Raw genomic sequence first — 57,046 nt, 5'->3', positions numbered from 1 at the left:
ACACGGTGGTGTCGCTGATCGAGCTCGGCCGGGCCGAGGAGGCCGTGGACTTCGCGACAGCCGAACTGGAACTGGCCCAGGCGCTGACCGACCAGGTGGTGGCGGCGGTGAGCGAACCTGTGCTGGCGGCACTGCTGCTCGGCAAGACCGCCCAGGCCAACGAGCGGGGCGTGGAACTGGTGGTGTCCGAGGACAGCCGCCTCGACGACGGCCTGCTCCCGGAGACCCTGCCGGCCCGCGACCTGGTGACGATCCTCGGCAACCTGATCGACAACGCGGTCGACGCGGCCCAGGGCAGCATCGGCGCCCGGGTGACGGTGACGGCGTACGCGGAGGGCACCGAGCTGGTGATGCGGGTCGCGGACACCGGCACGGGGGTGGATCCCGCCCATGCCGAGCTGGTATTCCAACGGGGGTTCTCGACAAAACCGGCCGGTCCGGGCGGGCGCGGTCTGGGGCTGGCGCTGGCACGGCAGGCGGTCACCCGGCAGGAGGGCACGTTGACGGTGGCGGAAGGCGCGGAGGGCGGTGCAGTGTTCGAGGTGCGACTGCCTCTGGGTACGGCCGTCTCTCGGGCCGACGTGACCGGGCGCGCCGCGGTGAGAGGTGACGTATGACGACCCAGCAGCCCATCCGCGTCCTGGTCGTGGAGGACGACCCGGTGGCCGCCGACGCGCATGTCATGTACGTCGGCCGGGTCCCGGGCTTCGTGGCCGTCGGCAAGGCGCACACAGGTGCGGAGGCACGCCGCCTGCTGGACCGCACGCCGGTGGACCTGCTGTTGCTGGACCTGCATCTGCCGGACGTGCACGGGCTGCAGTTCGCGCGCTCGCTGCGGGCGGCCGGGCATCACGCGGACGTGATCGCGGTGACGTCGGCGCGGGACCTGACCGTGGTGCGGGAGGGCGTGTCGCTGGGGGTCGTGCAGTACGTGCTGAAGCCGTTCACCTTCGCGACCCTGCGGGACCGGCTGATCAGATACGCCGAGTTCCACGCGGCGGTGGGCGAGGCGAGCGGTCAGGACGAGGTGGACCGGGCGCTGGCTTCACTGCGGGCGCCGTCGCCCGCGGCACTGCCCAAGGGGCTGAGCGCGCCGACACTGGAGCGGGTGACCGTCGCGCTGCGGGACTGCAGGGAGGGGCTGACCGCGGCGGGGCTCGCGGAGGCGGTGGGGATTTCGCGGATCACGGCCCGGCGCTATCTGGAGCATCTGGTGGATGCGGGGCGGGCGGCGCGGAATCCGCAGTACGGGACTGTGGGGCGGCCGGAGTTGCAGTATCGGTGGGTCACGAAGCAGTAGCTGCTGCAGACGCATTGACCTGACTAGACCACTCCTCCTACCTTCACCGGGCAACCATCTCGGCCAACAACGTCGTAGGCCCGTAGGAGGTCGTGCCCGTGCGCCCCACCGCCGCTCGCCCCCGATCGACCACCCCACTCACCGCCCTCGTTGCCCTCACCCTCGCCGCAAGCGCCCTCACGGCGTGCGGCAGTGGCTCCGGCAGCGACCCGGACACCGTCAAGGTCTCCTTCAAGCAGTCCACGGACAACTCCATCAAGGTGATGGACGGCTTCCTCGCGGACATCAAGAAGCAGTTCGAGAAGAAGTACCCCGGCAAGAAGGTCGAACTCGTCCCGATCAAGGCTCCGGACTCGGAGTACTACACCAAGCTCCAGCAGATGCTCCGCTCCCCCAAGACGGCACCCGACCTGGTCTACGAGGACACCTTCCTCATCAACTCCGACATCACCAGCGGGTACCTGAAGCCCCTGGACCCGTATCTCGCCAAGTGGCCGGACTGGAACCAGTTCATCGCCACGGCGAAGAGCGCGGCCAAGGGCGAGGACGGAAAGACGTACGGCGTGCCGGACGGCACCGACACCCGCGGGCTCTGGTTCGACAAGGGCATCTTCAAGAAGGCCGGTCTGCCCGCGAACTGGCAGCCGAGGACCTGGGACGACGTGCTCGGCGCCGCCCGCACCATCAAGCAGAAGGTTCCCGGAGTCACCCCGCTCAACGTCTACACCGGCAAACCCGCCGGTGAGGCCGCCACCATGCAGACCTTCGAGATGCTGCTCTACGGCACGAACGCCGCGACCACAGACCCCCTCTACGACAAGTCGGCCAAGAAGTGGATCGCCGGGAGCCAGGGCTTCAAGGACGCGCTCCGGTTCGTCGAGACGGTCTACAAGGAGAAGCTCGGCCCGGACGTCTCCGACGCCCTCGACCCCAACATCCAGACCATCGTGGCCGGCGATCTGCTGCCGAAGGGCAAGCTGGGCATCGCCCTCGACGGCTCGTGGCTGCCGCAGGCCTGGCTGAAGGGCAGCGGCCACGAATGGCCGCAGTGGTCGAGCGAGTTGGGACTGGCGTCCATGCCGACCCAGCACGGCCAGGCCCCCGGCAAGGTGAGCATGTCCGGCGGCTGGACCTGGGCGATCCCCTCCAAGGCGGGCAACTCCGGCCTGGCCTTCGACTTCATCAAGCTGATGCAGACGAAGGCGAACGCCGAGAAGTGGTACATCGCCAACTCCGGTATCGCGGTGCGGAAGGACGTCGCGAGCGACCCGTCGTACGCGACCGCCCAACCCGGCATCAAGTTCTTCACGGACCTGGTGTCGAGCACCCACTACCGCCCGGCCTACCCGGCGTATCCCAAGGTCTCCACCGCCATCCAGGAGGCGATGGAGGGCGTCACGACGGGCGACATGTCCGTCGACAAGGCGGCGAGCGGGTACGACGACGCGCTCAAGGACGCCACCGACAACCAGGTCGTCAAGAAGTGAGCGGCGGCGACCAGGTATGACCGCCGCAACCCCGCACGCGGCAGGCGCGAAGGCGGCCAAGTCGCCCTCGCGCCCGCCCGCTTCGCCCGGGCACCGGCCCCGCCGAAGGCTCCCCCGAAGCCTCACCCGCTTGCTCCCCCTCTCCCCCGCCGTCGTCCTCCTGCTGCTCTTCCTGGCCGGACCGATCGCCTACTGCGCCTACATCGCCTTCACCGACCTCCAGCTCACCGGCCAGGCCCACTCGTCCTTCGTCGGCCTCGCGAACTTCCGCAAGGCCTTCAGGGACGAGGAGTTCCGCAACGCGGTATGGCTGACGCTGGTGTTCACGGTCGTGTCGTCGCTGCTCGGCCAGAACACCATCGGGCTGGCGCTGGCAGTGCTCATGCAGCGTGCGTCGAAGCCCGTCCGCACGCTGACGGGCGGCATCGTGGTCACGGCGTGGGTCCTGCCGGAGGTCGTCGCCGGCTTCCTCCTGTACGCCTTCTTCCGCCGCGAGGGCACCCTGAACGCCATCCTGGACTGGCTCCATCTCCCGTCCCAGAACTGGCTGTTCACGCTCCCGATCCTGGCCGTGTCCTTCGCCAACGTGTGGCGCGGCACGGCCTTCTCGATGCTGGTCTACTCGGCGGCGCTGAACGAGATCCCCAAGGAGATCACCGAGGCGGCGGAGGTGGACGGCGCGGGCGGCTGGCGCCGTATGTGGCACATCACCCTTCCGATGATCCGCCGCTCCATCGGCACGAACCTGATGCTGAACACCCTCCAGACCCTGTCCGTCTTCGGTCTGATCTGGGTGATGACAAGAGGCGGCCCGGGCAACAAGAGCCAGACCCTCCCCCTGTTCATGTACGAACAGGCCTTCCAGAACAGCATGATCGGCTACGGCACCGCGGTCGCCCTGCTGCTGCTCCTGGTCGGCTCGCTCTTCTCCCTCGTATATCTGCGCCTGCTGCGGACGGAGCTCTGACGGATTCCATGGCCCGCACACTCGCCTCCCGCCGCAGAAGCCACCGACTGGCCGCCGACGCAGGCCTGCTGGCGGTGGCCGCCGCCTTCGCGCTGCCGCTCGCCTGGGTGCTCCTGTCGTCGGTGGACCCGCATGCGAACTTGCAGGTGAAGGCCCCCGACGGCCTCACCTGGTCCAACTTCGACGCGATCCTGACCTCGGACATCACCTTCACTCCGCTCCTCAACAGCCTGATCCTGTGCGGCGGCGCGACGCTGCTGACGGTGGTGTGCGCGGCCCTGGCGGCGTACCCGCTCTCCCGCTTCCGGTCCCGGCTGAACCGCCCGTTCCTGCTCACCATCCTCTTCGCGACGAGCCTGCCCATCACGGCGATCATGGTGCCGGTGTACGCACTGTTCGTTCAGGTGAACCTGATCGACACCATGCAGGGCACGATCCTCTTCTTCGCCGCCTCTCAACTCCCCTTCGCCATCTGGCTGATGAAGAACTTCATGGACGGCGTGCCGAGGGAGCTGGAGGAGGCGGCGTGGACGGACGGGGCGTCCTCGCTCCAGTCGCTGGTACGGATCGTGCTGCCGCTGATGGGTCCGGGAGTGGCGGTGGTGACGGTGTTCTCGTTCGTGGTCATGTGGGGGAACTTCTTCGTCCCCTTCATGCTGCTCCTGACACCCGACCAGATGCCGGCCTCCGTGAGCATCAACGAGTTCTTCGGCAACCGGGGGATGGTGGCGTACGGGCAGCTGGCGGCGTTCTCGATCGTCTACTCGACGCCGGTGATCCTGCTGTACGTGCTGATCGCCCGGCGGCTGGGCGGCGGGTTCGCGCTGGGCGGGGCGGTCAAGGGGTGAGCCCGCTCAAAGCCTGCCCGAGAACCCGCTCACGCCTCCGGCAGCACGCCCGCCCTGAACGGCTCCACTCCCACGACCCGCCGCACCCGCACCGGCTCGATCAGCAGCATCACCCGCCGCTCCCCGGGCAGCAGCCACGGATACCGGTCCTCGCCGATGTACTTCCGTGCCAGCCGGTCCATGCCCCGCTCCGCCTCCTCCCCCTCCACGAACCGTGCGACCCGGCCCCGGATCTCGGCCCGGTCGTACGGGTTGTCGGGGTCGTGGTGGGACAGCGAGACGTTGGGATTGAGCCGCAGGTTGTCGATCTTCACGCGGCCGATCGAGGTATTGACCATGGCGTACTCGCCTTCGATGTCCGCCCACATGGGCGAGACGTGCGGCATCCCGTCCGCGTCCACCGTGGCGAGATGCCAGAAGTTCGGCGCCAGCAGACGCTCGCGAATATGCCCCTCGAGCTTGACGTTCACAAAGTCACCGCCCTTCCCGCCGCCCGCCCGGACGGCTTCGCGCCATCCTCGCCAGCGCGCCCGCCCCGCCGACAGACGATCTTCGGCCACCCCGTCCGGTCCGCACGCGTGGCCGAATCCGTACGTTCCTACAATCCGTGATCCTGGCCGAACAGACCGTAGTCACCGTGTCACCGCCCGCCTACGTTGTGCCCCGTGCACCAACGCCCAGCCCGCCCGAACCAGCCCGCCCCGCCCTTCGACGCCTCCGCCGCCCGCCGGCTCCGTACGGCCCTCAACATGGGCCCCGAACATGTCGCCTACGGCCTGCGTGTCTCGTACGGGTTGCCGTACGTCTCCCCGGATCTCGTGCTCGCCTGGGAGCGCGGGAGCGTCGCCCCGTCCGGCCCCGAACTCACCGCCCTCGCAGGCGTGTTGTGGTGCTCCCCCGGTGAAATCATCGGCCGGCCCCGCACCCTGCGCGAGCACCGCATCGCCCGCGGCCTCGCCCCGGAGGACATCGCCCGCACCGTCGGCCTGGAGTTTCTCGCCTATATGCACATGGAGGAGCACAACGCCTGGCGCGGCAACGAGCGCCAGTCGGCCACCCTCGCCGATCTGCTCGACCTCTCACTCCCGGACTTCGTCACCGTCACGGGACGCGAGCCGAAGCTGGCCGAGCTGCTGCGCAGTGCCGTGACCACGCGCTGGCAGGCGTACGTCCGCCCGGTGGCCAAAACCGTGCCCCTGGACCGGCACCTGCTGGAGGACACCCTCCAGGCGCTGCACCAGGACTACCAGGGGCAGATGGTCGCCACGCTGAGCTGGGGCGACGGAAAAGCGGCCGGCGAATCGAGTGACGCCGGCCGCGAGTTCCTGGACCGGATCGTCGACCACTTCTGGGCTGCGGTCCAGGACAACACCGGATGAGTCTTTCAGCCCGTCCGGCGATTGAGGACGAGGCCGTTCAGGCCGAAGCGGGGGTCTGGGGGCGGCAGCCCCCAGGGAAGACCTAGAACACCGACTCCGCCTCGTCCATCCGGTCCTTCGGGACCGTCTTCAGCTCGGTCACCGCCTCTGCCAGCGGCACCATCACGATGTCCGTGCCGCGCAGAGCCGTCATCCGGCCGAACTCACCCCGGTGCGCCGCCTCCACCGCGTGCCAGCCGAAGCGGGTGGCGAGGACGCGGTCGTAGGCGGTGGGGACGCCGCCGCGCTGCACATGGCCGAGAATGACCGGCTTGGCCTCCTTGCCGAGCCGCCGCTCCAGCTCGTACGCCAGCGCCGTACCGATGCCCTGGAAGCGTTCGTGGCCGAACTTGTCGATGTCGCCCTTGCCGTAGTCCATGCTGCCCTCGGCGGGGTGGGCGCCCTCCGCCACGCACACGACCGCGAACTTCTTGCCGCGGGCGAAGCGCTCCTCGACCATCTTGACCAGGTCGGCCGGGTCGAAGGGGCGCTCGGGGAGGCAGATGCCGTGCGCGCCCGCCGCCATGCCGGATTCGAGGGCGATCCAGCCCGCATGCCGGCCCATGACCTCGACGACCATCACGCGCTGGTGCGACTCGGCCGTCGTCTTCAGGCGGTCCATCGCCTCCGTGGCGACCCCGACCGCGGTGTCGAAACCGAAGGTCCGGTCCGTCGAGGAGATGTCGTTGTCGATCGTCTTCGGGACGCCGACCACCGGCAGGCCCGCGTCGCTCAGCATCCGGGCCGCGGTCAGCGTGCCCTCGCCGCCGATCGGGATCAGGGCGTCGATGCCGAACTCGTGGATCATGTCGGAGGCGTTGGCACAGGCTTCGCGCAGGCGGTCGCGTTCCAGGCGGGAGGAGCCGAGGATGGTGCCGCCGCGGGCCAGGATGCCGCCGACAGAGTCCAGGTCCAGGGTGCGGTAGCGGCCGTCCAGCAGACCCGCATACCCGTCCTCGAAGCCGATGACCTCGTCGTCGTACTGGGCGACCGCTCGGTGCACGACCGACCGGATCACGGCGTTCAGGCCGGGGCAGTCGCCGCCTGCGGTGAGAACTCCGATGCGCATCGTGCTCTGTCTCCTGCTCGCTGTCGTTACCGGTGAGCCGGCCCGGTGGTTCCGGTGAGCCGGTCCGATTGTTTCATGCCCGACAGGACGATATCCCTTCTGCTCCTTATAACCCGATTGGCCCCATCGGGACGCCGGCCCCGACCCCGATCCTGACGGGCGCCTTATCCAGCGTCAGGGGTATTGTCAAGAGGGTTCTGCTCACCTCGGTGGGCGATTTTTGTAACGGCGTAAGGAAACGGAGAGCACGCGTGACGCGCAGCGTGTACGTGACCGGAATCGACCGCGGCGACGGCCGCCAGGTCGTGGAGCTGGGCGTCATGGAGCTCCTGACTCGGCAGGTCGACCGGGTCGGGGTGTTCCGGCCGCTCGTCCACCACCAGCCCGACCGCCTGTTCGAGCTGCTCCGCGCCCGCTACCGGCTCTCCCAGGACCCGGCAACCGTCTACGGCATGGACTACCACGAGGCGTCCGCCCTGCAGGCGGAACGGGGTACGGACGAACTGGTGTCCACCCTCGTCGAACGCTTCCACCTGGTCGCGCGCGACTACGAGGTCGTCCTCGTCCTGGGCACGGACTTCGCCGACACCCAGCTGCCGGACGAACTCTCCCTCAACGCCCGGCTGGCGAACGAGTTCGGCGCTTCGGTGATCCCGGTCGTGGGCGGCCGCAAGCAGCCCACCGAGTCCGTACTGGCCGAGACGCGGAACGCCTACCGCGCGTACGAGAGCCTGGGCTGCGACGTCCTCGCCATGGTGACCAACCGGGTCGCGCGCGACGACCGGGAGGAGATCGCGCAGAAGCTCGACTCCCGCCTCCCCGTGCCGTGCTACGTCGTCCCGGACGAGCCCGCTCTCGCCGCCCCCACCGTCTCCCAGATCGGCCAGGCCCTCGGCGCCAAGGTCGTCCTCGGCGACGACTCGGGGCTGGCGCGCGACGCCCTGGACTTCGTCTTCGGCGGTGCGATGCTGCCGAACTTCCTGTCCGCCCTGACCCCGGGCTGTCTGGTCGTGACGCCGGGCGACCGCGCCGACCTGGTCGTCGGCTCGCTGGCCGCACACAGCGCCGGCACCCCGCCGATAGCCGGCGTACTGCTCACCCTGAACGAGGTGCCGAGCGACGAGATCCTCACCCTCGCCGCCCGCCTCGCGCCGGGCACCCCGGTGCTCTCGGTGGCCGGCAACAGCTTTCCCACCGCCGCCGAACTCTTCTCCCTGGAAGGGAAGTTGAACGCGGCGACGCCGCGCAAGGCGGAGACCGCGCTCGGCCTCTTCGAGCGGTATGTCGACACCGGCGACCTGCTGGGGCGCGTCTCCACGCCCAGCAGCGACCGCCTCACCCCGATGATGTTCGAGCACAAGCTCCTCGAGCAGGCCCGCTCCGACAAGCGGCGGGTCGTCCTCCCGGAGGGCACCGAGGAGCGCGTCCTGCACGCCGCCGAGGTGCTTCTGCGCCGCGGGGTCTGCGACCTCACCCTGCTCGGCCCGGTCGACCAGATCCGCAAGAAGGCGGCCGACCTCGGCATCGACCTGGGCGGGTGTCAGCTGATCGACCCCGCCACCAGCGAGCTGCGCGACTCCTTCGCGGAGAAGTACGCGCAGTTCCGCGCCCACAAGGGCGTCACCGTGGAGCTGGCGTACGACGTCGTCTCGGACGTCAACTACTTCGGCACGCTGATGGTCCAGGAGGGCCTCGCGGACGGCATGGTGTCGGGTTCGGTCCACTCGACGGCCGCGACCATCCGCCCCGCCTTCGAGATCATCAAGACCAAGCCGGACGCGGACATCGTCTCGTCCGTCTTCTTCATGTGCCTCGCCGACAAGGTCCTCGTCTACGGCGACTGCGCGGTGAACCCCGACCCGAACGCCGAGCAGCTGGCCGACATCGCCATCCAGTCGGCCGCCACCGCCCAGCAGTTCGGCGTGGAGCCGCGGATCGCGATGCTGTCGTACTCGACGGGTACGTCCGGTTCGGGCGCCGACGTCGACAAGGTGCGGGAGGCGACCGAGCTGGTCCGGGAAAGGCGCCCCGACCTGAGGATCGAGGGACCGATCCAGTACGACGCCGCCGTGGAGCCGACCGTCGCGGCCACCAAGCTGCCGAGCTCCGAAGTCGCCGGGCAGGCAACGGTTTTGATCTTCCCTGACCTCAATACAGGTAACAACACCTACAAGGCCGTGCAGCGTTCGGCCGGCGCGATCGCCGTCGGGCCGGTGCTGCAGGGTCTGCGCAAGCCGGTCAACGACCTGTCCCGGGGCGCTCTTGTCTCGGACATCGTCAACACAGTCGCCATCACCGCCATTCAGGCCCAGCACCCGAACGAGAAGGCGTCCGCCCAGTGAGCCCCTCCCGTGTCCTCGTCCTCAACTCCGGCTCCTCGTCGGTGAAGTACCAGCTGCTCGACATGCGCGACAGCAGCCGGCTCGCCGTGGGCCTCGTCGAGCGGATCGGCGAGGAGACCTCACGGCTCAAGCACACGCCGCTCGTGACGGGCGGCGGGTCCCGTGAGTGGAACGGGCCGATCGCCGACCACGAGGCCGCCCTGAAGGCCGTGTCGGAGGAGCTGGCGAAGGACGGGCTGGGGCTGGACTCCCCCGAGCTCGCCGCGATCGGGCACCGGGTCGTGCACGGCGGGAAGTCCTTCACCGAGCCGACCGTGATCGACGACGCCGTGCTCGCCGAGATCGAGCGGCTGATACCGGTGGCGCCCCTGCACAACCCGGCCAACCTCACCGGCATCCGTACCGCCCGGGCGCTGCGGCCCGACCTGCCGCAGGTCGCCGTCTTCGACACCGCGTTCCACACGACGATGCCGGAGTCGGCCGCCCGCTACGCGATCGACGTGAAGACCGCCGACGAGCACCGGATCCGGCGGTACGGCTTCCACGGGACCTCGCACGCATATGTGTCCCGGGCCACCGCCGAGCTGCTCGGCAAGGCGCCCGAGGAGGTCAACGTCATCGTGCTGCACCTCGGCAACGGAGCGTCCGCCTCTGCCGTACGGGGCGGGAAGTGCGTGGACACCTCCATGGGGCTGACGCCTTTGGAGGGGCTTGTGATGGGTACGCGATCCGGGGACATGGATCCGGCCGTCATCTTCCATTTGATGCGTGTTGGCGGAATGTCCACGGACGAGATCGACACTCTTCTCAACAAGAAGAGCGGGTTGATCGGGCTGTGCGGTGACAACGACATGCGTGAGATCCGTCGCCGGGTCGACGAAGGCGACGAAGAGGCGCAGCTCGCCTTCGACATCTACATTCACCGGCTGAAGAAGTACATCGGCGCCTATTACGCCGTACTCGGGCGGGTGGACGCGGTCGCCTTCACAGCGGGAGTCGGGGAGAACGCGAGTCCGGTGCGAGAGGCTGCCATGACGGGCCTGGAGGAGCTGGGCCTGGCTGTGGACAGGGAGCTGAACGCCGTACGCAGTGACGAACCGCGGCTGATCTCGCCCGCACACGCGCGCGTGGCGGTCGCCGTGGTGCCGACCGACGAGGAACTGGAGATCGCCGCACAGACCTACGCACTGGTCGGGCAGTAACGAAATGCGGCTCCGCCGCTTGGCCGGCCGAGGAACAAGAACAGCTGAAGAACCCTGAGGAATACACCGCAGTAACACGCCTGAGCGCGGACCCGCCCATTTGTATCTTCCGCCAGACGGAATATTCCGCGGCGAAACAAACCGATAGGATCGCCCCATGCGCCGTTCGAAAATCGTCTGTACTCTCGGCCCCGCGGTCGACTCCCACGAAATGCTGGTCTCGATGATCGAGGCCGGAATGAACGTGGCCAGGTTCAACTTCAGCCACGGCACCCACGCCGAGCACCAGGGGCGGTACGACCGCGTCCGGGCCGCGTCCAAGGAGACCGGCAGGCCCATCGGTGTCCTCGCCGACCTGCAGGGCCCGAAGATCCGTCTGGAGACCATCGCGGAAGGCCCGGTCGAGCTCGAGCGCGGTGACGAGTTCGTCATCACCACCGAGGACGTCCCGGGCGACAAGTCCATCTGCGGCACGACCTACAAGGGCCTGCCCGGCGATGTCGACCGCGGCGACCAGATCCTGATCAACGACGGCAACGTCGAGCTGAAGGTCCTGGACGTCGAGGGCCCGCGGGTGAAGACGATCGTCATCGAGGGCGGTGTCGTCTCCGACCACAAGGGCATCAACCTGCCCGGCGCGGCCGTGAACGTGCCGGCGCTGTCCGAGAAGGACGTGGAGGACCTCCGCTTCGCCCTCCGTATGGGCTGCGACATGGTCGCGCTGTCCTTCGTGCGGGATGCCAAGGACGTGGCCGACGTCCACAAGGTGATGGACGAGGAGGGCCGCCGGGTCCCCGTCATCGCCAAGGTGGAGAAGCCGCAGGCGGTGGACAACATGGAGGGCGTCGTGATGGCGTTCGACGCCGTCATGGTGGCCCGCGGCGACCTGGCCGTCGAGTACCCGCTCGAGAAGGTCCCCATGGTGCAGAAGCGCCTCATCGAGCTGTGCCGCCGCAACGCCAAGCCGGTGATCGTGGCGACCCAGATGATGGAGTCGATGATCACCAACTCCCGTCCCACGCGCGCCGAGGCGTCCGACGTCGCCAACGCGATCCTGGACGGCGCGGACGCGGTCATGCTGTCGGCGGAGTCCTCGGTCGGCGCCTACCCGGTCGAGACCGTGAAGACGATGTCGAAGATCGTCGCGGCGGCCGAGCAGGAGCTGCTCTCCAAGGGCCTTCAGCCGCTGGTTCCGGGCAAGAAGCCGCGCACGCAGGGCGGTTCGGTCGCGCGCGCCGCATGCGAGATCGCGGACTTCCTGGGCGGCCGGGGCCTGGTGGCCTTCACCCAGTCCGGCGACACCGCCCGCCGCCTGTCGCGCTACCGCGCCCAGCAGCCGATCATCGCCTTCACCACCGACGAGAACACCCGCAACCAGCTCACGCTCAGCTGGGGCGTCGAGTCGCACGTGGTGCCGTTCGTCAACACCACGGACGAGATGGTCGACATGGTCGACCAGGAGATCGCCAAGATCAACCGCTTCAACCCGGGCGAGATCGTCATCATCACGGCCGGCTCGCCCCCCGGCGTCCCCGGCACCACCAACATGCTCCGCGTCCACCACATCGCGGGCGGCAACGGCACCAACTGACGAGCCCCGCAAAGGCTCTTGTACGGCACTGAGGGCGCCTCCTGCGACGGGGGGCGCCCTTTGGGATGGACGGCGGTGATCAGCCGTACGGCCTCGGCCTTCGCCCGCTCGGCGAGCCCACAGGGAGGCCTCGACCGCGACGTCACCACGGGTCTCCAGCTCTCGCACCGCGTGGTCCAGCAGCAGGGCGATGTCGACCACGGGCTCTCCCAGCAGCCGCACGCCGAGGTCCACGCCATGGACGACGATCCGCAGGTCGGCCCCCCACCGGATGTTCTCTTGTACGGCACTGAGGGCGCCCCCTGCGACAGGGGGCGCCCTCAGTGTGTTGCGCGGCTCCCGAACGGGTCTGTGACGGCGCTCAGCCGGTTCCGTCGGTCGTGTAGACGTGCATGCCGGGCACGTGCAGGGTGCCGCCGAACTGAGCGGCCTGGACGACCTTCACGTTGGTGAAGAAGATCTCCGGGAGGTTCAGCGGAGGCGGGCTGTCCGGGGTGAACGTCAGCGGGATCAGACCGAGCAGATTCCCGGAGATGGACTCCGTGTACATCGTCGTCGGGCCGCCGGTGATCTCGGACTTCGTACCCCGCCCGGCCTGCACGTGATAGGTCTTGTTGATGTCGTGGTCCTTGACCGTCTGATGCAGGTCGCCGATCTCGGTGCCGCCGGAGATGACGTACTTCAGCACCCTCTTGATGGTGCCGTTGGCCGTCCTCACCTTGACGATGCCCTGGTAGTCGGCGCTATGCAGCTTCAGATAGCTGGCGCTCAGGTACCAGGGGTCGTCCGCCACCGGCACCTTGTTGTCGACGCCGCCCGTGGCGTCCGTGGCAGCCTCGCAGTTCCCCGGGTCCGTGGACGAGCTCGGCGACGGGCTGGCGGAGGTGGCCGATTCGGCCGCCTTGGTCGCCGATTCGGCCGCCTTGGTCGCCGTGTCGGTCGTGTCCTTCACGGTGTTGTTCACCGTGTCGGTGACCTTCTTGGCCGTGTCCTTGACGGTGTCCGACGCGCTCGTGCTCGAGGACCCCGAGGACGAGGAGTCCTTGCTCGCGCTCGCCGAGGCGGACGGCGTGGGCGTCGGGCTCGCGCTCGACGTGGAACTGCCGCTGCCGCCGGTGAAGATGCCGGTGATCGCGTCGCCGAGGTCGCCCAGCAGACCGCCGCCGCTGCTCGCGGACGCCGAGGGGCTCGGCGTGGCGGTGTCACCGCCCGACGTGTCCTTGCCCGAGCTCGCCGAGGCGGACGGTGTGGGCGTGGCCTTGTCGCCGGAACCTGAATCCGACGAAGAGGTCTTGCCCGAGTCCGACGTCGAGCCCGAGGAGTCCTTGGACGTGCCGGCGGAGGACGACGGCGAGGGCGTCGCCTTGTCCGCGGAGTCACTGGAACTCGCCGAGGCGGACGGCGACGGCGAGGCCGAGGAGCCGTCCACCGCCGCGACGCAGTCCTTGTACTCGTTCGCGGCCTGGCTGTTCGACGTCGAGCCGCCGCTGTCGGCCAGCGCGAGCGAGGACGTGAAGCCCATGCCCATGATGACCGCCGTCGGCATCGCCACCGTGGCTATCGCCTTGCCGGCCGGCATGTGGAACCTGGTGAACAGCGGCTTCTTGGGTGCCGCGTGGCGCGGCCCGGTTCTCACACGGGACTCGTCCACATCAGTCCCGTGGGTCACCTCGTCAGCCGGCACTGTGCCTCCCGTTCGCCCCGTTCGCCGGGCTCGTTCCTGACAGATCGATCGGCTCGCCCACCACGGGCTTGAGGATGGTGGTGTCCGGGTCCTGCGCCTGAGGGGCACCGCCCGCTCCCGGCGCGTCTTCCTGCGCAGCCTCGGCCGGCGGCTCGCCCGGCGCCCAGGCCACGGCCATCGCCCCGCCGACCAGGGCGAACAGGAAGCCGATCAGGAACCCGCCCAGGTTGGACACGGGGATGGACACCAGACCCAGCAGGATCGCCGCGACGCCCGCGAAGGTACGCACGTGCTTCTGGAACCAGAGGCTGAAGCCCAGGACGATCAGCAGCACGCCGATGATCAGGGACCCGGCGCCCGCGGTGGTCGCCATCGCCAACGTCAGATGGCCCACCTGCAGGTGGGCGTACGGGAAGTACGCGATGGGAAGGCCGGCGAACATGACGAACAGGCCGGCCCAGAACGGCCGCGTGCCCCGCCAGGCGCGGAACTGCACCCTCCGGCGACTGAACTGGCCGGCGGGTACGGCAGGAGTCTCGGCGCTCATGGAAAACAGCTCCCTGGTGCGGCTTTGCTGTAGTGATGGTGCTGTGGTGGTGAGTTGCACTACGTGTGAAGAAAGTGGTGGAAGGTGGACGGGCGGGGGCGCCATCGGCTCCCCCGCCCGTCACAGAGTGCCTAGTAGCACTCGTGCGTACCCGTCTGCACGGACATCTTCAGCCCGCTCAGCTTGAAGGTTCCGGCGGTGGTCGCCCACGCCGTCTGCTTCACGCCCGTCAGCGAGGCGTGTTCGGCCTGCTGCGCAAAACCGTTCGGGTTCGCGGTGTCACCGCTCTTGATGCCGGGGCCCTTGCTGGCGCTCCCGGCGGCCACACCGATGTCGATGTTCTTGAACGTCGCGTCGGCGCTCAGGTCATCGAGGTCGATGTACAGCTTGCTGGCCTCGACCGGCGTGCCGTCGCCGCCCGCATGCAGGAGCAGGCTGACGCTGCCCAGTATCGGGATGTTCGGGGTGACCACGGACTGGCACAGGTCCGTGATGGACGCGGACTCGAACGCGGAGACCGCAACCGGGTGGACCGTCTTCTTGCCGTCGAGGGTGTACCCCGAGTCAATGGCCCCGTACTGCGAGAAGCCATCGCCTTCCAGCGACTTGGCCGACACCTTGAACTGCTGGCCGGACACGCTGAACGACGCGGCGAGAGCGCCCTGCGCGAGGGCGACACCTATCGCGGCCGTAGCGGCGACGCTGGGCACCATGACCACAGCGAAGCGCTTCCATCTGGTCCCGCCACGCACCTGGGACTCCATATTTCCTCCTTCTCGGACGTACATCTCCTGGCCCTGACTGCCCCCAGTTGGCGGCTCAGCCGGGCAGGGATGGGAGAAGTGCTACGTCCTCGGGAAGGAGAGCGCCTGCATTCGGAGGCGCTGAACCGCGCACCGATCGCCGACGATCACCCCCGAGCGACAACCACTGGTCGCGCCTGACACGCATCACGCACAACCTTGCTGGACAGGCTTCGCCGAGTAGGCGAAGACCCCCCTGTCCAAGAGCCGGCACCAGTGGTGTCGGCTCTACTCGGTGGGGACCCAGGAACTCCCGCGACCCAACCGGCTGTCGGGGTACGGGAAAGGACCGAGCGTCGCCGATCGTGGTGCATTCTCGCCGCCCGCACAAGGGGCTTCGTTACTGGGTAGTAACGGCCGGATAACCGAACAACGACCCACAGGTCTCGGGCGGCGACGGAGGGTGCAGCCGAGGGCCTGGACAAAACCATTGATCGTTGGACAGAAACCGACAGATCAACGCCTGGAACTTACTTGCAGTAACAGCGGCCGCGTTTACCAAGTTTTGGTAAAGCGCGGCCGCACTGACGTTCCATCGGCAAATCTTTCACTCGGGCATCACATGCCCTGGCGTTTAGCGACTGGTCAGAACCGGGCCGCCGACCCGCTCAGAACAGTGCGCGCGCGAGCGCCCTGCGGGCCGCCGCCACCCTCGGATCATCCGCCCCAACGACCTCAAAGAGCTCCAGCAGTCGCAGACGTACCGTGTCCCGGTCGTCACCCGCCGTGCGCTGGACGGTGTCGATGAGCCGCCCGAAGGCGTCCTCCACATGACCACCGACCAGATCGAGATCGGCCGCGGCGATCTGAGCCTGTACATCGGTCGGCTTCTCGGCGGCGTCCTTGCGCACCTGCTGCGGGTCGAGGCCGCCCACCCGCTGCAGCAACTCGGCCTGGGCGAGCCCCAGTTTGGCCTCCGGGTTGCCCGGGTCGTCGCTCAGCACGTTCTTGTACGCCTGCACCGCACCGCCGAAGTCCCCCGAGTCCAGCGCCCTTACGGCCGCCTCGAGCAGCGCGTCGTACGGCCCGGCCGGCGCCGCCTCGGCGGGAGCCTGGGCGCCGCCCGGCTCGGCGTCGGGGTCGACCGTCAGACCGGTCAGGCCGAAGCGCTGCTCGGCCACCTGCACCAACTGGTCGAGGGTCTGGCGGATCTGCTGTTCGCCGGCGGCCCCCTGGAAGAGCGGCAGCGCCTGCCCGGCGACGACCGCGAAGACGGCCGGGATCCCCTGGACCCCGAACTGCTGCATCAGCATCTGGTTGGCGTCGACGTCGATCCTGGCGAGGAGGAAGCGCCCGCCGTACTCGACGGCGAGCCGCTCGAGCACGGGGCTCAGCTGCTTGCAGGGCTCGCACCACTCGGCCCAGAAGTCGATGACGACGGGCACCTCGGTGGACCGCTGCAGGACGTCGCGCTCGAACCCGGCCTCATCGACGTCGATCACCAGATCGGCCGGGGCGACGGCGCCCGGGGCCCCGCCCTGCCGGGCCGCTTCGGCGCGGGCCTGCTCCGCCTTGGTCTTGGCCTCCTGGGCCGCCTTCACCGCGGCGAGGTCGACGACTCCGCTCATGGACATGTTCCGTGGCTGCATGCGTCTATCCTCCCCCGTTCCCGCGCATCAGTGAAAAGCGTTGAGAAAGCCGGTCCTGTTGCGTTCTGTTCGACGCCGGGTCCCCACCCCACGCCAGCGGTTTCGCTACGAGTCGTAGCGTAATGGCACTGAGTGCCTCTCGGATACCACCCCCCGGTGATCTCCCTCACTGCCTCACAGGAACCGCCCGTTATGGTCGTGGGATGCAGAGCCGCACTCCCGCCCCACGCGCCACCGGACGCCCCCGCAGCGCCGAGGCGGACGCCGCGATCCTGGCGGCCACCCGGGAGGCCCTGGTCGAGCTGGGCTGGTCCAAGCTCACCCTGGGAGACGTCGCGACGCGGGCCGGGGTTGCAAAAACCACGCTCTACCGCCGCTGGTCCGGCAAGAACGAACTGGTCATCGATGCGGTGGCCGAACTCTTCGACGAGCTGGCCCTCCCCGACCGCGGCAGCCTGGCCGCCGACATCGAGGGCGTGGTCCTCCAGTTCGCCGCCATTCTGGCCCGCCCGGAGGCCGCGAGCGGCCTGATGGCGGTGGTGGCGGAGTCGACCCGCGACGACGCCCTGCGGGAGCGGATCCGCACATCGATCGTGGAACGCCAGAAACGCCTGGTCCTGGAGGGCCGCTGCCGTGCCGAGGAACGTGGCGAACTGCCCCCTCAGGCGGACCCGTTCGAGTCCGCCCGCACGGTCGACCTCATCTTCGACGTGGTCGCGGGAGCCGTGGTCCACCGCGCCCTGGTGAGCGGACTCCCGGCGGACGAGGACTGGGTCCGCGACTTCACGGCACTGCTCCTGGGCGGACTCGGAGGGGGCGCCCAGCAGCCGTAGCGGCGTTGTGGTGCTACGACTTCGGTCCCGCCGGCGGGGTGCCGATGACGGCGTCGGCGTACAGGGCCCGGACGTTCTTGCCGAAGTAGGCGCTGTAGGAGATCTGAGGGGTGTAGCCGCCGGTGTGGTAGCCGCCGATGACCCCGATCACCGCCCAGCCGCCCGGCCACGGCACCAGCATCGGTCCGCCGCTGGTGCCGTCCACGAAAGCGTCGCAGGCGATGCGCGGGTAGCTGCCCGGCTCGGCGGGGTCGTCGCTGTCCCAGCGGGTGGTCCGGCTCCAGCACTCCAGCGGCTTCTCGGCTCCTCCCGGGTAGCCGATCATCCGCACGGGGGTGTGGTGGTACCCGGTGCCGGTGAGCAGCTGTACCCCGCCGGTCGCGTCCTCCAGCGGCGTCCCGTCCTGGTTGGGCTCGGTGACGGCGAAGCCGTAGTCGTACTCGGCGCCGGCGTGCTCCCCCAGGTCGTAGTACTCCTGCGGGACGTAGACGCCGTTCGCGCGGACCGGGAAGACTCCGTACGGCTTCTTTCCGTCGTGGTATCGCGGCACGAAGGCCAGGTTGCGGCGCGGGGAGGTGCCCGAGTAGCCGCGCAGACAGTGGCCGGCGCTCAGCACCAGGTCGCGCCCGGGGCTGCGCACCACGGAGCCGCTGCAGGTGCGCCCGGTGCCGCTGACGTCGGTCCAGAAGAAGGTTCCGACCTGGGACATGCCGTCGAAGCTGTGACTGGGCGGGATGTACTCGCCCGGTTGGGGACCGTCCACCGCCGAGGAGGAGGTGGAGGAGACCGAGTCCGTCTCCAGGCCGGAGGCGGCGGAGTTCGCCTCCAGGCCGGTGTCGACGGGCACTGCGGCCGTCAGCCGGGCCGCGTTCCAGTAGGCGTCGAGCCGCGCGGCGACCGGGTTCGCCGGAGGCGGACCGCCATGGGCTGCCGCGACGGGGGCGAGCGCGGCACACGGCAGCAGGGCCACCGCCACCGCGACGGCAGCCCGGGCCGCCCTGGGTCTGAAAAACCTACGCACCGTCAGTTCCCCTGAGGATCGGCGGAGTCGACGGGCCGATGGTACGCAGGGGAACAATCACGGAGAAGGGCGCAGGTCACATTTCCGTCACGCTCCCCCCAGGTGGCGTCAGAACCCCGCCGGCTCGGTGTAGACCCCCCACTCGTCCCGCAGCACCCCGCAGATCTCCCCGAGGGTCGCCTCGGCGCGTACGGCGTCCAGCATCGGCTCGATCATGTTCGCCCCGCTCCGTGCGGAGGCGACCATCGCATCCAGCGCGGCGCGCACGACGGCCTCGTCCCGGGCAGCCTTACGGCCGTCCAGCACCCGGACCTGCTCCCGCTCCACCTCATGGCTGACCCGCAGGATCTCCAGATCCCCGGTGACGGACCCGTGGTGGACGTTCACCCCCACGACCCGCTTGTCGCCCTTCTCCAGGGCCTGCTGGTACTGGAAGGCGGACTCCGCGATCTCCCCGGTGAACCACCCGTCCTCGATCCCGCGCAGAATCCCGGACGTGATCGGCCCGATCGGGTGCTGTCCGTCGGGATGCGCGCGCAGCCCCCGCTCCTTTATCTGCTCGAAGATCTTCTCCGCGTCCGCCTCGATCCGGTCCGTCAGCTGCTCGACGAACCACGAACCGCCCAGCGGATCGGCCACGTTGGCGACCCCGGTCTCCTCCATGAGCACCTGCTGGGTGCGCAGCGCGATCTCCGCGGCCTGCTCGCTCGGCAGGGCGAGGGTCTCGTCCAGGGCGTTGGTGTGCAGCGAGTTGGTCCCGCCGAGCACCGCGGCCAGCGCCTCCACGGCCGTACGCACCACGTTGTTGTACGGCTGCTGCGCGGTCAGCGAGACCCCGGCGGTCTGCGTGTGGAACCGCAGCCACTGCGCCTTCTCGCTCTTCGCCCCGTACACGTCCCGCATCCACCGCGCCCAGATCCTGCGCGCCGCACGGAACTTGGCGATCTCCTCGAAGAAGTCGACGTGCGCGTCGAAGAAGAAGGAGAGGCCGGGGGCGAAGACGTCGACATCCAGCCCGCGCGAGAGCCCCAGCTCCACGTACCCGAAGCCGTCGGCCAGCGTGTACGCCAGCTCCTGCGCGGCCGTGGACCCGGCCTCACGGATGTGGTAGCCGGAGACGGACAGCGGCTTGTAGGCGGGGATCCCGGCCGCGCAGTACTCCATCAGGTCGCCGATCAACCGCAGATGGGGTTCCGGCTGGAACAGCCACTCCTTCTGCGCGATGTACTCCTTGAAGATGTCGGTCTGGAGCGTGCCGTTGAGCACCCCCGGATCGACACCCTGCCGCTCGGCGGCGACGAGGTACATGCAGAAGACGGGAACGGCCGGCCCGCTGATGGTCATGGACGTCGTCACGTCGCCCAGCGGGATGTCCTTGAACAGGACCTCCATGTCGGCGGCGGAGTCGATGGCGACCCCGCAGTGCCCGACCTCACCGAGCGACCGCGGATCGTCCGAGTCCCGTCCCATGAGCGTCGGCATGTCGAAGGCCACGGACAGACCCCCGCCCCCGTTGGCGAGGATCATCTTGTACCGCTCGTTGGTCTGCTCGGCGTTCCCGAACCCGGCGAACTGCCGGATGGTCCACGTACGCCCTCGATAACCGGTCGGATACAGCCCGCGCGTGAACGGGAACTCACCCGGCCACCCGATCCGCTCGAAGCCCTCGTACGTGTCCCCTGCCCGGGGCCCGTACACCGGCTCCACGGGATCCCCGGAGAGCGTGGTGAAGTCGGCGTCGCGCTTGCGCGCACTGTCGTACCGGGCCTGCCAGCGACGGCGGCCCTCCTCGATGGCGTCAGCGTCCATACCCTCGAATTTACTAGGACGTCCTAGTAAATGTCGAGGGCAGCCCGGCGGCCATCCACTCCGAAGGGGTCACCACCTTCACAAAAAAACCCCACCTTGCACTTGGTTGACACACGGGCCTATGGTGACCGCCGTGCCCACGGGAGCCGACCACTCCGCTGCGGGCACGGACCAGCGACCGGGGGGACACCGTCGCTGACGGGGAGGGGCATTTCTTCATGCCACGATTTCTGGCGCACATCGCGCGTCTGAGCCGCACCGGGTCCTGACCTGCGCCCGGCAGCTCCACCTCTTCGAACGGGCACCCCCACCTGCCCTTTTCACGAAGAACGGATCTTGTCTTGCGTTCCAGACGCCCCAGGGCGAGAAGCTTCGCGCGACTCGTCCCGCCCGTGCTCGCGCTGGCCGTGCTGGCCACGGTCGCCGGGCACCCGGAGCTGCCCGAGCGGCGGCCCACCGACACCGGCCTCGTCGGCGACAGCTACGACGGCTTCGACGCGGCCGCCGCCGAGCAGCTGCGCCAGGACCAGTGCCTGCTGGCCGGCGCCCTGCGCCTCGGCGGTCCGGCCATGTTCTCCACCGCACAGGACGGGCTCAACCAGCCCCCGGACAAGCTGCACACCGCGGCCGACCCGCAGTACTGGAACACGACCCCGCTGTCGACCGCGTTCGCCAAGGACAGGGACGCCGCCGACAAGGAGGGCGACGGTCTCAACGCGTACGTCGAGGAGTGGAAGAAGCCGCTGGCCGGCCTGAGCACTCCCGGCGGCTTCACCGAGACCGGGTTCCACTGGCCGCCGGGGACCACCGGCACCGGCCCGGGCTTCTTCGCGCAGACCGGTCTGGACAAGTGGGTCGCGGACCAGTTCTGGAAGAAGCAGGACGACTTCTACGAGGACCCGACCCCGAAGGCCGACGACACCACCGTCAAGGCCGTGAAGGACCTCGGCACCCCGCTCTACGGCGGCGATCCCGACCCCTCGCTCCCCACTCCGCAGTGGCAGCAGGCGTACGCCGAGCACCAGGCGTGGGAGAAGCTGGTCAACTGGGAGCCCGAGCCGACGAGCGCGGACAACGCCCGTCTCTTCCTCTCCTCCGGCGGCTTCGCGCGCACCGCCGCCGAACCGGGCAGCGTCGAGTACCGCATCGCCGTCGAGGACCTGAAGAGCCGGTTCGCCGCCTGTGCCTGGCGCACCCCGGTCGACCCGAGCCAGGTCCTCGGCAAGGAGGTCTCCGCCGCGTCCGCCGAGTGGCAGCAGGAGATCGCCGGGCAGGCCGCCCAGCGCAACCGGATCCTCGGCGCCAACAGCGACGCCACCAAGGCCCTCGCGGCCGGTTCCAAGTCGCTGGGCGTGCTGCTGGGGCAGTCGTGGATCGCCGACCGGCTGGCCCGCTGGCAGGACTACTGGTCGGCCGGCGGCCCCGGCTGGATCGGGGACAGCCCGATGGTCGTGCACGCGCACGGCTCCTCCGACAAGTGCCTGGAGGCGGCCGGCGGCAAGAAGGACAACGGCACGCCGGTGCAGATCTACACCTGCAACGGCGGCGCGGGCCAGAAGTGGAAGATCAGCGGCGCCACGTTGGTCAACGTCAACTCCGGCAAGTGCCTGGAGGTCAAGGGCGCGGGCACCGCGAACGGTACGGCGCTGCAGCTCGCGACGTGCACCACCGGTGCCGCCCAGAAGTGGGAGTACAACACCCACGCGACCACGCGCCTGTACAACCCGGGCACCGCCAACTGCCTCGACCTCGCGACGTACGACAACGGCCGTGACGCTCGGATGTGGGACTGCAAGGGCACCGACCCGCAGAAGTTCGACATGACGCCGTCCGGCCACAGCGGCACCGACGACCTGGACTATCCGACCAAGACCCAGTTCGACAAGGCCAAGAAGGGCGTCACGGACGCCCAGGCCGAGGCGAAGAAGCAGCTCGACCTGCTCAAGGACCGGGCCACCGCGGCGAAGAAGGACGCCACCGACAGCGACACCGCCGAGCAGGCCGCCTACACGATCGCCGACAAGGCGGGGGCGCCGCGCGGCCGCGGCCTGCTGGTCGGCCAGCAGAAGGCGCAGGTCACGAAGGCATCGGCGGCCGCGCTCGACGCCCTGTCCAAGGCCGGCGACACCGCCTACGCCGCGACGAAGGCGTCCGCCGGGGACAGCGCGACCATCGCCGCCCGTGCCGTGACGCAGGCCGCCGCCTCGAAGGCCGCGTTCCGTACGGCCGCGGCCCAGGAGGCCAACGAGCAGGCGAAGGCCGCCGCGGACGCCGCCGCCGTACAGGCGCACAACGCCAAGGACGCGCGCGACACCGCGAGGACGAAGCTCGCCGAGACGCTGAAGGCCGAGGGCGACGCGAAGGCGGCGGCCGCCACCGCGCACGCCAAGCGGCTCGCGGCCCAGGCCGAGGAGCAGACGGCGAAGGCGGAGAAGGAGACCGCCGCGGCCAAGCAGGCCGAGGCCGCCGAGCACAAGTCGAACGCCGAGGGCTACGCGACCAAGGCGAAGGAGGCGCAGGGCACGGCCGAGACCGCCGAGGCCACCGCACGGGCCAAGCGCCAGGACGCGGAGACCGCTCGGGACAAGGCCAAGGACAAGCGGGACGACGCCTGGGACGCCGAGAACAAGGCGAACGCCGCGCGGGCCAAGGCCGACGCCAAGGACGCCTACGCCGACGCCCACGACTCCTCCGACGACGCCACCCAGGCGCGCGCTGCCGCGGACGACGCGGACAAGGCCGCCGACGACGCCGAGTCCGCCGCGAGCTCGGCCCGCTCCGAGGCGGACGCGGCGACCAAGGCGGCCGCCGACGCGGACGCCGCGGCGACCCGGGCCGAGGCTGCCGCCAAGCGGGCCCGGTCCGATTCCGACGCCGCCCAGGCCGCCAAGCTGAAGGCGGACGCGGCGGTCCGGACGGCCACCAGCGCGGCCGCGGACGCCATCAAGGCCTCCCAGGACGCCGCCGCCTCGGCGCGTACCGCCGTGAAGCTGGCCGACGACGCCGAGAAGGACGCCGCCGACGCGAAGAAGCAGGCGGACGCCTCGAAGGCGGAGGCGGTCAAGGCCGTCGCGGGCTCGGCGGACGCCGCCGGCCACGCGTACATCACCGCCCAGGCGGCGGAGGACGCCCGTAACTCGGCCCAGCAGGTCGCTGCTCCGGCGAACGACGCGATCCAGCTCGGTTCGCCGTACGTCACCACGGACTCGGCGGCCGGACTCGTGGTCCTGTCCGGGCAGTCGTCGAAGACGATCGCCGAACAGCAGCAGGCCGTCGCCGAGGCGCACGCCGCCAACGCCCAGAAGGCCGCCGCGCAGGCGCAGAGCACCGCCAACGCGGCGACCGGAGACGCCAAGGCGGCGTACACCATCGCGGCGGAGGCCGCCGGCCACGCGGCGGACGCCCGTGCGTCGGCCAAGGAGGCGCTCGGTTACGCCGCCGAGGCGGCGAAGGCCGCGGCGGACGCGCAGGCGTCACTGGCCCGCACCATCGGCTACGACCAGCAGGCCACCGAGGACGCGGCCGCCGCGGACAAGGCCGCCGGACGCGCCGAGGGCTACGCCGAGGACGCCCGCGACTCCGCCGACCAGGCGGCCCTCGACGCGGACGCCGCCCGCACCGCGGCCTCCGAGGCCGAACAGGCGGCCAAGGACGCCCGCGCCGCGGCCGACCGCGCCGACGCCGAGGCCACCGCGGCCGAACAGGCGGCGAAGGACGCGCAGAAGTACGCGGACTCGGCGCAGCAGGCGGCGGACGAGGCCGAGCGCAAGCAGGCGAACCAGCAGGTCTCGACCGGCGCCGGCACGGGCGTCGACCGCACCTTCTACATCATCGACAAGATGACGGAGGCCGGTCCGGGCAAGCAGCTCAACACCTGCGACTACGTGCCGCAGGGCTGCACGGTGACGTACGAGCTGCACCTGAACGTCACGGTCAGCTACTACTACTGCCTCAACCCCGACGTCCCCGCCACCGAGTCCGGCTGCCCGAAGGCGGACGCCCTGTTCCTCGACCAGAAGACGTTCACGGACCAGAAGCAGAACTGGACCCACCACTTCAGCTTCGGTGACATCACCCGGCTGGGCTGGCAGAACCTCTTCGGCGACAAGCTCGGTGCCGTCCTGTACGAGATCGTGCTGGGCGACGCGGCCCGCTGCTACCACGGCGACGGGTCCAGCTGCGCCTGGGCCGCCGCGATGGTCGTACCGCCGTCGATGGCCGAGAAGCTGGCCGAGGCGGCCAAGCTGGCGCTGCGCGTCGAACAGGCCGTCAAGACCGGTGAGGACGCCGCGAAAGTCCTCGCGGACCTGAAGAAGATCTACGGCGAGAAGGGCGCCGCCCAGGCCGGCGACGCCCTGAGCGAGGCCGGGATGGGTCTGAAGATCGCGCGGGCCGTGGCGGAACGGGCCAAGATCGCCCGTCCCGCCCTCGATCCCAAGCTGCTCGACAAGCTCACCCAGGCAGGCGCGAAGTTCAACAAGGCGGACACGCTCTGGATCGCCGAGTACTCCAAGCCCGGGGTGCCGCTGGCCTGGCTGGAGAAGGGTGACGTCAACAAGGGGCTGATCCACGTCGTCTTCCGGCACGCGGGAGAGTTCGCGGACAAGGGGGTCCGGATCGAGGACATCCCGGCCCTGCTGAAGACGACCCTGACGGAGGGCACGAGGGTCGGCACCGACCGGGGGAGGCCGATCTTCGAGGTCGTCTTCCAGGGCAAGACCCAGCGCCTGGCCGTTACCGTGGGCGACAACGGATTCGTCGTAGGAGCAAATCCCGTATGACCCAGGAAGAACCACGGCACCTGCTCGTGCAGGCCCGGGGCGAGCCGTCCCCCCTGTACGAGCCGCCCGCAGGCGGCTGGTGGGACGAGGACGCAGCCGCGTTCACCGTCGGCCTCCCGCTGGAGGATGCCGCTCTGGCCCTGCCCGCGGACCTCTTGGAGGAGCTGCGCTCCTGGTCCCTGTCCTCCGGCCCCGACCGGCGGGAGCACGTCAGGCAGGGCTTGGCAGCGGCACAGCGGCTGGCCCGGCACCTGGGCCCGTCCTGGGCGGTCCGTTACTGGGACGAGGGTCTTGGCACGGTGAAGTGGCTGTGCTGGGGCTGCGACCGTCTGCACTGGGAACGGGACAGCCACGGCACGCCGCCGCACCCCGTCGACATCACGGTCGAAGGCGAGTTCAAGTACGGTCCGCTGCGCTCCGAGGGGTTCGGGGACTTCTTCCCCGACGACCCGGCCGCCGCGCTGGATCTGTCCGACGGCCTCGTGGCCGGCCTGTACGCGTGGGCGGAGAGCATCGACACCACGCTCAACCTGGACCTGCGGGACCGGGAGGACGGCAAGTACGACGCCGAGTGGGAGCGGCTGTTCCGTGCAGGCTCGGCGCTGGCGCAGCAGCTCGCGCACGAGCTGGGCCCGTCGCGGACGGTGACCTACAAGGGCCTGGCCCACGGCGGCCTGGCGGCCATCACGTCGGTCGGCTGGCGAGGGGACCGGCAGGTGTAGGGGCAGGTGTGTGTCCCCGGCGGCCTCCCGCCGGGGACACGCAGTCGCTACGCCTTGGCGACCGCGGGCGAGCCCTCGGCGGCCTTGGCCTCCAGCTCGTGGCTGATCTTCCGCTCGACGAAGAAGGCGGCCGTCGGGATCGTCCCGGCGAGCAGCACCCACAGCTGCTTGCCGACCGGCCACTTCGCCTTGGAGCCCAGGTCGAAGGCGAAGATCAGGTAGACCACGTAGAGCCAGCCGTGCGCGATGGCGACGACGCGGGTGAAGTCCGCGGCACCGTCGATGTCCAGGCCGTACTTGGCGATCATGCTCAGGCACAGCAGGACCAGCAGGACACCGGTGACGTAGGCCATGACGCGGTAGCGGGTCAGCACGCTCTTCTTCATGGCGTCGAGCGTAACCGCCCGTTCCGGGAGATCTTGGGCCGGGTCATTCCTCGGCGAAGTCGTTGGCCGCCACCCGCAGCGGCCGCAGCATCGCGAAGATCTCCGCGCACTCCTCGGCGTCGTACGCACCGAGGCCGAACTCCATCGCCATCAGGTCGCGGGTGGCCGCCTCGACGACCTCGCGGCCCTTGTCGGTGATGGAGGCGAGGGTGCCGCGTCCGTCGTTGGGGTTGGGGCGCTTGGCCACCAGGCCCGACTTCACCAGGCGGTCGACGGTGTTCGTCACCGAGGTGGGGTGCACCATCAGACGCTCGCCGATCTTCGACATCGTCAGCTCGCCCTCCTTGGAGAAGGTGAGCAGCACCAGCGCCTCGTACCGCGCGAACGTCAGCCCGTACGGCTTGACCACCGCGTCGACCTCGGCGAGCAGGATCTGGTGCGCGCGCATGATCGATGTGATGGCCGCCATGGACGGCACGTTTCCCCAGCGCCGCTTCCAGAGTTCGTCGGCGCGGGCGATCGGATCGAAGGGGAGACTGAGCGGCTTCGGCACGGCACTGACCTTACCGGCCGGTCACATGGTGGTCAGCCCCGTCTCGCGTTTCGGTCCGCCGGGCTTCAAGGGCCGGAAGCAGACAGCACGCGCGCCCCGGCCCCCGCGACGGTGGCGGGCACTATCCACCCTGGCGCACCGTCTCGGACTCGCGCCGGCTGCCATGTCGGACCCGGCACCCTCAAATCCCTTGTGCAACGATTACTGACGAATCATCAGTAAATGTCACCTTCGCCCCAGGGAGCAGCATGTCCCGGCTGATCCACACCCTCGCGGCTCTCGCGGTCCTCGGGCTTGCGGCGGGCTGCTCGTCCACGTCCGACATCGACACGGCATCCGCGGCGGGCGGCGCCTCGAAGAAGGCGGGCCGCGCAGGCGCCATGGACTTCTGGGTCGACCCGGCGAGCCCGGCCGCCGAGCAGATCAAGGAGTGGCAGCAGACGGGCCGCGCCCACGACGCGGAAGTGCTCAAGCGGATCGCGGACGAACCGGAGGCGCTGTGGCCGGCCGGCGAGATCGACCCGGGCCCCATCGTGAAGGCGGCCACCGCGTCCGCGGCCCAGGAGGGACGTACGGCGCTCTTCGTGGCGTACGACATCCCGCACCGCGACTGCGGCCAGCACTCGGCGGGCGGCGCGGCGGACGCGGACGCCTACCGGGCGTGGATCGGGCAGTTCGCGGACGCGCTCGGGGCCGGCCAGGCCCTGGTCGTCCTCGAGCCGGACGCGGTCTCCCACATCGTGGACGGCTGCACACCGGGCGGCTACCACGACGAGCGCGAGCAGCTGCTGAACGAGGCGGTCGTCCGCCTCAAGCAGCAGCCGAACACCAAGGTGTACCTGGACGCGGGCAACCCGGCCTGGATCCGCGACCCCTGGAAGCTGGTCGACCCGCTGAAGCGGGCGGGCATCGAGAACGCCGACGGCTTCTCCCTGAACGTCTCCAACTTCCAGACGGACGAACTCACCAAGGCGTACGGCCTCGAACTCTCCGGCGACCTCGGCGGCAAGCACTTCGTCATCGACACCAGCCGCAACGGCAACGGCCCCCTGCCCGGCGCCTGGTGCAACCCGCCCGGCCGCGCGCTGGGCACCCGCCCGACGACCGACACCGGCGACCCCGCGCTCGACGCCTACCTGTGGATCAAGCGGCCCGGCGAGTCCGACGGAACGTGCGGGGGCGGGCCGGCCGCGGGGAAGTGGTGGCCGGAGTACGCCCTGGAGCTGGCGCGCAACTCCAAGGCGTAGCAACCGAGTTGCGTCGTCCGGGTCACGTCGCCGGGTTGGGTCACTTGACCTGGATCCACTTGGCCTCGGACGGCGTGCCCGTCGCGTCCGTCACGAACAGCATGTACCAGCCGGGCGGCACCAGGGCCGGGTCGTCGGGTACGTCGACCGTCACCGAGTGCGCGTCCTTGGTCAGGCCGAGTTCGATGGAGCGCTGCTCGACGTCGGTGGTGTGGGTGACCGCGCTGGGCCGCATGAGCCGGGCCTTCGCCACCCGTTCGGGGTGATCGGTGCGGAAGGTCGCGCGGCGCTGCTTTCCGAGCTCCCGCGGGCCGCCCTCCAGTACGGGGCGGTTCTTGCCGCCCCGGTGCAGCGCGGGCGGTGTGAAGACCTCCATGCGCTGCTCGAAGTGGCCGAGCTTGGTGTTCTGCTGGTCGTCGAAGAGCGGGTCGGAGCCGAAGGTGGCGACCCGGCCGTCGGGCAGCAGCAGGGCCTCGGAGTGGTAGTTGCGGCCGACGGTGGGCGCGGCCGCCTCGCGGAAAGCGTTGCTCTTCGGGTCGTAGAACTGCGCCTTGAAGATGTTGCTGGCGCTGCGGCCGCGGTAGTCCTCGGAGCCGTTGGTGGTGAACACCGAGTCGTCCGGCATGATCACGCTGTTCAGGTACCGCGTGCCCTGGGGGAGGTTGGGCCCGTCCTTGAAGACCGGGTTGTCCTTCTTCAGATCGACGACGGCCGTGCGCGGGGTCGACCTCCTGGACTCGCCGACGCCTCCGCCGCCCAGGATCATCACCTTCTGGTCCTGCGCGGGCGGCAGCAGCAGGGAGGAGGAGGTCTCCGTCTCGTCGGGATCCCGCAGCCCCGGCACCTTCCGGAAGGTGTTGGTCCTCAGGTCCCACAGCCCGGGGTCCCGCCCCTGGTCGGCGGGCCCGTAACCGGCGTTGGAGGACGTGTAGAAGAGCTTGCCGCCCTTGGTCAGGAAGAGCGCGGGGTACGTGGGGAAGTACCGTTTCGGGCCGGGTGACCACTTCTTGGTCCTCGGGTCGTAGATCTCGTTGTCCCCGGGGTCGATCTGGCCGACGTCGTCCAGGCCCGAGACGGCGAGCACGCGCCCGTCGTCGAGTCCGACGAGCGTCGGATACCAGCGGGCCTTCTGCATCGGATCGACGGGCACATACCGCTCGGCCACGGGATCGAACTCGTAGGCGGCGCGGATCCCCTGGAAGTCCTGCTTGTCGAGGGTGATCTTCTCGCTCAGCCCGTAGGTGTTGGCCGCGTCCTTGCCGGTCAGCCCGACGATGTCGTACTGGGCCTGCTTCTCGGTGACGGACATCGGACCGGCCTCGACGGCCTCGACGAAGACCCGGGCCTCGCCCGCCACCACCGGGGCCGGGGCCTGCCCGGGCCGCACCGCACCGACGGCGCGGGCTGCGGGCTGGGCCTGGGCCTGGGCCTTGGGGACGGTGACGTCGAACCTGCTGACGTACTCGACGCCCGCGGGCGAGCGGAAACGGGTGCCCTTCTTCAGGAAGACCGCCTTGGTGGCGTTCTCGTTCTTGATCCGCATACCGCCGCCGGCCCGTTTGACCTCGCCGTCGAGCAGCTCGTAGCGGGCGGTGCCGCCGGCCACGAGGAGCCGCCCGTCGGGGAGTTGGGTGTGCCCGGAGCAGAAGAAGTCGGCGGGGGTGGGGATCTTCTTGAAGGTGTTCGCCTTCGGGTCCCACAGGACGGTGTCGAAGGACCCGGCATTGAATTTCCTCTGTTCGTTGCCCGACCCGGCGACGATCAGCACCTTGCCGGTGTGCAGGAGCGCGGCGTGGATGGCGTTGGTGCGGTACTTCGCGGGGATGTCGACACGGCTCCAGGAGCCGTACTTCGCCTGGTACTCGGGCTGGGCGATCTTGTACGCGTGGTACTCCTCGCCGGCGAACTCGACCGCGGCAGGGGCGTTGAGACAGGCCAGGACCACGATGCCCCCGACGCCGAGGACGGCCCTCTTCGTCACCCTGCTCTTGGAGCTCTTCTGGTACTTGTTCCGGGAACTCCGGGAATTCCGGGCCATGGCGCTAGTTCCCTCCTGTCGTGGTGCCGGAGACCGGGGAGACCCCGCCGCTGGTGGCGAGGGCGGGCTCCGTGCCGTCGACGGCACGAGTGGTCCGATGCGGTGCCTGCCGCCCCCGCCGCTCCTTGAGGAGCGTGGAGCACCACACCACGACCGGTGCGAGGGCGATGGCCATGGCCAGGACCGCCCAGGTGCGCATGGCCGCATGGGTGTGGTCCAGGACGACCGAGGCGGCCACGGAGGTCGCGAGGAGGATCGCCCAGAAGAGGTGGATACGGAAGGTGAGCAGCCGGTCGGCACTGGCGTCCACACCCTTGGGAGTCACGACGAACCTGCTGGGCCGCCGCACGAGCGCCTCACCGAACGACTTGAGGTAGATCGGCGCGGCCAGGGCCGACATGACCATCCCGGCGAGCCCGCCGGACCCCTCCGGCTCATGGGGCGAGATGTTGTGCCGCCGGTTCCACAGATACAGCCCGATCTGCAGGGCGGCGGCATCGCTGTAGAGCATCAGCCACACCGAGGAGGCGACCTGTGTGCCCGAGGCCCCGAACCAGAGAAAGAGAACGCAACTCAGGATGCCGAGAAGCCAGTTGACGGCCGTCATCGGGTAGTAGACGAGCATCAGGGTGTACGAGAAGAGGCGCCCCGGAGGCATCCTGAACAGCGCCTTCCCGTACTGCTTGAGCAGCGTCTCGTAGGTCCCCCGCGACCAGCGCATCTGCTGCGTGAAGAAGTCGGTCCAGGAGGCGGGCCCCTCCCCGACGGCGAGCACGTCCGGTGTGTACACGGACCGCCAGTGATTGCCGGTCGCCGGATTGCGGCGCTGGTGTATCTCGAACCCGGTGGCCATGTCCTCGGTGATGGAGTCGTACAGCCCGCCGATCTGCTTCACGGCGGCGATGCGTACGACGTTGTTCGTACCGACGAACATGGGCGAGCGATACCGGTTCCCGGCACGCTGGATCAGCGCGTGGAAGAGGAACTGCTGCGACTCGGCGGCTTTGGTGACGGGATGGTCGGCGTAGTTCCCGTACACCTGAGGCCCGACCACGAAGGCAACATCGGGATCCCGGAAGTAGCCCATCATCCGCTCGAGGAAGTTGGGGCGCGGGACGTGGTCCGTGTCGACGGAGGCGAAGAAGTCGTACTCGTCGCCGTGCACGGCGATCCAGGCGTTGTAGTTGCCGTGCTTGGTCAGGGCCTTGTGGACCCCCTTGGCCTGGTTCCACTGCGGCACACCGTGCCGGGTGAAGTGCCGCACTCCGAGCTCCGCGCACAGGACCTTCGCCTGCTCGTCGTCGCCTTCGTCGAGCAGCCATACGTCGAGGACACTGCCGGGCCCGGCGTGGGTGATCCCTACGGCTCCCTCGAGGGTGGCGCGGACCATGGAGAGGGGTTCCTTGCCCGGGACGTACGTCGTGAGGAAGGCGACCCGGGTGCCGGGTTCGGGGACCACCGGGACGGGGTCGCGGGCGACCAGCGTGGCGTGTGCGACGGACGCGACGTTGACGACCATGAACAGCTCGATGAGCCCGATGGATATCAGCATCGTGGCATCGAGCCCGACGAGCCAGCTCTCCCCGCCGTCGCGGTGCACCCAGTGGGTGGGCCAGACGAGGTAGACGAGCAGGGTGCCGGTGAGCACCGGCGCGAGGGTCATCAGGAGGACGGCCTGTATTCGGCGCGGCTCACTGGACAGGAGCGAGGTGTACTGCACCTGGTACGACGCGTCGGTCGGCTCCGTGAGAGGTCCGGCCAGTCGGCTGTGGGTGTCGTATGCGTAGCCCTCCGACTGCACGGCGCCCTCCATTGAGTGAGGTGTGACCGGCAGACGAATACCGATCACTCCATACAAAAGTGGAGTTCCGAGGGCACGGCGACCTGGGGGCGTCCAGCCGGGTGGAGCCGACGGCATTCCGGGAGACGGGCGGGGGTGACCGCCCGGGAGCTGATCTCCGCCGGCCGGGGATCGATCTTTCAGCCCGTCCGGCGTTCGAGGACGAGGCCGTTCAGGCCGAACGGAGGTCTGGGGGCAGAGCCCCCAGCGGGGTGCCGGGGCAGCGCCCCGGGCCGGGACGGGCAGGGGCGGCGGGGGCGAAAAGACCCCCCGCTGCCAACAGCCTCAGCGCCGCCCCCTCCGCCGCACCCGATGCCGCACAGCCCGCTGAGCCACCGGCCCAAGCTCCTCCAACACCCCCGCAACAACCCCCAGTTGCTCCAGCGCATCCAACGCCGCCGACGCCCCCACCGCATCCACACCCTCGTACAACTCGATTCCCACGAACGCGGCCGCCACAGCCCGGGCCAAGCCGGAAGGATCCGCAAACTCCCCCAGCGGCGTGTCCGCAAGGACCCTCCGCAGCACCTTCTCGATCTCCACGATCCACAGATCGAGCCCCGCCGCGGTCGCCGGCCCCAGCGTCGCGTGGGTCTGCGCCCCGGCCAACAGCTGCCCGAGCAGGGCGACATGCCCCCCGGCACGCTCCGCCTCGTGCATCTCCCGCCCCACGGCGAGCAGTTCGGACAGCGACGTCACCGCCGCGAACTGTTCGCGATACCGCGCCACCGACTGCTCCGCGCCGTACCGGCAGGCCGCCGCGAGCAGTTCGTCCACCGAGCCGAAGTGGTAGAAGACCAGCGCCTGGTTCACCCCGGCGGCCGTCGCGATCGTACGGGCGGACACCTTCGCGATCCCCTGCTCGGTGAGCGTCCTCAGCGCCCCCTCGAGGAGTTTGGCCTTGGTCTCCTGGGACTTCGCCGTCTCGGGACTCACGCGCGCCGCTCCTCGCGCACCGGCCGCAGACCGGGCCGCACACCGCAGTCACGGATGTCCGTGTACGTCGCCTCGAAGGACCCGTCGTAGCCGAAAAGGGGCCCGAAGTACCTGTTCACCACCCGGACCCGGACACGGAACCGCCCGGCCACGTCGTCGAACGACTCCCGCACCTCGGCACTGGCCCCGATCAGCTCCGGTACCCGCGCGTCCACCACCCCCTCCCGGAACCGGTGCTCGCCGGAGCGGATCAGCAGCGACCCGTCGGGCTCGGCCCGGAAGTACAGGTCACTGGCGAGGTGCTGGTGGGTCCCGAGGTAGTCCAGGATGCGGTCCCCTGCAGGGCTCAGCACCATCTGGGCGTCGAAGCGCCGGGAACGTCCGGGCAGGTCGAAGGTGCGCACGAAAGTCACCGTCTCACGCCCGAAGCTGTCGGTGTACGGAACGTTCTCGATGGTGAAGGGAACCTGGCGCCCCTGCCTGGGCACCAGGATGTTGCGCGTGCTGCCGAGCGCGAGAAAGGGCTTCACCAAGGGTCCGCCGTGCCAGATGCGGTCCATCACGCCCCGCCCCGTGCACGCCTCCCCGCTCGCCAGCCCGACCGAGAATCGGCGTTGCAGCTGAGGGTGGAGACGGTCGAAGTCGGAACCCATGACCGTGCGGAAGATCGACGTCGTCGTCATCGGTGGCTCTCCAGGGTGCGCAGAACCCGGGGCGCACGCACGCGCGTGGGCGGCGTACGCAGGCAGCGGCGGGCGGCCGGGGTGGTGGACAGCGGCGGCGCGAGGAGCGCCAGCGAGAGGGCGACCACCGCCAGCAGCGGGGTGGCGTAGCAGAAGAGCGGGGCGAACGGTCCGGTCAGCCGCAGCAGGCTGCCGTAGCCGAAGCCGGTCCCGGCGAGGGCGATCACCAGGGCCCGCACGAGCAGCTCGGCCAGCCAGTTCGTCCGCGCCCGCTCCGGTGTGATCCCGCGCTCCAGCCACAGCCGGAGCCGGTCGAAGGACCAGGCCGTCGCCCAGCCCATCAGGGGGCGGAACAGAATCCGGTCGGCGAGTGCGCCGAAGCCGCCCCAGCGGGGCCGGTAGTCGTAGCCGGTGAGGAAGCGGACGCCGTCCCCGTCGGGGATGTAACGCCAGTACCCGCTGCCCTCGGCCAGCAGCGAGAGCGGATGCGGCGAGGCGAACCGGAGCGCGGAGGTACGGGTCCCGTCCGGGCGCTCCCGTTCGCCCGCCGAGACTCCGGTGCCGGCGACCGTGAGGAAGGGCAGCACCCTGGCGGCGTACCGGAAGTGCTGCGGTTCGCCCTCCACGCGCGGGAGGTAGCAGATCTCTGTGAAACGGAGGTCCCAGCGCTGGTGCTGGGAGGGTTCCTGAGTGCGTGACCACAGTTCGTCGAGGTCGGCACGGATCCGCGCCTCTATGTAGAGCCCCGAGTGCCCCATGTGAATCCCCCAGGTCAGCTGGTTGTTTGAGCGACTGCTCAAACTACTTGACCGTGAACGTACACCTCTTTGAGCGATCGCTCAAACATGGGCCGCAAGAAAAACCCGGCCCATGCGGGCCGGGTTGGACTTTCGAACCGACTACGGCGACTGGACGACTTCGCGACTACTCGGCGAGATACCGCTCCACCGTCTCCACCTTGGCGGTGAGACCGTCGGTCACTCCGGGGCGGATGTCCGCCTTGAGGACCAGGGACACGCGCGGCGCCCGCTCCTCGACCGCGGCGACGGCGCGCCTGACGACGTCCATGACCTCGTCCCACTCGCCCTCGATGGACGTGAACATCGCGTCGGTGCGGTTGGGCAGGCCCGACTCGCGGACGACGCGGACGGCGTCGGCGACGTACTCCCCCACCTCGTCGCCGACCCCCAGCGGCGTCACGGAGAAGGCGACGATCATGCGTTCACGACCCCTTCCCTTTCCTTGCGCGCACGAGCCGCGATGACCTCGTCCTCGGCGGCGCGGCGCAGCGTGCGCTCGATGATGAAGCCGCCGCCCGGGATGATCGAGTACGCGAAGTAGAGGGCGGCCTTGCTCTTGTTCCACTTGGTGCGGTTCCAGGCGTCGGCCCAGAAGATCACGTAGATGATGAACAGCACGCCATGGATCGGGCCGAGCACGCGGGCGACGTCGACGTCGGGGTTGATCGTGTACTTGATGACCGTGCAGGTGAAGAGAATGATCCAGGAGACGCCCTCCGGCACGGAGATCAGTCGGAGGCGGCGGATGGCGGAGGCTGTCTTGAGGTCCACGGATCACCTTCGGTGGGAGTTGCGACGACGGTCTGCCGGTTTGTGAACGCACGCACAAGCGCCCCCCCATTGTGGCAAACAGTGCCCCTAGGGGTGCGCTCGGGGTTGGTATCCACCCGTAGGCCCTGTGCGGCGCGCCCGCCCTGCGGATACCTTCCCAGCGTGGCGATGTTCCGACTCCAAGGCAGCAAGGTGCTCGCCGTCGACATGACCGGGGACGCCGTGAAGGCGAAGAACGGCTCGATGGTCGCGTACGACGGGCAGATGGCCTTCAAGAAACTGAGCGGCGGCGGTGAGGGCCTGCGGGGCATGGTGACCCGGCGGCTCACCGGTGAGCAGATGACCGTGATGGAGGTGAAGGGGCACGGGACGTGCTGGTTCGCGGACCGGGCCTCCGAGATCAACCTCGTCGGCCTCCAGGGCGACAAGCTGTATGTCGAGTCGAGCAATCTGCTCGCGACCGACGCCGGCCTCAGGACCGGCACGACCTTCACCGGGCTGCGCGGCGCCTCGCAGGGCAACGGGCTGTTCACGACGACCGTCGAGGGCCACGGCCAGGCGGCGATCATGTCGGACGGCCCGGCGGTGGTGCTGCGGGTGAGCGCGCAGTACCCGCTGACGGTCGACCCTGGCGCCTATATCGCGCACCAGGGGAATCTGCGGCAGTCCTTCCAGTCCGGTGTGACGTTCCGCACGTTCTTCGGCGAGGGCGGCGGCGAGGCCTTCCAGATCCGGTTCGAGGGGGACGGGCTGGTGTACATACAGCCGAGCGAACGCAACACGATCGCGGGGGACGTGTGACATGCCCTTCCGCGAGATCAACTCCAAGATGGTCGAGGCGACAGTGCTGCCCGGCCAGCGGCTGTTCAGTCAGCGCGGCGCGATGCTCGCCTACAAGGGCGAGGTGTCCTTCACGCCCAACATCCAGGGCGGCCAGGGCGGGATCATGTCGATGATCGGGCGCAGGGTGGCGAACGAAGCCACCCCTCTGATGTCCGTCGAGGGCAGCGGCACGGTCCTGTTCGGGCACGGCGGTCACCACGTCCAGGTCATCAACCTCACCGGCGACACCCTCTACGTGGAGGCGGACCGCCTGCTCGCCTTCGAGGGCACGCTCCAGCAGGGCACGATGTTCATGGGCTCACAGGGCGGGGTCATGGGCATGGTGCGCGGCCAGGTCACCGGCCAGGGGCTGTTCACGACCACCCTCAAGGGCCAGGGCTCGGTCGCGGTGATGGCCCACGGCGGCGTCTTCGAGATCCCGATCACCCCCCAGCGGCCCGTCCACGTCGACCCGCAGGCGTACGTCGCCCACCACGGGGACGTACGCAACAAGCTGTCCACGGCACTGGGCTGGCGGGACATGGTGGGCCGCGGCTCCGGCGAGGCCTTCCAGCTGGAGCTCAGCGGCAGCGGCGCGGTGTACGTCCAGGCCTCGGAGGAGAAGCTGTGAGCGGGTACGGGGTCCCGGGCGGCCCGACGGTCTTCGACCCGATGACGCTGCCGGTCGACGACAACGTCAACAAGTACACCTTCTGCGTGGAGCTCAAGGGGAGCCAGTGGTTCCTGCAGAAGGGGAAGATGATCGCCTACTACGGCTCGATGGAGTTCAACGGCATCGGGCACGGCCGGCTCGACCGACTTGTCCGTACGTCCTTTCATTCGCCACTGCACGCGAGCGACTGGGTCGTGGCGGACGGCTCCGGCAAGATGCTCCTCGCCGACCGGGCCTTCGATGTGAATTCGTACGACCTCGAAGACGGCAACCTGACCATTCGCTCGGGCAATCTGCTCGCTTTTCAGCCAAGTCTCGCGCTCAAGCAATCCATCGTGCCGGGTTTTCTGACCCTGATCGGAACCGGAAAGTTCGTGGCTGCATCTAACGGTCCGGTGGTGTTCATGGAGCCCCCGATCCGGGTGGACCCGCAGGCGCTCGTCGGCTGGGCCGACTGCCCGTCGCCGTGCCATCACTACGACCACGGCTACATGACGGGCCTAATGGGCGGTCTACGTGCAATGACGGGCCTCGGCGGGGCCTCCGGGGAGGAGCATCAGTTCGAGTTCGTAGGGGCCGGCACAGTCCTGCTCCAGTCCTCGGAGACCCTCATGGCCGAGCAGGCCACGGGGGCGGTTCCGCCGGAGCCCGGCGTACCCGGTGGCGGCGGGGTGCACACAGGCCCTTCACAGCAAGCCGGCTCACCGCGCCTTCCCGGACAGCTGGGGGACCTCCAGCGTCGCTTCGGGCTGTGAGCGGTAGTCTGCGGAGTGTGACGTCGAACGTGTGCGCGCCAATGTCACACCACCCTCACTAGTTCGCCTTTCAACATTTTAGGTAGACTTCATTCATGGAGACCGAGACGGCCACGCGCTGGCTGACCGATGCGGAGCAGTGCGCCTGGCGCACCCACCTGGAGGTCAACAGGCTGTTGACGTACCAGCTCGAGAGGGACCTGCAGCCGTTCGGCCTGACTATGAACGACTACGAGATCCTGGTGAACCTCTCCGAGTCGGAGGACGTACGGATGCGGATGAGCGACCTCGCGTCCGCCACCCTCCAGTCCAAGAGCCGCCTCTCCCACCAGATCACCCGGATGGAGAACGCGAACCTGGTCCGCCGCGAGAACTGCGAGTCCGACCGCCGCGGGCTCTACGCGGTCCTCACGGAGCACGGTATGGAGACGATGAAGAAGGTCGCCCCGCACCATGTGGCGTCCGTGCGCAGGCACTTCATCGACCTGCTGTCCCCCGAGGCCATGGCGGAGCTCGACAAGGCCCTGAAGCCCATCGCGGAGCACCTCCGCGGGCAGCGGGGACGCCCCTAACGCGTTGCAGGAGCAAGCGGCAGGCGGAGTTCGAACAGAGCCCCGCCTGCCGGTGCGTCCCGGACGGTGAGCGTTCCGCCGTGCCGTACGGCGACGTCGCGGGCGATGGCGAGCCCGAGGCCGGCGCCGCCGTCGTCGCGGCTGCGGGCGTCGTCGAGCCGTACGAACCGCTCGAAGACCCGCTCACGGTCGCCCTCGGGCACACCGTCTCCGTCGTCGGCGACGGCCAGTACGGCAGCGTCCCCGTCCCGCCGCACGGACACGGTGACCGCCGACCGGGCGTGCCGCTCGGCGTTGTCGAGGAGATTGGCCAGCAATCGCCCCAACTGCCCCTGTGATCCCGCCACTTCCACGGCCTCCGCATCCAAGGTCGCACTCCTTCGCCTCGCCGTCTCCTCCCGCGCCAGCGCGCCCAGGTCGAAGCGGGCGCCGCCCGGCCGCTCCCCCGCGTCGAGGCGGGCGAGCAGCAGCAGGTCGGCGGCGAGGCGCTGCAGTCGTGCCGTGTCCTCGACGGCGCCTTCGAGGTCCAGCAACTCGCGGTGCGCGGCGCCCACTTCGAGCTGGGTCCGCAGGGACGCGATCGGACTGCGCAGCTCGTGCGAGGCATCGGCGACGAACCGGCGCTGGCGCTCCACGGAGCTCTCCAGCGCGGCCAGCGTCTCGTTCGTGGTCCGGGCCAGGCGGGCGACCTCGTCGTGGGTGTCCGGGACCGGGACGCGGCGGGCCAGGTCCGCGGAGGCCGTGATCGCGGCCATTTCGCTGCGGATGCCCTCCACCGGGTGCAGGGCGCGCCGGGTGACCAGCCAGGTCACGCCCGCGACGACGCCGAGCAGCAGCGGGAAGCCGATCAGCATCACGGTCTGCGCGGTGCGGACGGCGCCCTGTTCGGCGGAGAGCGGAGCGCCGGCGTGGACGGTGAGTTCGCCCTTGCCGTCGACCTCGACCCGCACGGCGGCGAAACGGTAGTCGGCGCTCTGGCCGTCGATCGTGGCGGAGCCGTTGGTGAAGGTGGTCCGGTCGTCGATCTCACCGGGTTCGAGGGCGGAGTGGTGGTCGTCCGCGTCGTCGTCGGACTCCTCGCCGCCGGCGCTCGGGGATGCGCTCGGCTGCGGCTTCACGGCGTCCGTGTCCGTGCCGCTGATCTTGGTCAGGTCCTCGCTGGCGGCGACCAGTGTGCCGGTGGAGTCGACGACTTGGACCGGCTCCTCGTCCCCGTCCAGGGAGAGCTCGTCGTAGCGCTTCCCCATGGCCAGATCGGTGGCGACCGACCGCGCGGTGCGCTCCGCCTGCGTGCCCGCCTGGCCCAGCAGGTTGGACCGCAGGGACAGCAGTACGGCGACGCCGGCGGCGACCAGCGCCACGGCGACGACGAGCGCGGCGGCGAGGGTCGCCCGGGCCCGTACGGAGCCGAAGACCCGTCTCATCTCCCGGCCTCCAGGCGGTAACCGGCGCCCCGGACCGTCCGGATGAGCCCGGCGCGCAGCTTGCGCCTCAGCGTGCTGACGTAGACCTCGACGATGTTCGGGTCGCCCTCGTACGCGAAGTCCCAGACGTGGTCCAGGATCTCGGCCTTGGACACCACCGCGCCGGCCCGCACCACGAGCTGCTCCAGCACCGCGAACTCCTTGGCGGTGAGGGTGACTTCGTCATCGGCGAGGAAGACGCGGCGGGCGCCCGTGTCGACCTTGAGGTCGCCATGGACGTGCACGGGCGAGGCACCGCCGGCGGGCCCCCGGCGCCGTAGCAGCGCCTTGATACGGGCGACGAGGACGACGTACGAGAACGGTTTCGTCAGGTAGTCGTCCGCGCCCGTGTCCAGGCCCTCCGCCTCGTCGTACTCGCCGTCCTTGGCGGTGAGCATGAGGATCGGGACGTCGTTCCCGGCGGCGCGCAGGGCGGAGCAGACACGGTAGCCGTTCATGCCCGGCAGCATGATGTCGAGGATCAGCAGGTCGTACGGCGACTCGCTCGCCCGGTGCAGGCCCTCCAGGCCGTCGTGGACGACGTCGACGGCGTAGCCCTCGGCGGTCAGTCCCTTGGCCAGGGAAAGGGCTAGACGTTTCTCGTCCTCGACGATCAGCAGGCGCATGTGTTTCAGGGTCGCAAACCGAAGCTGAAGTGATCTTCAGGTGGCTTCAGGTCCCGCTCAGTGTCCGTTCGCGAGTGTGGTTCCCACAGAAACCGAACGACTCGGGAGGAACCCGTATGAAGCGCAACATCGTCATCGCCACCGTCGCCGCGGCCGCGCTCGTCGGCGGCGGCACCGCCGCGGCCTTCGCGGTGGGAGGCGGCGACGCGGCGCCGACGAAGCGTCAAGCGAGCCTCCCGGCGGCCGCAAGCGGCAAGGTCACTGCCGCCGGCGCCATCGCCGCCGCCCTGCAGCACACGCCGGGCACGGCCGTCGCCGCCGACCGTGACGACGACGGCACGAACGCCTGGGAGGTGGACGTCGTCAAGGGCGACGGCGCCGAGTACACGGTCCGGGTCTCCCCCACCACCGGCAAGGTCGTCGGCGCCCACCGCGACACCGACGACGGCAGCGACGACCTCGCCGCCCTGAAGGGCACGGGCGTGGACGCCCGCGAGGCCGCCCTGGCCGTCGCGCCGAAGGGCACGGTCACCGAGGTCGACCGGGACGACGACGGCCCCGCGGCCTGGAGCGTCGAGACCCCCAAGGGCGAGTGGAAGGTCGACGCGCACACGGGCAAGGTCACCCAGGACCACAAGGACGCCGACCACGACGGCCGGGGCGACGACGACTGACGTGCCGTCACGCGACGGGTACGGCCTCCTCGCCGTCCCGTTCCGGCACCGTGCGAGGGGCACTCGGCTCACGGGTGCCCCTCGCGGTGGCCAGGGCCGTCAGCAGGGCCGCCGCGCCGGCCGCAGCGAAGCACAGTGCCGTCGGCATCCCGCTCACCAGCAGCCCCGCTACGGCCGCGCCCGCCGTACTGCCCGCGTTCACACCCGTGTTGACCCAGGCGCCGGCCCGGACCCGTGTCTCCGGGGCCGCCGCGTCGTCGGCGATCAGATAGGCGGTGGTCAGCGCGGGCGAGACGAAGAACCCTGCTGTCGCCAGAGCGACGGCGAGCGTTCCGAGCCCGGGGGCGAGCCCGGCACCGAGCAACGCCACCCCCAGGCCCGCCGCCGTCGGGGGCAGTCGCACCCGGGCCGGGATGCGCCAGTCGACGGCCCCGTTGACCAGACCGCCGACGGCACTGCCGGCGGACAGGGCGGCCAGCGTCCACGCGACCGCGCCATCGCCGTAGTGCCGCTGCTCGGCAAAGGCCACCACCACCAGGTCGACCACGCCCAGCGTCAGCCCGACGCCCGCGGCAGCGACGACGGGCCGAAGAATGCCGCGCAGCACACTCCGCCCGGCAGCGCTCCGCCCGGCTTCCTGCCGCGGACGGACCCCCTGCCCCGCATCCGCCTCGACGGGACGCACCGCTCCCACAGCCGGCGACGTGACGAACCCGGCCGTCCCCGCCACGATCAGTGCCGTCCCGAAGACGATGCCGGCCATCGGCGGAGCGAAGCCGACGAGGACGCCTACCAGGAGCGGTCCCGAGACGAAGAGCAGTTCCTCGGCGACGCCGTCGAGGCTGTAGGCACGCTGCAACAGGGCACGGTCCGGAGCGAGCCGGCCCCACACGGCGCGCATGGTCGGGCCCAGCGGAGGAGTGCAGGCTCCTGCCGCGGCGGTCATGGCGCCCAGGACGAGCGGTGAGACGGCACCGGGGCGCCGGACGAGCAGCGTGAGCAGCCCGAGCAGGGCCGCGTAGGCCGTGACCATCGGGACCAGTGCGCGGCGCGGCCCGTGCCGGTCGATCAGGGCGGCCCGGGCGGGCGACAGGAAGACGCTGGTGGCGCCGAACAGCGCCATGACGGAGCCCGCGACCGCGTACGACCCCGAGGCGCGGTTCACGGCGAGCATCACCGACAGGGGGACGATTCCGTACGACAGCCTGCCGAGCAGAGCGGCTGCGAAGGTGCGACGGGCATGCGGGATGCGGAGCACGACGGCATACGACGGCCGCCGTGCGACTGACATGGAAGACACGGCAATTCCTCGACTCGAGGCAGGGAAAGGGGACGCCTGATTGCCGCGCGCCGGCTGCGGTCGGTCACCGTTTGCCGTGCGCGGGCCGGGGCGTGCCCTATGCCAAGAGGAGGTACATGCACATCAACGTATCAGCGCGGCCCAGGAGTTGACCACGCAATAGCAGGCAGTGAAGCGCCTCAGCCCTGCGTCAGCCCCGCCACCAGTTCGTCCGCCGCGCGGTACGGGTCCAGCTCCCCGGCCACGATCCGTTCCGCCAGTGCGCTCAGGCGGCGGTCGCCGTGCAGGTCGCCGATGCGTTCACGCAGGGCCGTGACGGCGATGGTCTCGACCTCGCGGGAGGCGCGGGCGCGGCGGCGCTCGGCCAGGACTCCGCGCTCCTCCATCCACGCCCGGTGCTTCTCCAGGGCCTCGACAACCTCGTCGATGCCCTCGGCGCGCGCGGCGACCGTCTTGACGATCGGCGGGCGCCAGTCGCCGGGGCCGCGGGACTCGCCCAGGCCCAGCATGTGGTTCAGCTCGCGGGCCGTGGCGTCGGCGCCGTCGCGGTCGGCCTTGTTGACGACGTAGACGTCACCGATCTCCAGGATTCCGGCCTTCGCCGCCTGGATGCCGTCGCCCATCCCCGGGGCCAGCAGGACCACGCTGGTGTCCGCCTGGGAGGCGATCTCGACCTCCGACTGGCCGACACCGACCGTCTCGACCAGGATCACGTCGCAGCCCGCCGCGTCCAGCACACGGATCGCCTGCGGGGCGGCCCACGCGAGGCCGCCGAGGTGGCCCCGGGTCGCCATCGAGCGGATGTACACGCCGGGGTCGGAGGCGTGCTCCGACATGCGCACGCGGTCGCCGAGCAGTGCGCCGCCGGAGAACGGGGACGACGGGTCGACGGCCAGGACGCCGACCCGCCTGCCCTGCTTGCGGTACGCCGTCACCAGCGCCGAGGTCGACGTGGACTTGCCGACGCCCGGGGAACCGGTCAGGCCGACCACGTACGCGTTCCCCGTCAGCGGCGCCAGCGCCTCCATGACCTCCCTGAGCTGCGGGGACGCCCCCTCGACCAGCGAGATCAGCCGGGCCACGGCCCGCGGCCGGCCTTCCCTGGCCTGGGCCACCAGAGAGGAGACGTCCTGCATCACAGCTCCGTTCAGAGATCGACGTCAGGGATCGACGTACGAAGGAGGGACATACGAAGGAGAACTCAGGCCTTGGGTACCCGCACGATCAGCGCGTCACCCTGACCGCCGCCGCCGCACAGCGCGGCCGCACCCACGCCGCCGCCCCGGCGCTTCAGCTCCAGCGCCAGGTGCAGGACGAGCCGGGCGCCGGACATGCCGATGGGGTGGCCCAGGGCGATGGCGCCGCCGTTGACATTCACCTTTTCTGTTGAAACTCCGAGGTCCTTCATTGACTGCACGGCCACGGCGGCGAAGGCCTCGTTGATCTCGACGAGGTCCAGGTCCTCGACCTCCAGGCCCTCCTTCTTCAGGGCGTGCAGGATCGCGTTGGACGGCTGCGACTGGAGCGAGTTGTCCGGGCCCGCCACATTGCCGTGGGCGCCGATCTCGGCGATCCAGTCCAGGCCCAGTTCCTGCGCCTTGGCCTTGCTCATCACGACCACGGCCGCCGCACCGTCCGAGATCTGCGAGGAGGTGCCGGCGGTGATCGTGCCGTCCTTGGTGAACGCCGGGCGCAGCTTGCCCAGGGACTCAGCGGTGGTGTCGCCGCGGATGCCCTCGTCCTTGCTGAAGAGGACCGGGTCGCCCTTGCGCTGCGGGATCTCGACCGGGGTGATCTCGGCCTCGAAGATGCCGTTCTTCTGGGCGGCGGCGGCGCGCTGGTGGGACAGGGCGGCGATCTCGTCCTGCTCGGGGCGCTGGATGCCCAGGCGCGTGTTGTGCTTCTCCGTCGACTCGCCCATGGCGATGTTCTCGAAGGCGTCGGTCAGGCCGTCGTGGGCCATCGCGTCGAGCATCTCGATCGCGCCGTACTTGAAGCCCTCGCGGGACTTCGGCAGCAGGTGGGGCGCGTTGGTCATGGACTCCTGGCCGCCCGCGACGATCACGTCGAACTCGCCGGCGCGGATCAGCTGGTCGGCGAGCGCGATGGCGTCGAGGCCGGACAGACACACCTTGTTGACGGTGAGCGCCGGGACGTTCATCGGGATGCCGGCCTTGACGGCGGCCTGGCGTGCCGGGATCTGCCCTGCCCCGGCCTGCAGCACCTGACCCATGATCACGTACTGCACCTGGTCGCCACCGATCCCCGCACGGTCGAGGGCGGCCTTGATCGCGAAGCCGCCGAGGTCGGCTCCGGAGAAGGACTTGAGCGAGCCCAGCAACCGTCCCATGGGCGTCCGGGCGCCCGCGACGATCACCGAGGTCGTGCTGTTCGATCCAGACATGAGCTGCGATCCCCTTCCGGCTGCACTGCCGAGGAGTGAACGAGGGTTTACTTCGAATGTACTGAGTGGCACTCCGTGCCGTCACCCGGCGGTCGGTGTGATCGCTGGCACGTTGCGTAACCATCCGAAGAGCGCTGCACTGACAAACATGCTGACGCGAATCGACCACATCGGGATCGCCTGTTTCGACCTCGACAAAACTGTCGAGTTCTATCGGGCCACATACGGCTTCGAGGTGTTCCACTCCGAGGTCAACGAGGAGCAGGGCGTCCGCGAGGCCATGCTCAAAATCAACGATACGTCCGACGGGGGCGCCTCCTACCTGCAGCTTCTGGAGCCGACGCGACCGGACTCGACCGTCGCGAAGTGGCTCGACAAGAACGGCGAGGGTGTCCACCACATCGCTTTCGGTACGGCGGATGTGGACGGCGACGCGGCCGACATCAGGGACAAGGGCGTACGCGTTCTGTACGAAGAGCCCCGGCGCGGCTCCATGGGGTCACGAATCACGTTCCTGCACCCCAAGGACTGCCACGGCGTTCTGACAGAACTGGTCACTTCGGCGCCTGTTGAGTCACCTGAGCACTGACCCCCGTACATATGGGCCGGTAGGGTTGGGGGCGGTCGCCGCTTCTTGGGGGGTGACCGCACGCCGGGGTCCGGGTTTCGGGGGGCGAGCGTCGGGGCAGCAGCCCATGCTCCGCCGTTGATCTGACACCATTCCCCGGGGGCCCCGTTCGGCGGATGGACGGAGCTCGTTTGGCCAGACTTGCGACCAGGGGACGGATGGGACCGCGCAGTGCGGGGCTACGAACGCCAGGAGCGAGAGCCGGCGGCTGACGTCGACCACCTCTCTCGGTTCGAGGCCGAGATGGAGCGGCTGAAGACCGAGCGGGAAAAGGCGATCCAGCACGCCGAGGACCTCGGCTACCAGGTCGAGGTGCTGCGCGCCAAGCTGCACGAGGCGCGCCGCACCATCATGTCCCGGCCCGCCTTCGACGGCGGTGACATCGGCTACCAGGCCGAGCAGCTGCTGCGGAACGCGCAGATCCAGGCCGACCAGCTGCGTCAGGACGCCGAGCGCGAGCTGAGCCAGGCGCGGGCGCAGACCCAGCGCATCCTGCAGGAGCACGCGGAGAACGCGGCCCGGCTGCAGGCCGAACTGCACCAGGAGGCGGTCACCCGCCGCCAGCAGCTGGACCAGGAGCTGGCGGAGCGCCGCCAGACCGTCGAGTCGCACGTCAACGAGAACGTGGCATGGGCGGAGCAGCTGCGCGCCCGTACGGAGTCCCAGGCCCGTCGGCTGCTCGACGAGTCCCGTGCCGAGGCCGAGCAGGCCATGGCCACGGCGCGTGCCGAGGCCGAGCGGATCGCTTCCGAGGCCCGGCAGCGGCTGCAGAGCGAGGCCGAGGAGGCCCGCGCGGAGGCCGACCAGCTGCTGCTGAGGGCCCGTACGGACGCCGAGCGGCTGCTGAACGCCGCGTCCTCCCAGGCCCAGGAGGCCACCGACCACGCGGAGCAGCTGCGCACCTCCACCGCCTCGGAGTCGGACTCCGCCCGTCGCCAGTCGCAGGAGCTGAGCCGGGCCGCCGAGCAGCGCATGGCGGAGGCCGAGGAGGCGCTGCGCAAGGCCCAGACCGAGGCCGACAAGCTCGTCACCGAGGCCACGGCGGCGGCCGAGAAGGCTCTCGCCAGCGCCGAGTCGACGAACGAGCAGCGCACGCGTACGGCGAAGGAGCAGGTCGCCCGGCTGGTCGAGGAGGCCACCAAGGAGGCCGAGGCCACCAAGTCGGACGCCGAGCAGGTCGTCGCCGACGCCCGCTCCGAGGCCGAGCGGATCGTCGCCGAGGCCTCCGAGAAGGCCCGCACGATCACCGCCGAGGAGAGCGCGACCCAGCTGTCGAAGGCGGCCAAGACCGCCGAGGACGTCCTCAACAAGGCGCAGGAGGACGCGCAGAACACCACCAAGGCAGCCGCCGAGGAGGCCGAGCGGATCCGCCGCGAGGCCGAGGCCGAGGCCGACCGGCTGCGCGCCGAGGCGCACGACATCGCCGAGCAGCTCAAGGGCTCGGCGAAGGACGACACCAAGGAGTACCGCGCCAAGACGGTCGAGCTGCAGGAGGAGGCGCGCCGGCTGCGCGGCGAGGCCGAGCAGCTGCGCGCCGAGGCGGTCGCCGAGGGCGAGAAGATCCGCGCGGAGGCCCGCAGGGAGGCCGTACAGCAGATCGAGGAGGCGGCCAAGACCGCCGAGGAGCTGCTGGCGAAGTCCCGGCAGGACGCGGACGAGCTGCGCCAGAAGGCCACGACGGACAGCGAGAAGGTCCGTACGGAGGCCATCGAGCGGGCGACCACGCTGCGGCGGCAGGCCGAGGAGACCCTCCAGCGCACCCGCCAGGAGGCCGAGCGGCACCGCGAGGAGGTCGTCGAGCAGTCCGAGGGCATCAAGGCCGACGCCGAGCGGGCCGCGCGCGAGCTGCACGAGGAGACCGAGCGGGCCATAGAGGCGCGCCGTGCGGAAGCCACCGAGGAGCTGACGCGGCTGCACACGGAGGCCGAGGAGCGCCTCGCCGCCGCCGAGCAGGCACTGACCGACGCCCGTGACGAGGCGTCGCGGATCCGTCGTGAGGCCGCCGAGGAGAGCGAGCGGCTGCGCGGCGAGGCCGCCGAGCGGATCCGCACCCTGCAGGCACAGGCCGAGACGGAGGCCGAGCGGCTGCGCAACGAGGCCGCGTCGGACGCGTCCGCCTCGCGTGCCGAGGGCGAGGCCATCGCCGTACGGCTGCGGTCCGAGGCCGCCGCGGAGGCGGAGCGGCTGAAGTCGGAGGCGCAGGACAGCGCAGACCGGGTGCGGGCGGAGGCGCTGGCCGCCGCCGAGCGGCTCGGTACCGAGGCGTCCGAGACGCTGGCCGCCGCGCAGGAGGAGGCCAACCGGCGCCGTCGCGAGGCCGAGGAGACCCTCGGCGCCGCGCGCACCGAGGCGGACCAGGAGCGCGAGCGGGCCCGCGAGCAGAGCGAGGAGCTGCTGGCCTCCGCGCGCAACCGCGTGGAGGAGGCACAGGCCGAGGCGGTGCGGCTGGTCGAGGAGGCCGACCGGCGCGCGAACGAGATGGTCTCGGGCGCCGAGCAGCACGCCCAGCAGGTGCGGGACTCGGTGGCCGGGCTGCACGAGCAGGCCCAGGAGGAGATCACCGGGCTGCGCAGCGCCGCCGAGCACGCGGCGGACCGTACCCGGCGCGAGGCGCAGGAGGAGGCGGACCGGGTCCGCGCCGACGCGTACGCCGAGCGGGAGCGGGCCAGCGAGGACGCGGGCCGTATCCGGCGGGAGGCGGCCGAGGAGACGGACGCCGCCAAGTCGCTTGCCGAGCGCACGGTTTCGGAGGCGATCGCGGAGTCGGAGCGACTGCGTTCGGACGCGGCCGAGTACGCCCAGCGGGTGCGTACGGAGGCGTCGGACGCGATCGCCGAGGCCGACCAGGCGGCGGCGCGCACCCGGGCGGACGCCCGCGAGGACGCCAACCGCATCCGCTCGGACGCGGCCACGCAGGCGGACACCCTCATCACCGAGGCGCGGGGCGAGGCCGAGCGGCTCACCACGGATACCGTTCGGGACACCGATCAGCTGCGCACCGAGACGGTCGCGGAGGCCGAGCGGGTGCGGGCCGAGGCGGTCGCCAAGGCCGAGAAGCTCATCGCGGACGCCACCGGGGACGCGGAGCGGCTGCGCGCCGAGGCCGCCGACACGGTCGGCTCCGCGCAGCAGCACGCCGAGCGGATCCGCAGCGAGTCGGAGCGGGTCAAGGCCGACGCGGCGGCGGAGGCCGAGCGGCTGGTCAACGCCGCGCGCGCGGAGGCCGAGCACACCCTCGACGAGGCCCGCAGGGACGCGAACAAGCGGCGCCAGGACGTGGCCGAGCAGGTCGACACGCTCATCACGGAGACCACGGCCGAGGCCGACAAGCTGCTCTCCGAGGCGCAGCAGCAGGCCCACAAGACCACCGCCGAAGCGGAGTCGCAGGCCGACACCATGGTGGGCGCGGCCCGCAAGGAGGCCGACCGCCTGGTGTCGGAGGCGACGGTCGAGGGCAATTCGCGGGTCGAGAAGGCCCGTACGGACGCGGACGAACTGCTCGTCGGCGCCCGCCGGGACGCCACCTCCATCCGCGAGCGCGCCGAGGAGCTGCGCGACCGCATCACCGGCGAGATCGAGGCGCTGCACGAGCGGGCCCGCCGGGAGTCCGCCGAGACGATGAAGTCGGCGGGCGACCGCTGCGACGCGCTCATCAAGGCCGCCGAGGAGCAGCTGGCCAAGGCGCAGGCGAAGGCCAAGGAGCTGGTCTCGGAGGCGAACTCCGAGGCGGGCAAGGTCCGTATCGCCGCCGTCAAGAAGGCCGAGGGGCTCCTGAAGGAGGCCGAGCAGAAGAAGTCGGCGCTCGTGAAGGAGGCCGAGGAGCTCAAGGCCGAGGCGATCCGCGAGGCCAGGCGCACCGTCGAGGAGGGAAAGCGCGAGCTGGAGATCCTGGTGCGCCGGCGCGAGGACATCAACGCCGAGATCTCCCGTGTCCAGGACGTCCTGGAGGCGTTGGAGTCTTTCGAGGCCCCGACTGCGGGCAAGGACGGTGGCGTCAAGGCGGGCGCCACGGTCGGCGCCCCTCGTTCGGGTAAGCCGTCGGACAGCTGATCGACAGGTCCAAATCGGGCGTCGTCTGGGGCCTTTGACCAATTTTTTGGCAAGTGGTCCGAGGGTTAGCCACTCAAAAGGGGTGTCATTCTCCAGATCAAACACGTATCCGCTCGATGACACACCGCTTCGGCCCCTAGGATTCCCCCTATCACCTCACCGGTCTCATTTGACAGGAACCCCATGAGCGACACTTCCCCCTACGGCTTCGAGCTTGTGCGGCGTGGGTACGACCGCGCTCAGGTGGACGAACGAATCTCCAAGCTCGTCTCCGACCGTGACAGCGCTCTCGCCCGCATCACCGCTCTGGAAAAGCGCATCGAGGAGCTCCACCTCGAGACGCAGAACGCCCAGGCTCAGGTAACCGACGCAGAGCCGTCGTACGCCGGTCTCGGCGCGCGTGTCGAGAAGATCCTCCGCCTCGCCGAGGAAGAGGCCAAGGATCTGCGCGAGGAGGCCCGTCGCGCGGCCGAGCAGCACCGCGAACTTGCGGAGTCGGCGGCCCAGCAGGTCCGCAACGACGCAGAATCGTTCGCTGCGGAGCGCAAGGCCAAGGCCGAGGACGAGGGCGTCCGGATCGTCGAGAAGGCCAAGAGCGACGCCTCCCAGCTGCGTTCCGAGGCGCAGAAGGACGCTCAGTCCAAGCGCGAGGAGGCCGACGCCCTCTTCGAGGAGACCCGCGCCAAGGCCGCGCAGGCCGCCGCCGACTTCGAGACGAACCTCGCCAAGCGCCGCGAGCAGTCCGAGCGCGACCTGGCGTCCCGTCAGGCCAAGGCCGAGAAGCGCCTCGCGGAGATCGAGCACCGCGCGGAGCAGCTCCGCCTGGAGGCCGAGAAGCTGCGCACCGACGCCGAGCGCCGCGCCCGCCAGACGGTGGAGACGGCCCAGCGCCAGGCCGAGGACATCGTGGCCGACGCGAACGCCAAGGCCGACCGGATCCGTTCGGAATCCGAGCGCGAGCTGGCCGCCCTCACCAACCGCCGCGACAGCATCAACGCCCAGCTGACGAACGTCCGCGAGATGCTCGCGACGCTCACGGGCGCCGCGGTGGCCGCGGCCGGTTCGCCGGCCGAGGACGAGCCGATCTCCCGTGGGGTTCCGGCTCAGCAGACCCGGTAACACCGCCTGACGGCAGCAGGGGCCCGCACCATCTCCCCCGAGGGTGCGGGCCTTTGGCGTGTCCTTGCGCCGCTCCCCTCGCCCATGGCCTCGGCATGAGCGCGGCCGACCCGGCCCTGCTCCTTCGGCAGCCCGAGGCGAGCCCGGCGCCCGCTCAAGTGGCAGCCACCGAACCCCGGTCTTAGCGTGACCACATGATCGAGCTCGAGGGCCTGACCAAGCGCTATGGCGAGAAACTGGCGGTCAACAACCTCACCTTCACCGTCAGACCCGGCATGGTGACCGGGTTCCTCGGGCCGAACGGGGCCGGCAAGTCGACGACGATGCGGATGATGCTGGGCCTCGACCGGCCCACCGCGGGGGACGTCCGGATCGACCGCAAGCACTACGACCACCTCAAGGACCCCCTGAAGTACATCGGCGCCCTGCTGGACGCCAAGGCCGTGCACGGCGGCCGCAGCGCCTTCAACCATCTGCTGTGCCTCGCGCAGAGCAACGGCATCCCGCAGCGGCGGGTGGCCGAGGTCCTCGACACCGTGGGCCTCACGGCGGTCGCGAAGAAGAAGGCCAAGGGGTTCTCGCTGGGCATGGGGCAGCGGCTCGGGATCGCGGGTGCGCTGCTCGGCGACCCGCGGATCCTGATGTTCGACGAGCCGGTCAACGGCCTCGACCCCGAGGGCATCCACTGGATCCGCAATCTGATGAAGGCCCTGGCCGCCCAGGGGCGGACCGTCTTCGTCTCCTCCCATCTCATGAGCGAGATGGCGCTGACCGCCGACCATCTCGTCGTGATCGGCCAGGGGCGGCTGCTCGCCGACACCTCCATGGCCGACTTCATCGAGCGGAACTCGCGCTCGTACATCCGGATCCGCTCGCCGCAGCGCGAGCGGCTGCTCGACGTGCTGCACGAGGCCGGCGTCACCGTCATCGAGTCCGGCAGCGGGGCGCTGGAGGTGGACGGCGGCAAGGCCGAGCAGATCGGCGAACTGGCCGCGCAGCACCAGATCGTGCTGCACGAGCTGAGCCCGCAGCAGGCCTCCCTGGAGGAGGCGTTCATGCAGCTGACCGCGGAGTCGGTGGAGTACCACGCGCACGCCGACACACCCGTCGGGACGCCCTTCGAGACGCCCCCCGGGCAGCAGCACTGGGGCGAGGACTGGAAGAGGAGCTGAGCATGGCGGCGATTCAGGTCGTGCGGTCCGAGTGGACCAAGATCCGGTCGGTGGCGTCCACGGTGTGGACACTCTCCCTCGCCGTCGTCGTCACCGTCGCCCTCGGCATGCTGATCTCGGCGCTGTCCAGGCACGAGTTCGACAAGATGAGCCGGCAGGACCGGCTCACCTTCGACCCGACCTTCATCAGTTTCGCGGGCATGAGCCTCGGCCAGCTCGCGATGATCGTGTTCGGGGTGCTCGTCGTCTCGAACGAGTACAGCACCGGCATGATCCGCACCTCGCTGGCCGCCGTACCGCAGCGCGGCACCTTCCTGTTCAGCAAGATCGCCGTGGCGACCGGCCTCGCGCTCGCCGTCGGCATGGCGACCGGCTTCGTCGCCTTCTTCCTCGGACAGGCGATGCTCGGCTCGCACCGGGCCTCGATCGGCGATCCGCACGTCCTGCGCGCCGTGATCGGCGGCGGCATCTACATGACCCTCATCGCGGTGTTCTCGATGGGCGTCGCCGCGATGCTCCGCTCGCCGATGCTGTCGCTGGGCATCCTGATGCCGTTCTTCTTCCTGATCTCCAACATCCTCGGCAACGTCGACGCGACGAAGAAGATCGGCCGGTTCCTGCCCGACCAGGCCGGCAGCAAGATCATGCAGGTGGTCCCGCGGATCGACGACGACACCCCGTACGGCCCGTACGGCGGCCTCGGGATCATGGTGCTGTGGGCGCTTGCCGCGCTGCTCGGCGGGTATGTGTTGCTGAAGAAACGGGATGCGTAAGCGGGGGCACACCTTTTACTTGCTCTTGAGCGGAACCGTCAGCCGCTCGATATCCTCCTAACCCTTACGGGGGCGTGTGCCCTGCTGTCCTGATCCTTTCGATGGGTGCGGAGCATGATCGAGGCTGTCGGCCTGACCAAGCGCTACGGCGACAAGACCGCCGTCTACAACCTTTCCTTCCAGGTGCGGCCCGGTGCCGTCACCGGCTTCCTGGGGCCCAACGGCTCCGGCAAGTCGACGACGATGCGCATGATCCTCGGCCTGGACAACCCCACCGCGGGGCAGGTGACGATCGGCGGCTACCCGTACCCCAAGCTGCCCAACGCCCCCCGCCAGGTGGGCGCCCTGCTCGACGCCAAGGCCGTGCACGGCGGCCGGTCGGCCCGCAGCCACCTGCTGTGCCTGGCCCAGCTGTCCGGCATCCCGGCGCGCCGGGTCGACGAGGTGCTGGGCGTGGTCGGGCTGCAGGAAGTGGCCAGAAAGCGCTCCAAGGGCTTCTCCCTCGGCATGGGGCAGCGGCTCGGCATCGCCGCCGCTCTGCTCGGCGACCCCCAGGTGCTGCTGTTCGACGAGCCGGTCAACGGCCTCGACCCCGAGGGCATCCTCTGGGTGCGCAACCTCATGAAGGCGCTCGCCGCCGAGGGCCGTACGGTCTTCGTCTCCTCCCACCTGATGAGCGAGATGGCGCTGACCGCCGACCACCTCATCGTGATCGGGCGCGGACAGCTGCTGTCCGACATGAGCGTCAAGGACTTCATCTCGGCGAACTCCGCCGACTTCGCGCGCGTGCGCACGCCGGACACCGAGCCGCAGCTGCGCGAGAAGCTGACAGGCGCACTCACCGAGGCGGGCGGGCACGTGCTGCCCGAGCAGGACGGCGCCCTGCGGATCACGGGACTGCCGCTCCCCCGCATCAGCGACATCGCGCACGAGGCCGACGTACGCCTGTGGGAGCTGTCGCCGCACCAGGCCTCGCTGGAGGAGGCGTACATGCGGATGACGCAGGGGGCCGTCGACTACCGCTCGACCACCGACCAGAAGTCGGGGCTCATGCAGCCGCTGCCGCCCGGCGCACAGCCGCCGATGCCGGTACCCGGGCAGGGCCAGCCGGACTGGTACGCCCCGCCGTCGCCCCAGGAGGGCGGGCAGCCGTTCGCGATGCCACAGGGCCAGCCGGGTCCGTACGGCGCCGGGCAGCCCCCGGCGGGTCCGTACGGCGCTCCGGGCGCACCCGGCGCGGACCGGCCCAACCCGTACGCCCAGCCGGCGCCCGCGGCGCCCCAGACGCCGGCCGCGCCGCCGCAGCCCCCCGCCTCCGCCGCCCCCGCCGACCTGACCAAGCCCGAGGACGCCCGATGAGCACCCCGCAGCCCCCGATGCCGCAGGCCGCCGCACCCGACTGGCAGGCGGCGGCGCCCGGTTCGCCGTACCCCGGCTACACCTCGCCGATCCCCGTCGTGCGCACCCACCTGGGGCACGCGATCTCCTCGGAGTGGACGAAGATCAGATCGGTGCGCTCCACGATGTGGACGCTCGGCGTGTTCGTGCTGCTCGTCGTCGGCATCGGTCTGCTGACCGCCGCGCTGGTCGCCGCCAACCAGGCGGAGGACAGCCTCAGGGGCCAGAACCCGTTGTCCTTCGGCGTGTTCGGGCTGCTCCTCGGCAGCATGTGCATCATCACGCTCGGCGTGCTGACCACGGCCTCGGAGTACGGCACCGGCATGATCCGGACCACGATGACCGCGTGCCCGTCACGCGCGCGCGTGCTGGCGGCGAAGGCGATCGTGTTCTTCGCGGTGGCGTTCACCGTCACGTTCGTGTCGGTGCTCCTCGTCGCCCTCGCGGACGTGGCCATGCTGCAGGGCGCCAAGGAGCCGTCCGGCAGCGATTGGCTGAAGGGCACGTTCGGCATCTCGTTCTACATCGCGCTGCTCGGGCTGCTCTCGCTCGTCGTCGGCTCGATCATCCGGCACTCGGCGGGCGCCATCACCATCATGATCGGCCTCGTGCTGGCGCCGCTGGTGATCGCGCTGTTCATGTTCTCGTCGGCCCTGGAGGACGTGCGCCAGGCCCTGTTCGACTACTCGATCCCGAACCAGCTCGGCGCCTTCTACTCCAACTCCCTCAGCGACACCGGCCCGACCGGCTGGGACCCGGTGTGGATCGCCCTGGGCGTGACGGCCGTCGCCTTCGCCGGCGCGATCGCGCTGCTGCAGAAGCGCGACGTCTAGTGCAGATCCAGATGCGCGACGTCTAGGACAGGTTCAGAACTTCGGCGCGTTACGGGACCGCTGCACCCGCGTGGTGCGGCGGTCCTTCGCGTTCCAGCACGCCTTGTGCCAGTGGCGGCGCTCGTCGACGCCCGAGTGCTCCGGCCAGGCCACCACGTGCGGGACACCGGAGGGGATCATCTGGTCGCAGCCGGGGCAGCGGTACGTCTTGCCCTGTGCGCTCGCGCCCGCCACGTGCCGCACGCTCCACTCCTCGCCCTGCCAGCTCTCGGTGGACTGCCAGCCGCCGTAACGGCCGGGGCGGTCGTCCTCGGCGCTCCGGCCGGACGAGTCCGACGGGTCGGCACCCTTGGGTCGGTTGCGACGCGGGGACACGGGACACCTCACGGGGCTATACAGGAAGCACGGGTCGTGTCCAGCCTACGGGGCGCGGACGGGGGTACGCGTAGAGCACCGGCCGGCCCCCGTCCCGCCGAGACCACCCATTTTGCAGACAATCCGCAAATCTCTTCGCCAGGCCGTGTCCTCGGCACGTGTCAGACGGTTATGCGGGTGGGGGAGCTCCGCGTCGGAGCCAAGGAAGCAGGAAAAGCAATGCGCGTAGGAAGTTTCGTGTTGGCGGCCCAGTTCCCGGGGCAGGGCCAGGGGGAGGCGCTGCACCGCGCGGTCCGCTCGGCCGAGGTCGCCGAGGAAGCGGGTCTTGACTCGGTCTGGCTGGCCGAGCACCACTTCGTGCCGTACGGGACGTGCCCGTCGGCGATCACACTGGCGGCGTTACTGCTCGGCCGGACCCGCAGGCTCCGGGTCGGTACGGCGGTCACCGTACTGCCCACCGCCCACCCGGTGGCGGTCGGCGAGCAGGCCGCGCTGCTGCACATCACGTCCGGCGGGCGCTTCTCGCTGGGCGTGGGGCGCGGCGGGCCCTGGGTCGACCTGGAGGTGTTCGGCTCGGGCATCAAGGCGTACGAGGAGGGGTTCCCCGAATCCCTCGATCTGCTGGTGCGCTGGCTGCGCGAGCCGTCGGTCGGGGCCATGGGCGAGCGCTTCGGTTTCCGTGAAGTGCCCGTCGTACCAAGGCCGTCGGAGTCCCTGTCGGAGACGGCGGGCCCCGAGGTGGTCGTCGCGTGCACCTCGCCGTCGAGTGTGCGGCAGGCCGCCGAGCGCGGACTGCCGATGCTGCTCGGCATGCATGTGGGTGACGAGGAGAAGGCCGAGATGGTCGCCCTGTGGCGGCAGCTCGCGCGCGCCGCCGGACATTCCGCGGAGACGGTCCAGGGCGCGGCCCATGTCTCGGCCGGCGTCTGCCAGATCGCGGACCGGCGTACGGACGCCGTGGAGGCACTGACGAAGGCGATGCCGGGCTGGCTGAAGCAGGGACTGGAGGCGCATGTCACGGTGGACGGCCGGACCCGGCAGATGCGCGACCCGCTGGCATACACCGAACTGCTCTGCGGACTGCACCCGGTGGGCACCCCGCGCCTGTGCGCCGACCGGCTCGCCGCGACCAGCGAGCGGACCGGAATCTCCCGCTTCGCCCTGCTCGTGGAGGGCTCGGGAGACCTGGCGGCCACCGAGGAGAACGTACGGCGGCTGGGTGCCGAGGTGCTCCCGCACCTCGGTTGAACGGGCCTGCCCGGCAGCGGAGCTTGCCGCCCCAGTACTGAATGCACCTCCCGCGTACGGAGCGGCAAGCGAGCGGCTTGCTCCTCAGCAGTCCCGGAACTCCGGGGACTGGTTGAGCAGCTGACTGCGGACCGAGGTGAAGCGGGCCAGCGTCTCGTCGACCGAGGCGTCCAGCGGGAACACCGCCACCCGGTGGCAGTTCTGGAAGGCCAGCCGCACACCGAAGTGCCTCTGCAGCGCGCCGCGTATCGCGTCACTCGCGAGCGCACGCAGCAGCTGTCCGCGTGCCTGCTCGTCCGGCGGGGGCGTCTGGTTGTCGGCGAAGTTTCCGCCGTCCACCTTCAGCTGAGCCACCAGGGAGCTGATCATCTCCCATGCGTAAGGCAGGGAGGTCCGGACGCAGTCGACGAATTCTGCTTCGTCGACCTCGCCTCGCTCGGCCTTTTCGAGTAGGGCCGGTGAGACGTCGAGCGACATGGGTTCTCCTCTCGCACCCCCGTGGTCGACAGGGGTTGCCGGACAGATAGGGGAGTTCGCGATACCGAACACGCTCAGTACCCGCCTCGCGACCTCCCGTTTACTACGGTAAGCAACGGACGGTGACGGCACCAGGAAAATGCGTACATGGAGAGCCCTCATTGGGCACACAATCAGCCACAAATGAACATGGGTTGTCTCGGGTCTTCCGGGGCGAATCGCGTGGACCGGTACCCGTCCAGTAGCGTTGCCGACCATGCGTCTCGTCATTGCCCGATGCTCCGTGGACTACGCGGGCCGGCTCACCGCCCATCTCCCCTCGGCACCCCGCCTGATCCTGGTGAAGGCCGACGGCAGCGTCTCCATCCACGCGGACGACCGCGCCTACAAGCCCCTGAACTGGATGTCCCCGCCCTG

General features: G+C 70.0%; 51 protein-coding genes (2 of these 51 only partly in view). 27 read left to right on the top strand and 24 right to left on the bottom strand.

Annotated elements, in window-relative coordinates; genetic code table 11:
* From ACFY10_RS51125 to ACFY10_RS51105, 5 genes are all read left to right on the top strand, one after another.
* Window positions 1-617, top strand: the final stretch of a protein-coding gene (locus ACFY10_RS51125) for an ATP-binding protein (RefSeq protein WP_390672276.1). It extends 1,033 nt beyond the left edge of the window; the window shows 617 of its 1,650 coding nt (coding positions 1,034-1,650); its start codon lies off the left edge, out of view; the stop codon is at window positions 615-617.
* Window positions 614-1,300 carry a response regulator gene (locus ACFY10_RS51120; RefSeq protein ID WP_390672275.1) on the top strand — a complete coding sequence of 229 codons (687 nt, stop codon included), beginning with the start codon at window positions 614-616 and terminating at the stop codon, window positions 1,298-1,300. Before ACFY10_RS51125 ends, ACFY10_RS51120 begins: the two co-directional genes overlap by 4 nt.
* Window positions 1,301-1,392: 92 nt before the next feature.
* Complete coding sequence (locus tag ACFY10_RS51115; RefSeq protein ID WP_390672274.1) at window positions 1,393-2,787, top strand: extracellular solute-binding protein; 1,395 nt, start codon at window positions 1,393-1,395, stop codon at window positions 2,785-2,787.
* A 16-nt stretch (window positions 2,788-2,803) separates the two neighbouring features.
* Window positions 2,804-3,754 (top strand): carbohydrate ABC transporter permease, encoded by a 951-nt coding sequence (locus ACFY10_RS51110; RefSeq protein WP_390672273.1) that lies wholly within the window; start codon window positions 2,804-2,806, stop codon window positions 3,752-3,754.
* 8 nt (window positions 3,755-3,762) lie between these two features.
* The gene (locus ACFY10_RS51105) at window positions 3,763-4,602 is read left to right on the top strand and encodes a carbohydrate ABC transporter permease (RefSeq protein WP_390672272.1); all 840 of its coding nucleotides are present in this window, start codon (window positions 3,763-3,765) and stop codon (window positions 4,600-4,602) included.
* A gap of 29 nt (window positions 4,603-4,631) precedes the next feature.
* Here the strand turns inward: ACFY10_RS51105 and ACFY10_RS51100 are convergent, their stop codons facing one another.
* Window positions 4,632-5,072 (bottom strand): PPOX class F420-dependent oxidoreductase, encoded by a 441-nt coding sequence (locus tag ACFY10_RS51100; protein WP_390672294.1) that lies wholly within the window; start codon window positions 5,070-5,072, stop codon window positions 4,632-4,634.
* Window positions 5,073-5,267: 195 nt separating this feature from the next.
* On the opposite strand from ACFY10_RS51100, the gene ACFY10_RS51095 reads away from it, so the two are divergent.
* On the top strand, window positions 5,268-5,981 hold the full coding sequence (locus ACFY10_RS51095) for a helix-turn-helix domain-containing protein (protein ID WP_390672271.1): 714 nt from the start codon (window positions 5,268-5,270) through the stop codon (window positions 5,979-5,981).
* 82 nt (window positions 5,982-6,063) lie between these two features.
* Here ACFY10_RS51095 and ACFY10_RS51090 read toward each other — a convergent pair whose 3' ends face one another.
* Complete coding sequence (locus tag ACFY10_RS51090) at window positions 6,064-7,089, bottom strand: ATP-dependent 6-phosphofructokinase (RefSeq protein ID WP_390672270.1); 1,026 nt, start codon at window positions 7,087-7,089, stop codon at window positions 6,064-6,066.
* 251 nt (window positions 7,090-7,340) lie between these two features.
* On the opposite strand from ACFY10_RS51090, the gene pta reads away from it, so the two are divergent.
* From pta to pyk, 3 genes are all read left to right on the top strand, one after another.
* A complete protein-coding gene (gene pta, locus ACFY10_RS51085) occupies window positions 7,341-9,431 on the top strand; it encodes a phosphate acetyltransferase (RefSeq protein ID WP_390672269.1) in 2,091 nt (696 codons plus the stop codon).
* The gene (locus tag ACFY10_RS51080; RefSeq protein ID WP_390672268.1) at window positions 9,428-10,633 is read left to right on the top strand and encodes an acetate kinase; all 1,206 of its coding nucleotides are present in this window, start codon (window positions 9,428-9,430) and stop codon (window positions 10,631-10,633) included. The genes pta and ACFY10_RS51080 overlap by 4 nt, the downstream gene beginning before the upstream one ends.
* Window positions 10,634-10,790: 157 nt before the next feature.
* Window positions 10,791-12,224: a pyruvate kinase gene (gene pyk, locus ACFY10_RS51075; RefSeq protein ID WP_390672267.1), complete on the top strand. Its 1,434-nt coding sequence runs from the start codon at window positions 10,791-10,793 to the stop codon at window positions 12,222-12,224.
* Window positions 12,225-12,585: 361 nt separating this feature from the next.
* Here the strand turns inward: pyk and ACFY10_RS51070 are convergent, their stop codons facing one another.
* From ACFY10_RS51070 to ACFY10_RS51055, 4 genes are all read right to left on the bottom strand, one after another.
* On the bottom strand, window positions 12,586-13,908 hold the full coding sequence (locus ACFY10_RS51070; RefSeq protein ID WP_390672266.1) for a hypothetical protein: 1,323 nt from the start codon (window positions 13,906-13,908) through the stop codon (window positions 12,586-12,588).
* On the bottom strand, window positions 13,898-14,455 hold the full coding sequence (locus ACFY10_RS51065; protein WP_390672265.1) for a DUF6114 domain-containing protein: 558 nt from the start codon (window positions 14,453-14,455) through the stop codon (window positions 13,898-13,900). The genes ACFY10_RS51070 and ACFY10_RS51065 overlap by 11 nt, the downstream gene beginning before the upstream one ends.
* Window positions 14,456-14,586: 131 nt before the next feature.
* On the bottom strand, window positions 14,587-15,219 hold the full coding sequence (locus ACFY10_RS51060; RefSeq protein ID WP_390672264.1) for a DUF6230 family protein: 633 nt from the start codon (window positions 15,217-15,219) through the stop codon (window positions 14,587-14,589).
* A 647-nt stretch (window positions 15,220-15,866) separates the two neighbouring features.
* Window positions 15,867-16,847, bottom strand: coding sequence for a tetratricopeptide repeat protein (locus ACFY10_RS51055; RefSeq protein ID WP_390672263.1), 981 nt, complete (start codon window positions 16,845-16,847; stop codon window positions 15,867-15,869).
* Window positions 16,848-17,050: 203 nt separating this feature from the next.
* Between ACFY10_RS51055 and ACFY10_RS51050 the strand changes: the two genes are divergently transcribed.
* A complete protein-coding gene (locus tag ACFY10_RS51050; protein ID WP_390672262.1) occupies window positions 17,051-17,680 on the top strand; it encodes a TetR/AcrR family transcriptional regulator in 630 nt (209 codons plus the stop codon).
* 13 nt (window positions 17,681-17,693) lie between these two features.
* Here the strand turns inward: ACFY10_RS51050 and ACFY10_RS51045 are convergent, their stop codons facing one another.
* Window positions 17,694-18,701: a trypsin-like serine peptidase gene (locus ACFY10_RS51045; RefSeq protein WP_390672261.1), complete on the bottom strand. Its 1,008-nt coding sequence runs from the start codon at window positions 18,699-18,701 to the stop codon at window positions 17,694-17,696.
* 108 nt (window positions 18,702-18,809) lie between these two features.
* Window positions 18,810-20,510 (bottom strand): methylmalonyl-CoA mutase, encoded by a 1,701-nt coding sequence (locus ACFY10_RS51040; RefSeq protein WP_390672260.1) that lies wholly within the window; start codon window positions 20,508-20,510, stop codon window positions 18,810-18,812.
* Between the two features lie 341 nt (window positions 20,511-20,851).
* Between ACFY10_RS51040 and ACFY10_RS51035 the strand changes: the two genes are divergently transcribed.
* Together ACFY10_RS51035 and ACFY10_RS51030 are read left to right on the top strand one after the other, a co-directional pair.
* Window positions 20,852-25,291 carry an RICIN domain-containing protein gene (locus ACFY10_RS51035; protein ID WP_390672259.1) on the top strand — a complete coding sequence of 1,480 codons (4,440 nt, stop codon included), beginning with the start codon at window positions 20,852-20,854 and terminating at the stop codon, window positions 25,289-25,291.
* Window positions 25,288-26,013 carry a hypothetical protein gene (locus tag ACFY10_RS51030; RefSeq protein ID WP_390672258.1) on the top strand — a complete coding sequence of 242 codons (726 nt, stop codon included), beginning with the start codon at window positions 25,288-25,290 and terminating at the stop codon, window positions 26,011-26,013. Before ACFY10_RS51035 ends, ACFY10_RS51030 begins: the two co-directional genes overlap by 4 nt.
* A gap of 47 nt (window positions 26,014-26,060) precedes the next feature.
* Here ACFY10_RS51030 and ACFY10_RS51025 read toward each other — a convergent pair whose 3' ends face one another.
* On the bottom strand, window positions 26,061-26,399 hold the full coding sequence (locus ACFY10_RS51025; RefSeq protein ID WP_390672257.1) for a DUF3817 domain-containing protein: 339 nt from the start codon (window positions 26,397-26,399) through the stop codon (window positions 26,061-26,063).
* A gap of 43 nt (window positions 26,400-26,442) precedes the next feature.
* Window positions 26,443-26,952, bottom strand: a complete 510-nt coding sequence (locus tag ACFY10_RS51020) for a MarR family winged helix-turn-helix transcriptional regulator (RefSeq protein WP_390672256.1) — start codon at window positions 26,950-26,952, stop codon at window positions 26,443-26,445.
* 248 nt (window positions 26,953-27,200) lie between these two features.
* Between ACFY10_RS51020 and ACFY10_RS51015 the strand changes: the two genes are divergently transcribed.
* Window positions 27,201-28,199, top strand: coding sequence for a glycoside hydrolase family 6 protein (locus tag ACFY10_RS51015; RefSeq protein ID WP_390672255.1), 999 nt, complete (start codon window positions 27,201-27,203; stop codon window positions 28,197-28,199).
* A gap of 40 nt (window positions 28,200-28,239) precedes the next feature.
* Here the strand turns inward: ACFY10_RS51015 and ACFY10_RS51010 are convergent, their stop codons facing one another.
* The 7 genes from ACFY10_RS51010 to ACFY10_RS50980 all read right to left on the bottom strand — a co-directional run bounded on the left by ACFY10_RS51010 (window position 28,240) and on the right by ACFY10_RS50980 (window position 35,267).
* Window positions 28,240-30,237 carry a galactose oxidase-like domain-containing protein gene (locus ACFY10_RS51010; protein ID WP_390672254.1) on the bottom strand — a complete coding sequence of 666 codons (1,998 nt, stop codon included), beginning with the start codon at window positions 30,235-30,237 and terminating at the stop codon, window positions 28,240-28,242.
* Window positions 30,238-30,241: 4 nt separating this feature from the next.
* Window positions 30,242-32,038, bottom strand: coding sequence for a glycosyltransferase family 2 protein (locus ACFY10_RS51005; RefSeq protein ID WP_390672253.1), 1,797 nt, complete (start codon window positions 32,036-32,038; stop codon window positions 30,242-30,244).
* A 324-nt stretch (window positions 32,039-32,362) separates the two neighbouring features.
* The gene (locus ACFY10_RS51000; protein WP_390672252.1) at window positions 32,363-33,013 is read right to left on the bottom strand and encodes a TetR/AcrR family transcriptional regulator; all 651 of its coding nucleotides are present in this window, start codon (window positions 33,011-33,013) and stop codon (window positions 32,363-32,365) included.
* Complete coding sequence (locus ACFY10_RS50995; RefSeq protein WP_390672251.1) at window positions 33,010-33,696, bottom strand: DUF4166 domain-containing protein; 687 nt, start codon at window positions 33,694-33,696, stop codon at window positions 33,010-33,012. The genes ACFY10_RS51000 and ACFY10_RS50995 overlap by 4 nt, the downstream gene beginning before the upstream one ends.
* On the bottom strand, window positions 33,693-34,454 hold the full coding sequence (locus ACFY10_RS50990) for a hypothetical protein (protein ID WP_390672293.1): 762 nt from the start codon (window positions 34,452-34,454) through the stop codon (window positions 33,693-33,695). The genes ACFY10_RS50995 and ACFY10_RS50990 overlap by 4 nt, the downstream gene beginning before the upstream one ends.
* 166 nt (window positions 34,455-34,620) lie before the next feature.
* On the bottom strand, window positions 34,621-34,914 hold the full coding sequence (locus tag ACFY10_RS50985) for an MTH1187 family thiamine-binding protein (RefSeq protein WP_275781404.1): 294 nt from the start codon (window positions 34,912-34,914) through the stop codon (window positions 34,621-34,623).
* Entirely contained in the window at window positions 34,911-35,267 is a 357-nt protein-coding gene (locus ACFY10_RS50980) for a DUF3817 domain-containing protein (RefSeq protein WP_390672250.1), read from the bottom strand. The genes ACFY10_RS50985 and ACFY10_RS50980 overlap by 4 nt, the downstream gene beginning before the upstream one ends.
* Before the next feature lie 168 nt (window positions 35,268-35,435).
* Here ACFY10_RS50980 and ACFY10_RS50975 point away from each other — a divergent pair, with 168 nt between their 5' ends.
* From ACFY10_RS50975 to ACFY10_RS50960, 4 genes are all read left to right on the top strand, one after another.
* Complete coding sequence (locus ACFY10_RS50975) at window positions 35,436-36,068, top strand: AIM24 family protein (RefSeq protein WP_390672292.1); 633 nt, start codon at window positions 35,436-35,438, stop codon at window positions 36,066-36,068.
* A gap of 1 nt (window position 36,069) precedes the next feature.
* On the top strand, window positions 36,070-36,720 hold the full coding sequence (locus ACFY10_RS50970; protein WP_390672249.1) for an AIM24 family protein: 651 nt from the start codon (window positions 36,070-36,072) through the stop codon (window positions 36,718-36,720).
* Window positions 36,717-37,517 carry an AIM24 family protein gene (locus ACFY10_RS50965; protein ID WP_390672248.1) on the top strand — a complete coding sequence of 267 codons (801 nt, stop codon included), beginning with the start codon at window positions 36,717-36,719 and terminating at the stop codon, window positions 37,515-37,517. The genes ACFY10_RS50970 and ACFY10_RS50965 overlap by 4 nt, the downstream gene beginning before the upstream one ends.
* A gap of 95 nt (window positions 37,518-37,612) precedes the next feature.
* On the top strand, window positions 37,613-38,089 hold the full coding sequence (locus ACFY10_RS50960) for a MarR family winged helix-turn-helix transcriptional regulator (protein WP_123967520.1): 477 nt from the start codon (window positions 37,613-37,615) through the stop codon (window positions 38,087-38,089).
* On the opposite strand, the gene ACFY10_RS50955 is transcribed toward ACFY10_RS50960, so the two are convergent.
* Window positions 38,086-39,513, bottom strand: a complete 1,428-nt coding sequence (locus ACFY10_RS50955; RefSeq protein WP_390672247.1) for a sensor histidine kinase — start codon at window positions 39,511-39,513, stop codon at window positions 38,086-38,088. The two genes, ACFY10_RS50960 and ACFY10_RS50955, sit on opposite strands and share 4 nt — an antisense overlap.
* Window positions 39,510-40,178 (bottom strand): response regulator transcription factor, encoded by a 669-nt coding sequence (locus ACFY10_RS50950; RefSeq protein WP_390672246.1) that lies wholly within the window; start codon window positions 40,176-40,178, stop codon window positions 39,510-39,512. Before ACFY10_RS50950 ends, ACFY10_RS50955 begins: the two co-directional genes overlap by 4 nt.
* Before the next feature lie 116 nt (window positions 40,179-40,294).
* On the opposite strand from ACFY10_RS50950, the gene ACFY10_RS50945 reads away from it, so the two are divergent.
* Window positions 40,295-40,852 (top strand): PepSY domain-containing protein, encoded by a 558-nt coding sequence (locus ACFY10_RS50945; RefSeq protein ID WP_390672245.1) that lies wholly within the window; start codon window positions 40,295-40,297, stop codon window positions 40,850-40,852.
* Window positions 40,853-40,859: 7 nt separating this feature from the next.
* On the opposite strand, the gene ACFY10_RS50940 is transcribed toward ACFY10_RS50945, so the two are convergent.
* The 3 genes from ACFY10_RS50940 to ACFY10_RS50930 form a co-directional block, all read right to left on the bottom strand.
* The gene (locus ACFY10_RS50940; RefSeq protein ID WP_390672244.1) at window positions 40,860-42,143 is read right to left on the bottom strand and encodes an MFS transporter; all 1,284 of its coding nucleotides are present in this window, start codon (window positions 42,141-42,143) and stop codon (window positions 40,860-40,862) included.
* A 188-nt stretch (window positions 42,144-42,331) separates the two neighbouring features.
* Window positions 42,332-43,288, bottom strand: a complete 957-nt coding sequence (gene meaB / locus ACFY10_RS50935; RefSeq protein ID WP_390672243.1) for a methylmalonyl Co-A mutase-associated GTPase MeaB — start codon at window positions 43,286-43,288, stop codon at window positions 42,332-42,334.
* A gap of 65 nt (window positions 43,289-43,353) precedes the next feature.
* On the bottom strand, window positions 43,354-44,556 hold the full coding sequence (locus ACFY10_RS50930; protein ID WP_390672242.1) for an acetyl-CoA C-acetyltransferase: 1,203 nt from the start codon (window positions 44,554-44,556) through the stop codon (window positions 43,354-43,356).
* Between the two features lie 148 nt (window positions 44,557-44,704).
* On the opposite strand from ACFY10_RS50930, the gene mce reads away from it, so the two are divergent.
* From mce to ACFY10_RS50895, 7 genes are all read left to right on the top strand, one after another.
* Window positions 44,705-45,145, top strand: coding sequence for a methylmalonyl-CoA epimerase (gene mce / locus ACFY10_RS50925; RefSeq protein ID WP_390672241.1), 441 nt, complete (start codon window positions 44,705-44,707; stop codon window positions 45,143-45,145).
* Window positions 45,146-45,355: 210 nt separating this feature from the next.
* Window positions 45,356-49,234 carry a polarized growth protein Scy gene (gene scy / locus ACFY10_RS50920; RefSeq protein ID WP_390672240.1) on the top strand — a complete coding sequence of 1,293 codons (3,879 nt, stop codon included), beginning with the start codon at window positions 45,356-45,358 and terminating at the stop codon, window positions 49,232-49,234.
* Window positions 49,235-49,417: 183 nt separating this feature from the next.
* Window positions 49,418-50,353: a cellulose-binding protein gene (locus tag ACFY10_RS50915; RefSeq protein WP_030950047.1), complete on the top strand. Its 936-nt coding sequence runs from the start codon at window positions 49,418-49,420 to the stop codon at window positions 50,351-50,353.
* A 194-nt stretch (window positions 50,354-50,547) separates the two neighbouring features.
* Window positions 50,548-51,525 (top strand): ABC transporter ATP-binding protein, encoded by a 978-nt coding sequence (locus ACFY10_RS50910; RefSeq protein WP_390672239.1) that lies wholly within the window; start codon window positions 50,548-50,550, stop codon window positions 51,523-51,525.
* Between the two features lie 2 nt (window positions 51,526-51,527).
* Window positions 51,528-52,298 carry an ABC transporter permease gene (locus ACFY10_RS50905; RefSeq protein ID WP_390672238.1) on the top strand — a complete coding sequence of 257 codons (771 nt, stop codon included), beginning with the start codon at window positions 51,528-51,530 and terminating at the stop codon, window positions 52,296-52,298.
* Between the two features lie 114 nt (window positions 52,299-52,412).
* A complete protein-coding gene (locus ACFY10_RS50900; protein WP_390672237.1) occupies window positions 52,413-53,657 on the top strand; it encodes an ATP-binding cassette domain-containing protein in 1,245 nt (414 codons plus the stop codon).
* A complete protein-coding gene (locus ACFY10_RS50895; RefSeq protein WP_390672236.1) occupies window positions 53,654-54,529 on the top strand; it encodes an ABC transporter permease in 876 nt (291 codons plus the stop codon). Before ACFY10_RS50900 ends, ACFY10_RS50895 begins: the two co-directional genes overlap by 4 nt.
* A 33-nt stretch (window positions 54,530-54,562) precedes the next feature.
* Here the strand turns inward: ACFY10_RS50895 and ACFY10_RS50890 are convergent, their stop codons facing one another.
* Entirely contained in the window at window positions 54,563-54,904 is a 342-nt protein-coding gene (locus tag ACFY10_RS50890) for an ATP/GTP-binding protein (protein WP_390672235.1), read from the bottom strand.
* Between the two features lie 219 nt (window positions 54,905-55,123).
* Here ACFY10_RS50890 and ACFY10_RS50885 point away from each other — a divergent pair, with 219 nt between their 5' ends.
* A complete protein-coding gene (locus ACFY10_RS50885) occupies window positions 55,124-56,152 on the top strand; it encodes an LLM class flavin-dependent oxidoreductase (protein ID WP_390672234.1) in 1,029 nt (342 codons plus the stop codon).
* 84 nt (window positions 56,153-56,236) lie between these two features.
* Here ACFY10_RS50885 and ACFY10_RS50880 read toward each other — a convergent pair whose 3' ends face one another.
* Window positions 56,237-56,629, bottom strand: a complete 393-nt coding sequence (locus ACFY10_RS50880; RefSeq protein ID WP_232652334.1) for an SCO5389 family protein — start codon at window positions 56,627-56,629, stop codon at window positions 56,237-56,239.
* 256 nt (window positions 56,630-56,885) lie between these two features.
* Between ACFY10_RS50880 and nucS the strand changes: the two genes are divergently transcribed.
* Window positions 56,886-57,046: the start of an endonuclease NucS gene (gene nucS / locus ACFY10_RS50875; RefSeq protein ID WP_390672233.1), read on the top strand. 511 nt of this gene lie beyond the right edge of the window; only the first 161 of its 672 coding nucleotides appear in the window; its start codon is at window positions 56,886-56,888; its stop codon lies beyond the right edge, outside the window.

It is taken from the genome of Streptomyces sp. NPDC001401 (assembly GCF_042895385.1).
GTDB lineage: Bacteria > Actinomycetota > Actinomycetes > Streptomycetales > Streptomycetaceae > Streptomyces.
Note: the sequence above shows the minus strand (reverse complement) of the source record. Positions and strands in the feature narration are given on the sequence as shown.

Coding starts and splice junctions, on each gene's coding strand:
- ACFY10_RS50915 (WP_030950047.1), top strand. CDS start 49,418: ATGAGCGACACTTCCCCCTACGGCTTCGAGCTTGTGCGGCGTGGGTAC.
- ACFY10_RS50930 (WP_390672242.1), bottom strand. CDS start 44,556: ATGTCTGGATCGAACAGCACGACCTCGGTGATCGTCGCGGGCGCCCGG.
- mce (WP_390672241.1), top strand. CDS start 44,705: ATGCTGACGCGAATCGACCACATCGGGATCGCCTGTTTCGACCTCGAC.
- ACFY10_RS51090 (WP_390672270.1), bottom strand. CDS start 7,089: ATGCGCATCGGAGTTCTCACCGCAGGCGGCGACTGCCCCGGCCTGAAC.
- ACFY10_RS50995 (WP_390672251.1), bottom strand. CDS start 33,696: ATGACGACGACGTCGATCTTCCGCACGGTCATGGGTTCCGACTTCGAC.
- ACFY10_RS50895 (WP_390672236.1), top strand. CDS start 53,654: ATGAGCACCCCGCAGCCCCCGATGCCGCAGGCCGCCGCACCCGACTGG.
- ACFY10_RS51055 (WP_390672263.1), bottom strand. CDS start 16,847: ATGCAGCCACGGAACATGTCCATGAGCGGAGTCGTCGACCTCGCCGCG.
- ACFY10_RS51060 (WP_390672264.1), bottom strand. CDS start 15,219: ATGGAGTCCCAGGTGCGTGGCGGGACCAGATGGAAGCGCTTCGCTGTG.
- ACFY10_RS50900 (WP_390672237.1), top strand. CDS start 52,413: ATGATCGAGGCTGTCGGCCTGACCAAGCGCTACGGCGACAAGACCGCC.
- ACFY10_RS51015 (WP_390672255.1), top strand. CDS start 27,201: ATGTCCCGGCTGATCCACACCCTCGCGGCTCTCGCGGTCCTCGGGCTT.
- ACFY10_RS50985 (WP_275781404.1), bottom strand. CDS start 34,914: ATGATCGTCGCCTTCTCCGTGACGCCGCTGGGGGTCGGCGACGAGGTG.
- ACFY10_RS50880 (WP_232652334.1), bottom strand. CDS start 56,629: ATGTCGCTCGACGTCTCACCGGCCCTACTCGAAAAGGCCGAGCGAGGC.
- ACFY10_RS50885 (WP_390672234.1), top strand. CDS start 55,124: ATGCGCGTAGGAAGTTTCGTGTTGGCGGCCCAGTTCCCGGGGCAGGGC.
- ACFY10_RS50905 (WP_390672238.1), top strand. CDS start 51,528: ATGGCGGCGATTCAGGTCGTGCGGTCCGAGTGGACCAAGATCCGGTCG.
- ACFY10_RS50960 (WP_123967520.1), top strand. CDS start 37,613: ATGGAGACCGAGACGGCCACGCGCTGGCTGACCGATGCGGAGCAGTGC.
- ACFY10_RS51065 (WP_390672265.1), bottom strand. CDS start 14,455: ATGAGCGCCGAGACTCCTGCCGTACCCGCCGGCCAGTTCAGTCGCCGG.
- ACFY10_RS51040 (WP_390672260.1), bottom strand. CDS start 20,510: ATGGACGCTGACGCCATCGAGGAGGGCCGCCGTCGCTGGCAGGCCCGG.
- ACFY10_RS51050 (WP_390672262.1), top strand. CDS start 17,051: ATGCAGAGCCGCACTCCCGCCCCACGCGCCACCGGACGCCCCCGCAGC.
- ACFY10_RS51010 (WP_390672254.1), bottom strand. CDS start 30,237: ATGGCCCGGAATTCCCGGAGTTCCCGGAACAAGTACCAGAAGAGCTCC.
- pyk (WP_390672267.1), top strand. CDS start 10,791: ATGCGCCGTTCGAAAATCGTCTGTACTCTCGGCCCCGCGGTCGACTCC.
- ACFY10_RS50950 (WP_390672246.1), bottom strand. CDS start 40,178: ATGCGCCTGCTGATCGTCGAGGACGAGAAACGTCTAGCCCTTTCCCTG.
- ACFY10_RS50975 (WP_390672292.1), top strand. CDS start 35,436: ATGTTCCGACTCCAAGGCAGCAAGGTGCTCGCCGTCGACATGACCGGG.
- ACFY10_RS50910 (WP_390672239.1), top strand. CDS start 50,548: ATGATCGAGCTCGAGGGCCTGACCAAGCGCTATGGCGAGAAACTGGCG.
- ACFY10_RS51025 (WP_390672257.1), bottom strand. CDS start 26,399: ATGAAGAAGAGCGTGCTGACCCGCTACCGCGTCATGGCCTACGTCACC.
- meaB (WP_390672243.1), bottom strand. CDS start 43,288: ATGCAGGACGTCTCCTCTCTGGTGGCCCAGGCCAGGGAAGGCCGGCCG.
- ACFY10_RS50970 (WP_390672249.1), top strand. CDS start 36,070: ATGCCCTTCCGCGAGATCAACTCCAAGATGGTCGAGGCGACAGTGCTG.
- ACFY10_RS50990 (WP_390672293.1), bottom strand. CDS start 34,454: ATGGGGCACTCGGGGCTCTACATAGAGGCGCGGATCCGTGCCGACCTC.
- ACFY10_RS50940 (WP_390672244.1), bottom strand. CDS start 42,143: ATGTCAGTCGCACGGCGGCCGTCGTATGCCGTCGTGCTCCGCATCCCG.
- ACFY10_RS51105 (WP_390672272.1), top strand. CDS start 3,763: ATGGCCCGCACACTCGCCTCCCGCCGCAGAAGCCACCGACTGGCCGCC.
- ACFY10_RS51120 (WP_390672275.1), top strand. CDS start 614: ATGACGACCCAGCAGCCCATCCGCGTCCTGGTCGTGGAGGACGACCCG.
- ACFY10_RS51030 (WP_390672258.1), top strand. CDS start 25,288: ATGACCCAGGAAGAACCACGGCACCTGCTCGTGCAGGCCCGGGGCGAG.
- ACFY10_RS51110 (WP_390672273.1), top strand. CDS start 2,804: ATGACCGCCGCAACCCCGCACGCGGCAGGCGCGAAGGCGGCCAAGTCG.
- ACFY10_RS50955 (WP_390672247.1), bottom strand. CDS start 39,513: ATGAGACGGGTCTTCGGCTCCGTACGGGCCCGGGCGACCCTCGCCGCC.
- ACFY10_RS50945 (WP_390672245.1), top strand. CDS start 40,295: ATGAAGCGCAACATCGTCATCGCCACCGTCGCCGCGGCCGCGCTCGTC.